Annotated in this window: 42 protein-coding genes and 1 riboswitch; of the genes, 24 read left to right on the top strand and 18 right to left on the bottom strand. The window is 74.3% G+C overall.

Annotated features, from left to right (window positions below):
• Window positions 1-180: 180 nt before the first annotated feature.
• From ACWD6P_RS29260 to ACWD6P_RS29250, 3 genes are all read right to left on the bottom strand, one after another.
• Entirely contained in the window at window positions 181-1,647 is a 1,467-nt protein-coding gene (locus tag ACWD6P_RS29260; RefSeq protein WP_451447174.1) for a hypothetical protein, read from the bottom strand.
• A 151-nt stretch (window positions 1,648-1,798) separates the two neighbouring features.
• Window positions 1,799-2,926, bottom strand: coding sequence for an alpha/beta hydrolase (locus tag ACWD6P_RS29255; protein ID WP_451447173.1), 1,128 nt, complete (start codon window positions 2,924-2,926; stop codon window positions 1,799-1,801).
• A 66-nt stretch (window positions 2,927-2,992) separates the two neighbouring features.
• Window positions 2,993-3,652, bottom strand: coding sequence for a class II aldolase/adducin family protein (locus ACWD6P_RS29250; protein ID WP_451447172.1), 660 nt, complete (start codon window positions 3,650-3,652; stop codon window positions 2,993-2,995).
• A 421-nt stretch (window positions 3,653-4,073) separates the two neighbouring features.
• Here ACWD6P_RS29250 and ACWD6P_RS29245 point away from each other — a divergent pair, with 421 nt between their 5' ends.
• Both ACWD6P_RS29245 and ACWD6P_RS29240 read left to right on the top strand, forming a co-directional pair.
• On the top strand, window positions 4,074-5,339 hold the full coding sequence (locus tag ACWD6P_RS29245; protein WP_451447171.1) for an anion permease: 1,266 nt from the start codon (window positions 4,074-4,076) through the stop codon (window positions 5,337-5,339).
• Window positions 5,340-5,363: 24 nt separating this feature from the next.
• Window positions 5,364-5,600 carry a hypothetical protein gene (locus ACWD6P_RS29240; protein ID WP_451447170.1) on the top strand — a complete coding sequence of 79 codons (237 nt, stop codon included), beginning with the start codon at window positions 5,364-5,366 and terminating at the stop codon, window positions 5,598-5,600.
• Window positions 5,601-5,667: 67 nt separating this feature from the next.
• On the opposite strand, the gene ACWD6P_RS29235 is transcribed toward ACWD6P_RS29240, so the two are convergent.
• The 3 genes from ACWD6P_RS29235 to ACWD6P_RS29225 are packed head-to-tail and all read right to left on the bottom strand — an operon-like array spanning window position 5,668 to window position 10,141.
• Window positions 5,668-7,068: an extracellular solute-binding protein gene (locus tag ACWD6P_RS29235; protein WP_451447169.1), complete on the bottom strand. Its 1,401-nt coding sequence runs from the start codon at window positions 7,066-7,068 to the stop codon at window positions 5,668-5,670.
• The gene (locus tag ACWD6P_RS29230; RefSeq protein WP_451447168.1) at window positions 7,065-9,695 is read right to left on the bottom strand and encodes a caspase family protein; all 2,631 of its coding nucleotides are present in this window, start codon (window positions 9,693-9,695) and stop codon (window positions 7,065-7,067) included. The genes ACWD6P_RS29235 and ACWD6P_RS29230 overlap by 4 nt, the downstream gene beginning before the upstream one ends.
• Window positions 9,696-9,700: 5 nt before the next feature.
• Window positions 9,701-10,141, bottom strand: a complete 441-nt coding sequence (locus ACWD6P_RS29225) for a hypothetical protein (RefSeq protein ID WP_451447167.1) — start codon at window positions 10,139-10,141, stop codon at window positions 9,701-9,703.
• Between the two features lie 204 nt (window positions 10,142-10,345).
• Window positions 10,346-10,495, top strand: a riboswitch (cobalamin riboswitch).
• A gap of 129 nt (window positions 10,496-10,624) precedes the next feature.
• Here ACWD6P_RS29225 and ACWD6P_RS29220 point away from each other — a divergent pair.
• The 8 genes from ACWD6P_RS29220 (at window position 10,625) to cobC (ending at window position 19,917) form a co-directional block, all read left to right on the top strand.
• On the top strand, window positions 10,625-11,587 hold the full coding sequence (locus tag ACWD6P_RS29220; protein WP_451447166.1) for a cobalamin biosynthesis protein: 963 nt from the start codon (window positions 10,625-10,627) through the stop codon (window positions 11,585-11,587).
• Entirely contained in the window at window positions 11,584-13,125 is a 1,542-nt protein-coding gene (locus ACWD6P_RS29215) for a cobyric acid synthase (protein WP_451447165.1), read from the top strand. The genes ACWD6P_RS29220 and ACWD6P_RS29215 overlap by 4 nt, the downstream gene beginning before the upstream one ends.
• A 49-nt stretch (window positions 13,126-13,174) precedes the next feature.
• Window positions 13,175-15,307 carry a putative cobaltochelatase gene (locus ACWD6P_RS29210; RefSeq protein ID WP_451447164.1) on the top strand — a complete coding sequence of 711 codons (2,133 nt, stop codon included), beginning with the start codon at window positions 13,175-13,177 and terminating at the stop codon, window positions 15,305-15,307.
• On the top strand, window positions 15,307-15,903 hold the full coding sequence (cobO, locus tag ACWD6P_RS29205) for a cob(I)yrinic acid a,c-diamide adenosyltransferase (RefSeq protein ID WP_451447163.1): 597 nt from the start codon (window positions 15,307-15,309) through the stop codon (window positions 15,901-15,903). The genes ACWD6P_RS29210 and cobO overlap by 1 nt, the downstream gene beginning before the upstream one ends.
• 7 nt (window positions 15,904-15,910) lie before the next feature.
• Window positions 15,911-17,308: a cobyrinate a,c-diamide synthase gene (locus tag ACWD6P_RS29200; protein ID WP_451447162.1), complete on the top strand. Its 1,398-nt coding sequence runs from the start codon at window positions 15,911-15,913 to the stop codon at window positions 17,306-17,308.
• The gene (locus tag ACWD6P_RS29195) at window positions 17,305-17,805 is read left to right on the top strand and encodes a cobalamin biosynthesis protein (RefSeq protein ID WP_451447161.1); all 501 of its coding nucleotides are present in this window, start codon (window positions 17,305-17,307) and stop codon (window positions 17,803-17,805) included. The genes ACWD6P_RS29200 and ACWD6P_RS29195 overlap by 4 nt, the downstream gene beginning before the upstream one ends.
• A gap of 142 nt (window positions 17,806-17,947) precedes the next feature.
• Entirely contained in the window at window positions 17,948-18,793 is an 846-nt protein-coding gene (locus ACWD6P_RS29190) for a sirohydrochlorin chelatase (RefSeq protein ID WP_451447160.1), read from the top strand.
• Between the two features lie 2 nt (window positions 18,794-18,795).
• Window positions 18,796-19,917 carry an Rv2231c family pyridoxal phosphate-dependent protein CobC gene (gene cobC / locus ACWD6P_RS29185; protein ID WP_451447159.1) on the top strand — a complete coding sequence of 374 codons (1,122 nt, stop codon included), beginning with the start codon at window positions 18,796-18,798 and terminating at the stop codon, window positions 19,915-19,917.
• On the opposite strand, the gene ACWD6P_RS29180 is transcribed toward cobC, so the two are convergent.
• Window positions 19,816-20,784, bottom strand: a complete 969-nt coding sequence (locus ACWD6P_RS29180) for a LysR family transcriptional regulator (RefSeq protein WP_451447158.1) — start codon at window positions 20,782-20,784, stop codon at window positions 19,816-19,818. The genes cobC and ACWD6P_RS29180 overlap by 102 nt on opposite strands.
• A 114-nt stretch (window positions 20,785-20,898) precedes the next feature.
• Here ACWD6P_RS29180 and ACWD6P_RS29175 point away from each other — a divergent pair, with 114 nt between their 5' ends.
• Window positions 20,899-21,288 carry a tautomerase family protein gene (locus ACWD6P_RS29175; protein ID WP_451447157.1) on the top strand — a complete coding sequence of 130 codons (390 nt, stop codon included), beginning with the start codon at window positions 20,899-20,901 and terminating at the stop codon, window positions 21,286-21,288.
• A gap of 96 nt (window positions 21,289-21,384) precedes the next feature.
• On the opposite strand, the gene ACWD6P_RS29170 is transcribed toward ACWD6P_RS29175, so the two are convergent.
• Both ACWD6P_RS29170 and ACWD6P_RS29165 read right to left on the bottom strand, forming a co-directional pair.
• Entirely contained in the window at window positions 21,385-22,392 is a 1,008-nt protein-coding gene (locus ACWD6P_RS29170) for an SCO1860 family LAETG-anchored protein (RefSeq protein ID WP_451447156.1), read from the bottom strand.
• 289 nt (window positions 22,393-22,681) lie between these two features.
• Window positions 22,682-23,773, bottom strand: a complete 1,092-nt coding sequence (locus ACWD6P_RS29165) for an amidohydrolase family protein (RefSeq protein ID WP_451447175.1) — start codon at window positions 23,771-23,773, stop codon at window positions 22,682-22,684.
• 484 nt (window positions 23,774-24,257) lie between these two features.
• Between ACWD6P_RS29165 and ectA the strand changes: the two genes are divergently transcribed.
• The 4 genes from ectA (at window position 24,258) to thpD (ending at window position 27,679) form a co-directional block, all read left to right on the top strand.
• A complete protein-coding gene (ectA, locus tag ACWD6P_RS29160) occupies window positions 24,258-24,821 on the top strand; it encodes a diaminobutyrate acetyltransferase (protein ID WP_451447155.1) in 564 nt (187 codons plus the stop codon).
• A gap of 123 nt (window positions 24,822-24,944) precedes the next feature.
• On the top strand, window positions 24,945-26,213 hold the full coding sequence (ectB, locus tag ACWD6P_RS29155; protein ID WP_451447154.1) for a diaminobutyrate--2-oxoglutarate transaminase: 1,269 nt from the start codon (window positions 24,945-24,947) through the stop codon (window positions 26,211-26,213).
• Between the two features lie 50 nt (window positions 26,214-26,263).
• Entirely contained in the window at window positions 26,264-26,680 is a 417-nt protein-coding gene (locus tag ACWD6P_RS29150; RefSeq protein WP_451447153.1) for an ectoine synthase, read from the top strand.
• Between the two features lie 99 nt (window positions 26,681-26,779).
• On the top strand, window positions 26,780-27,679 hold the full coding sequence (gene thpD, locus ACWD6P_RS29145) for an ectoine hydroxylase (RefSeq protein ID WP_451447152.1): 900 nt from the start codon (window positions 26,780-26,782) through the stop codon (window positions 27,677-27,679).
• A 108-nt stretch (window positions 27,680-27,787) separates the two neighbouring features.
• Here thpD and ACWD6P_RS29140 read toward each other — a convergent pair whose 3' ends face one another.
• A complete protein-coding gene (locus tag ACWD6P_RS29140) occupies window positions 27,788-28,849 on the bottom strand; it encodes an aminotransferase class V-fold PLP-dependent enzyme (protein ID WP_451447151.1) in 1,062 nt (353 codons plus the stop codon).
• A 62-nt stretch (window positions 28,850-28,911) separates the two neighbouring features.
• Window positions 28,912-29,616, bottom strand: coding sequence for a DsbA family oxidoreductase (locus ACWD6P_RS29135; RefSeq protein ID WP_451447150.1), 705 nt, complete (start codon window positions 29,614-29,616; stop codon window positions 28,912-28,914).
• 78 nt (window positions 29,617-29,694) lie between these two features.
• On the opposite strand from ACWD6P_RS29135, the gene ACWD6P_RS29130 reads away from it, so the two are divergent.
• On the top strand, window positions 29,695-30,375 hold the full coding sequence (locus tag ACWD6P_RS29130; protein ID WP_451447149.1) for a class I SAM-dependent methyltransferase: 681 nt from the start codon (window positions 29,695-29,697) through the stop codon (window positions 30,373-30,375).
• Here the strand turns inward: ACWD6P_RS29130 and ACWD6P_RS29125 are convergent.
• Window positions 30,326-30,898, bottom strand: coding sequence for an N-acetyltransferase family protein (locus ACWD6P_RS29125; RefSeq protein ID WP_451447148.1), 573 nt, complete (start codon window positions 30,896-30,898; stop codon window positions 30,326-30,328). The genes ACWD6P_RS29130 and ACWD6P_RS29125 overlap by 50 nt on opposite strands.
• Before the next feature lie 11 nt (window positions 30,899-30,909).
• Window positions 30,910-32,427: an aldehyde dehydrogenase (NADP(+)) gene (locus ACWD6P_RS29120; RefSeq protein WP_451447147.1), complete on the bottom strand. Its 1,518-nt coding sequence runs from the start codon at window positions 32,425-32,427 to the stop codon at window positions 30,910-30,912.
• 185 nt (window positions 32,428-32,612) lie between these two features.
• Between ACWD6P_RS29120 and ACWD6P_RS29115 the strand changes: the two genes are divergently transcribed.
• From ACWD6P_RS29115 to ACWD6P_RS29100, 4 genes are all read left to right on the top strand, one after another.
• Window positions 32,613-33,383 (top strand): IclR family transcriptional regulator, encoded by a 771-nt coding sequence (locus ACWD6P_RS29115; RefSeq protein ID WP_451447146.1) that lies wholly within the window; start codon window positions 32,613-32,615, stop codon window positions 33,381-33,383.
• A gap of 101 nt (window positions 33,384-33,484) precedes the next feature.
• Window positions 33,485-34,477: a hypothetical protein gene (locus ACWD6P_RS29110; protein WP_451447145.1), complete on the top strand. Its 993-nt coding sequence runs from the start codon at window positions 33,485-33,487 to the stop codon at window positions 34,475-34,477.
• On the top strand, window positions 34,468-35,739 hold the full coding sequence (locus ACWD6P_RS29105; protein WP_451447144.1) for a sensor histidine kinase: 1,272 nt from the start codon (window positions 34,468-34,470) through the stop codon (window positions 35,737-35,739). The genes ACWD6P_RS29110 and ACWD6P_RS29105 overlap by 10 nt, the downstream gene beginning before the upstream one ends.
• A gap of 55 nt (window positions 35,740-35,794) precedes the next feature.
• A complete protein-coding gene (locus ACWD6P_RS29100) occupies window positions 35,795-36,511 on the top strand; it encodes a response regulator transcription factor (RefSeq protein WP_451447143.1) in 717 nt (238 codons plus the stop codon).
• Window positions 36,512-36,567: 56 nt separating this feature from the next.
• Here ACWD6P_RS29100 and ACWD6P_RS29095 read toward each other — a convergent pair whose 3' ends face one another.
• From ACWD6P_RS29095 to ACWD6P_RS29085, 3 genes are read right to left on the bottom strand one after another with little or no spacing between them, the layout of a single operon-like run.
• A complete protein-coding gene (locus ACWD6P_RS29095; RefSeq protein ID WP_451447142.1) occupies window positions 36,568-37,023 on the bottom strand; it encodes an N-acetyltransferase family protein in 456 nt (151 codons plus the stop codon).
• 59 nt (window positions 37,024-37,082) lie between these two features.
• Window positions 37,083-37,217 carry a hypothetical protein gene (locus tag ACWD6P_RS29090; protein ID WP_451447176.1) on the bottom strand — a complete coding sequence of 45 codons (135 nt, stop codon included), beginning with the start codon at window positions 37,215-37,217 and terminating at the stop codon, window positions 37,083-37,085.
• Window positions 37,217-38,233 (bottom strand): 5-dehydro-4-deoxyglucarate dehydratase, encoded by a 1,017-nt coding sequence (locus ACWD6P_RS29085; RefSeq protein ID WP_451447141.1) that lies wholly within the window; start codon window positions 38,231-38,233, stop codon window positions 37,217-37,219. Before ACWD6P_RS29085 ends, ACWD6P_RS29090 begins: the two co-directional genes overlap by 1 nt.
• Window positions 38,234-38,448: 215 nt before the next feature.
• On the opposite strand from ACWD6P_RS29085, the gene ACWD6P_RS29080 reads away from it, so the two are divergent.
• The 3 genes from ACWD6P_RS29080 to ACWD6P_RS29070 all read left to right on the top strand — a co-directional run bounded on the left by ACWD6P_RS29080 (window position 38,449) and on the right by ACWD6P_RS29070 (window position 40,958).
• Window positions 38,449-39,267: an NAD-dependent epimerase/dehydratase family protein gene (locus ACWD6P_RS29080; protein ID WP_451447140.1), complete on the top strand. Its 819-nt coding sequence runs from the start codon at window positions 38,449-38,451 to the stop codon at window positions 39,265-39,267.
• Window positions 39,268-39,400: 133 nt separating this feature from the next.
• The gene (locus tag ACWD6P_RS29075) at window positions 39,401-39,670 is read left to right on the top strand and encodes a GlsB/YeaQ/YmgE family stress response membrane protein (protein ID WP_451447139.1); all 270 of its coding nucleotides are present in this window, start codon (window positions 39,401-39,403) and stop codon (window positions 39,668-39,670) included.
• 79 nt (window positions 39,671-39,749) lie between these two features.
• The gene (locus ACWD6P_RS29070; RefSeq protein WP_451447138.1) at window positions 39,750-40,958 is read left to right on the top strand and encodes a TerD family protein; all 1,209 of its coding nucleotides are present in this window, start codon (window positions 39,750-39,752) and stop codon (window positions 40,956-40,958) included.
• On the opposite strand, the gene ACWD6P_RS29065 is transcribed toward ACWD6P_RS29070, so the two are convergent.
• Window positions 40,933-41,985 (bottom strand): LLM class flavin-dependent oxidoreductase, encoded by a 1,053-nt coding sequence (locus ACWD6P_RS29065; RefSeq protein ID WP_451447137.1) that lies wholly within the window; start codon window positions 41,983-41,985, stop codon window positions 40,933-40,935. The two genes, ACWD6P_RS29070 and ACWD6P_RS29065, sit on opposite strands and share 26 nt — an antisense overlap.
• A gap of 73 nt (window positions 41,986-42,058) precedes the next feature.
• On the opposite strand from ACWD6P_RS29065, the gene ACWD6P_RS29060 reads away from it, so the two are divergent.
• Entirely contained in the window at window positions 42,059-42,946 is an 888-nt protein-coding gene (locus tag ACWD6P_RS29060; RefSeq protein WP_451447136.1) for a class I SAM-dependent methyltransferase, read from the top strand.
• Window positions 42,947-42,974: 28 nt separating this feature from the next.
• Here ACWD6P_RS29060 and ACWD6P_RS29055 read toward each other — a convergent pair whose 3' ends face one another.
• Entirely contained in the window at window positions 42,975-44,420 is a 1,446-nt protein-coding gene (locus tag ACWD6P_RS29055) for an alkaline phosphatase PhoX (RefSeq protein WP_451447135.1), read from the bottom strand.
• Window positions 44,421-44,697 lie beyond the last annotated feature (277 nt).

The following is a 44,697-nucleotide window of genomic DNA, read 5'->3' as shown; positions in this document are numbered from 1 at the left end:
GGAGGGGCAGGGTGTCCGGACGTAAAGCGAAGCAGTCCGGACACCCTGCCCCGGAGGACCGACACCGCACCCCGAAAAGCCCCGCGCAGCGGCAATCAGCTCGCCGCAGGCGCAACGGCGAGACACCCCCACGGCGGGACAGCCGAAAACGTGGGCAGCCAAGCGCAGCGGAAGGGCGACTCAGATACCCCCGGTATGCACCTGGAACGCCGCCCGCCGCACGGCCTTCGCGAGGGCCGGGTCGGGGTGGGCGGCGGCCAGGGCGACCAGGACCTGGACGGTGCGGGGGTGGCCGACGGCGCGTACCTCCTCCAGGAGGCGCGGCACGGAGCCCTGGACCGCCGAGTCGAGATGGCGTACCAGCAGCTGGGTCTCGCCGTGGTCGGCGACCGCCGCCGCGGTGTCCACCCACAGCCAGGTCGACTCCTCGCGGGTGAGCACGTCGGGCGCGGTTTCCGGGTCGCCGCCCTCGTGCTCGACCAGCCACAGCAGGGCGTACGGGCGCAGGCCCGGCTCGTCGGCGGCGGCGCGTACGGCGGGCTCGGCCGGTGCGCCGACCGCGCGCAGCGCCTCGAAGGCCAGGCCGCGCAGCAGCGCGTCCTCGCCACGGGCCACGGTCAGCAGCTCCTCGACGGCCGAGCCGACGGAGCGGGCGGCAAGCCAGGCGCGGTACTCGGCGCGGGCCGGTCCCGGGGTCAGCCGGGCGCAGCCGCGCAGCATCGCCGCCGCGGACTGCTCGATATGGCCGGCCGGGCTCTGTGCGGCGACACAGATCTGCTCCAGCTTGACCCACACCGACCAGTTGCCGAGCGGTGTCAGCTGCGCCTCGGAGGCGTCGTCCGCTCCCTCGTAGGAGCGGCCCTGCGCGCCGCGGGGCGGCACCAGTGCGCCGACGGTCAGCAGTGCGTCCAGCGCCCAGCCCAGCAGGTCGGCCAGCGACGCCCCCGCGGCGTCGTCGGCCGGTCCTGCCGCCCCGGGGGCGTCGGTGTCCTCGCTGCCGGGGGCCGGGTCCTGTCCGTAGGGGACCTCGCAGCGCTCCGTGCGCAGTTCGGTGACGCGCTGTTCGAGCATGTCGAGCAGCACCGGCAGCCGTACGGGCCCGGCGGACAGGTGCAGCAGGGACAGCAGCTGCGGCAGCGCCTCGACGACTTCGGCGACGATGGCGGGTCCGGCGCCGGCCGGGGCGGGGCGGGCCAGCGACCAGGCGTCGAAGAGCGCGACCCAGCCGCGCAGCACGGCCGTGTCGTCGCGGTCCCAGGCGCGCAGCCGCCAGCCGGGGCGGGCGAGGCCGTCGTGGAGTTCGACGAGTCCGGCGAGCCGGGCCCGGTCCCAGTCGACGCGGACCTGCTGCGGCGTCAGGCCGAGGGCTTCGGCGGCGCGTTCCACGGCGGCCGTCGGCAGCGCTCCGTCGCGGCCGGCCCGCAGACTGCCGTCGGCGCCGCCGACGCCGTCGGCCCAGCGGGCGAGCCGGGCCGCGCCGGCCAGCACGGCGCGGGCCTGCCGGGCCAGTTCCGCGGGCGGCGGGGTGCCCTCGGGCGGGCGGGGCGCCGGACGCTTGGCCCGGGTTGTCACCGCCCTGCGGGCGGCCGCAACCGGTTGACGGGGGACGAGTCGGAGCCGGGAGTCGCGCGGAGTACGGGACGTCACAGGAGCAGTCTTGCTGCTGACGGCCCGAAAGCCCAATCGGAACCCGGCTTGCGATCTGACCGGGCCGCACCATCGCGCCGACCCATCCCCGATGTGGGGAGTTGTCCCCCCGTATGCCCGGACGTCACCGACGGGGCGGGGGTGGCCGGCGCTACATGAGGGGGGTGAGGAAGCGGCGCAGCGCCTCCTCGTAACCGGACGGGTCGGCGTTCCACATCGCGGCGTGCGGGGCGTGCGGGACCGGCTGAAGCGTGATCAGCTCCGGGCGGCGGGCGGCGAAGGCCCGGGAGGCCGCCCAGGGGGCGATCAGGTCGTCGGGGCCGTGGAAGAGCAGCGTGGGGACGTTGAGCCCGGCCGGGTCGGCGGCGTCCGCCGGGCGGTCCACGGGCATCCCGGTGGCGCCCTCGGCGGCCCGTACGACCAGCGGCAGCAGGACCCGCGGGACCCCCCGGGCGGCGGCCAGCGCGCGGACCGTCGCGTAGCGGTCGAGGACCGGCGAGTCCAGGATCAGCCCGCTGATCCGGTCGCGCAGCGCGGAGTGGGTGGCGGCGCGCAGCGCCATGGTGGCGCCGACGGACCAGCCGTACAGGACGATGTCCCGTGCGCCGTAGCGGACGGCGTAGCGGATCGCGGCGTCCAGGTCGCGCCATTCGGTGTCGCCGAGGTGGTTGATGCCGTCGGCGGTGCGCGGGGCGCCGGGGTCGTTGCGGTAGGCCAGGTCCAGGACGGGCAGCCGGTGGCGGTGCAGGAAGGGCATGACGACCATGGGGTGTTCGCGGGTGGTGCCCAGGCCGTGCACGGTGATGACCCAGGTGTCGCGTACGGCGGGGACGAACCACGCCGGGAGGGGGCCGAGTTCGCCGGGGACGTCGACGTCGGCGCAGTCGATGCCGAGGGCGTCGCGGGGGTTGCCGATGTGCACCTGCGGGGTGAGCCGCATCCGTTTGCCGGGCTCCAGGGTCCCGTGGGTGACCCGCTCCAGACGGCGTACGACGGCGTCGGCGGGGTGCGGTACGCCGTGGACGACGGAGCCGACCACGGCATGGCAGCCGCCTCCGGTGAGGCCGTAGGTCCCGGTCCGCAGGGAGGCCAGACTGCGGGTGAGGGCAATGCGCTCCTCGGTGGCGGAGTGCACGGTGAGGCGGGAGTCGCCTGGGAGGGGGTGGTCGGGCGATGGTTTCAGGGCAATGTCGCCGGCGTACCGGCCGACCGCCACGGCGGCCACCCCGGCACCGATCACGGTGGCGGCGGCCACGGCCGCCGCAGTACCCAGGCGCACCTCACCAGTGTGCGCAGCGGTGCCGGGTGCGGCCACTCGGCGGGGCGGCCACTCGGCAGGCGGGTCCTAGTCCCGCGGCTGGCCGTAGCCGCGCAGGCGCTCGCCGGCCTTGGTCAGCTGGTCGGGCGAGAGCAGGCTGGGGGTGTGGCCCGGTACGGAGTGGGCGGCGAGCCAGACCCGGCACATCCACTCCAGTTGGGCGGTGCGGTCCAGTGCCTGGTCGAGGCTGTCGCCGTAGACGATGGTGCCGTGGTTCTGCAGCAGCGCGCCGGTGCGGCCGCGGAGCGCGGTGAGCATGTGCGCGGCGAGCTCGTCGCTGCCGTAGAGGGCGTAGGGGGCGACGCGTACGGGGCCGCCGAGCGCCGCGGCCATGTAGTGGATCGGGGGGAGTTCGGGGACGAGGGTGGAGACGGCGGTGGCGCAGGGGGCGTGGGTGTGGACGACGGCGGTGGCCGTGGTGCTGCGGTAGACCGCGAGGTGCATGGGGAGTTCGCTGGTCGGCCGGAGCGTGCCGATGATCTGGCGCCCTTCGAGGTCGACGGCGGTGGTGTCGCCGGGGCCGAGCCGGTCGTAGGGGACGCCGCTGGGGGTGACCAGGACCAGGTCCTTCAGGCGGCATGAGACATTGCCCGAGGTGCCGACGACCAGGCCGTCGGCGACGGTTCTGCGGGCGGTGGCGACCAGCTCGCGCCAGGCGTCGGCGAGCTGGTCGGGGTGGTCCTTCATGGGTCCTCCGGCGCGGTGCGGCGTATGCGGATGCGGTGCGCGTCACCGTACGAGCGGGCCGGGGAAGGGTACGCCAGGGGCCCGCCGGCCCGGTATCCGCCATATGGGGACAACTTGCTCATTATGAGCAATTGGCCGGAGTTCGACGGTCTTTCGACTGACATGCGGCTATGCCCGGTCGACGCCGGGAAGGATCGCCCTGCGCCCGGCCCGCGGCGACAACGGGACCGCACCGCCGGGACGGCTTGTCGGCACTACCTCCAGAAGGTCGCCGACGGGTGATGCGGAAGTGACGTGGGATACACCTCCGCGTGAACACTGCGGGTGCGTCATCGCCGCGCCCGTCCCAGTTCACTTTCCGTTCACCCACTCTCCGTACGGTCCCGAGCGACACTGACCTTCGAACTGATTGCCTGGGTGAATGGAACACATCACGCTTCTCATCGGGATCGTGATCGTCACGGCCTTGGTGTTCGACTTTACGAACGGCTTCCACGACACGGCCAACGCAATGGCCACCACCATCTCCACCGGCGCCTTGCGACCCAAGACCGCGGTGGCGATGTCAGCGGCGTTGAACCTCGTCGGAGCGTTTCTGTCGGTGGAGGTCGCCAAGACCATCTCCGGCGGGATCATCGACGAGAGCGCGGGCATCAGACCCGAAGTGATCTTTGCCGGCCTGGTCGGCGCCATCATCTGGAACCTGCTGACCTGGCTCGCGGGGCTCCCCTCCAGCTCCTCCCACGCGCTCTTCGGCGGTCTGATCGGCGCCACGCTGGTCTCCGTCGGCACGAACGGTGTGCACGGCGGCGCCGTGGTGATGAAGGTCCTGATCCCGGCGGTGGCCGCCCCGATCGTCGCCGGCCTGGCCGCGACGGCCGCGACCCGGCTCACCTACCGGCTGGCCCGCGGCCGCGACGAGGCCGACACCGCCAAGGGCTACCGCGCCGGGCAGATCGCCTCGGCCGCCCTGGTCTCCCTCGCGCACGGCACCAACGACGCCCAGAAGACCATGGGTGTGATCACCCTCGCGCTGATCACCGGCGGTGTGGTCGCCCCGCACGCCGACCCGCCGATGTGGGTCATCGCCTCGGCCGGTCTGGCCATCGCGCTCGGCACGTACCTGGGCGGCTGGCGGATCATCCGCACGATGGGCAAGGGCATCACCGACATCCAGCCGCCGCAGGGCTTCGCCGCCCAGACCGGCGCCGCGGCCACCATCCTGGCCTCCTCCCACCTCGGCTTCGCGCTCTCCACCACCCAGGTCTGCTCCGGATCCGTGATGGGGTCGGGCCTGGGCCGCAAGGGCGGCGTGGTGCGCTGGTCCACGGCCGGCCGGATGGTCGCCGCCTGGGCCCTGACCCTGCCGGCCGCCGGCGGGGTCGCGGCGGGCGCCGCGTTCCTCGCCAAGCAGGGCGACTGGGGCGTCGCCGCCGTGGCGGTCCTCGCGCTCGGCATCTGCGGCGCCATCTGGGCCGCCTCCCGGCGCAAGCCCGTCGACCACACCAACGTCAACGAAGGTCCGGCCGCGGAGCCGGCGGGCGTGGTGACCGCCGCGCTGCGCACCGTCTCCCCTCCCCCGGCGGGAGCGCCGGCCCCGCAGGCCGACGCGCCGGAACCGGCGGCGGACGCCGACACCCCCACCACCCCCGCCCCGCGCGCCCAGGCCGCGACGGTCACCCGCTAGCGGCTCTCACCTAAGGAACACTGCATGAGCATCGACTGGGCAGCTCTCGGCCAGGTCTTCGGCGTCAGCCTCGTGGTGACGGTCGGGATCGTGGGCCTGTTCACCGTCGGCATCGTCGGTACGGCCCGCAAGGCGGGCCCGGAGGGCGAGGCCGCGGTGGCCGCCGGCCCCGGTACGGGCGCGCGGGCCGGCGCGATGGCCGCCTTCGCCCTGTGCGCGGCGGCCGTGGCGTACGGCATCTACCTGATCGTCGCCGGCTGACACAGCGGGCGACGGCGGCCGGCAACGGCGGCACGGACGGTCACGAGGCGTCCGGCGGAGCGCGGCATCAGCCGCCCTCCTCCGGGCGCCTCGTGCGTGCTTCGCCCCGCCCGCTGAGCGCCTCGTCGGCCTCGCGGGCCAGCGCGTCGGCGATGGCCGTACCGCCGCGGCTGCCCAGGTACTCCGACACCCGCAGCTGTACGACCTTGCTGAAGGTCTGGTAGTGGGCGCTGCGCGGGCGGGGCTGGGCGGCCCGCAGCGCCGCGTACAGCGTCCGGGTGTACGGCGGCTGCCGGCCGGGCCACGGCGCCCGCTGCCCCGTGGTGCCGTGCTCACCGCGCTCGGGCGGCAGCGGGCAGCCGGGCGCCTTCGCCGCCTCCCGGTACGCCGAGTCGCGGGTCGCCGCGAATCCGCGCTCCAGCAGGCAGCGCTCGCCGCCCGGACCGGTCAGCGCCTCGATCAGGGCCCGTGCCCCGGCCGGCCGCCGGCTGCCCGCGGAGATCGCCAGATTCTGCCCGCCCAGGACGGACATCCGCCTGCCGTCGGTGGGGCGGGCCGGCAGCTCGGCCACCGCGAACTGCTTGCCGGGGATGAGCTTCTCGGCGACCGAGGCGTACTCCACCGGCCAGTTGCGCATGAACAGGGCGCGGCCGTCGGCGAACCAGCGGCGGCTGTCGGTCTCGTCCATCGCCGTGGCCTCGTGCGGCATGATCGAGTCGAGCCGGTCCTTGACGTCGGCGACGCCCTGCTGGAGCGCGCCGACCTGCTCGCCCTTGGTGAAGCTGGTGGCGTCCGGGTCGCCGCCGTTGGCCCAGGCGGACTCCAGGGTGTTGACCGTCAGCCCCTCGTAGGGCCGCAGCTGGGCGACCATGCCGTACATCTTCCGGTCCGCGGTGTCCTTGCCGTCGCGGGCGAGGCGGCGGTTGTAGGCGGCCGCCACCTGGGCGGCCACGTTCTTCAGCTCGCCCCAGTTGGACGGCGGCTGGTCATAGCCGTAGTCCTGGAGGATGTCCTTGCGGTAGTAGAGCAGGCCGGCGTCGGTGTTGAAGGGAACGCCCCAGATCCGGCCGTCGTGCTCGACGGTCTTGACGACGCTGTCGAGGAAGTCGCCGTCCAGGGCCGTGCCCCAGGGGCGGATGACGCCCGCCTCGGCGAACTCCGCGGTCCAGGCCACATCGAGGTTGAGCACGTCGTAGCCGCTGTTGCCGGACTGGCCCGCGGCCAGCAGCTGGCTGCGCTGGCCGTCGGCGGTGTCGGGGAGCTTGACGATCCGCACCGTGCGGCCGGTGCGCCGTTCGAAGTCCCGGATGAGGTCCTGGCGGACGCCCGTGGTGCTCAGGTCGCTGCCGGTGGCGAAGACGATCGGGCCCTTCTCGGGGCCGGGCCCGGGCTGCGTCGTACAGGCGCCGGCCGCCGCCAGCGTCAGGCACAGCAGGGCGGCGGGCAGCGCGGCGCGCGGCGTTCTCAACGGTCCTCCTTGCCCGCGGTCCCGATGGAGGCGACCAGCCCGGCCAGCAGATCGGGGGCCTGCGGACCGCCGGGCACACACTGCCCCCCGGACGTGCCGGCCAGCCCCTGGAGGGTGAAGGTGTCGCAGCCGGCCCGGCCCAGCACCAGCGTCAGGACCGGCACCGCGGGCTTCTTCTTCAGCAGCGCGGCCAGGGTCTGCTCCACGCCCGCCGCGCGCCCCGGGCCGCCGTCGTCCTCGTCCAGGATCAGCACGATGGCCCGGTTGCCGCCGTCCGGCTTCTTCATCTCCCGTACGGCGGCGGTCAGCGCCTCCTCCATCGCGGCGCCGTGGTCGACGAGCTCGGCGGTGCCCCGTTTCGCGATCCGGTCCAGCACGGCCTTGCCGGGCGCGGCGTCGGCGGTGCCGAGCGGTACGGCCCGGCGCACCGCTTCGGGATCGCCGGGGTGCGCACGGTCCGGGAAGGTCCACAGGCCGTAGGTGTGGCGGTCGCCGACCATCTCCAGGACCCGGCCGGCCGCGCCGAGGGCGACCGGGAGCCTGCCGCCGTCGGCCATCGAGGTGGAGGTGTCCATCAGGATCAGCAGCCGGCTGGAGCGCTGCGCCTTGTCGTAGCCGTCCAGCACCCGGGCGACCTGGTCGGCGCCGGCCGTGAAGGGGATGACGGGGGCGGCGAGGTCGGTGTTGGCGCGGCTGCTGCGCAGCGGGGAGTCCCCGGCGGGCGCGGGCTGCTCGCCGTCCTTGCCCGGCACCGCGCGGTAGCCGTGTGCGGTCAGCGTGCGCCGGCCGCCGTCCGGGGCGCGCAGCCAGCCGGCGAAGCGGTCGGCGGCGGCCCGCCGGGGGGTGGCGTCCTCGGCGCCCTGCCAGTCGACCCGGATCAGCGGGTGGTCGAGGGCGGGGACGCCCCGGGGGTAGTAGGCGGCGTAGCGGTCACCGGGGGCCGGCGCGGCGGCCAGGGCGGGACAACTGCCGAGGGCATGGCCGAGGTTGAAGTCGGCGAGGGACTTCTCGGAGACCAGCGGCGCCGAGCGGGCGGCCCGGCCGGCGGCGGGGCGCAGCGAGCACAGCAGCTCGGTGCTGCCCGCGTACTGGCTGCCCGGGGCGGCGAGCCGCTGCTCGGCGCCCTCGGCGAGGGCCGGGTCCGGGGCACCGGACGCGTCGATGTGCGAGCCGTCGTTGGCGAGGTAGAGGCCGATGGTGTGCAGCAGCCCGGTGCCGGAGAGCACCGGACTGGGGCGCAGCAGCCTGAGGTCGCGGTGCGCGCTGTCGGTGCCGGTGAGCAGCTCCTGCCAGGAGGCGCCCACGGGTTCGACGTCGTCCAGCCGTTTGCCGGCCGGGATGCCGACGACCAGCGGACTGTAGGCCACCGGGCCGGTGTTGTGCAGGGCCGCCGGGGATCCGTGCGACGGCATGCCGCGGCGGGCCTGTTCGTAGTCGGCGGTGGATTCGGGGATCCACACATCGGGCTGCGGCCCCGGACGGTGGAGGGGGTCGGTGCCGGGGGAGTCATGCGGTGGCGGGCCGGTGCCCCCGGCCTGGCCCTGCCAGCGGTCGGCGGCGGCGAAGCCCTGGTCGACCTGGTCCTTGGCGGCGGAGTAGACGGTGATCTGGGCGCGCCGGCAGCCGCCGGGCAGATCGCTCTCGCCCTGCAGGGGGCGGGTGTTGAGCTCGGACATCTCATAGCGGAAGGCGGCCTGGCGCAGGGCGGGTTCGGCCTCCGGGGCGGTGAGCAGCCGCAGTTCGAGGGCCGGCGGGCAGTCCGGCAGCGGGCGCACCGCGTTCAGGGTGACCAGTACGCCGGCGGTGAGTGCGAGGACGGTGCCCAGCGCGAGCAGGAGCCGCAGCCGGCGCCGGATGTGCTGGTTGAACCAGCGGCGCAGCCGGACCCGCGGCGGCGTCGGCAGCCGGGCCTCGGGGGTGGCGAAGGACAGGATGACGTCGTCGACGGTGTTCTGCTTCGCGGAGCGGGGCTCCCAGACGTCGCCCATCGGGGTCCGCTCGCCGGCGAGCCGGGTGCGCAGCTCCCGCAGGAGGTCCTCGAAGGTGACGAAACGCCTGCCGGGGATGCCGTGTTCGAGGATCTGCACCATGGCGCGGGTGAAGAGGGTGCCGCCGGCCGGCTCCTCGCCGCTGAAGATGCGGCGGTTGGGCTGGGCGGCCATCAGCAGCGACACGGGTTTGCGCAGGGAGTGGAAGGCCCCGTCGGCGTTGCCGGCGTAGCAGCACTCCAGGACGATCACGATGCGCTCGGCCCGCGCGTGGTCCAGGCAGGAGAGCACCGCGTCCTGCCAGGAGACGGTGGTGTGGCTCTGCCGGGGCACCGAGGCGCCGACCATCAGCTGCAGATCGCCGCCGTCGCTGCCGACCCGGCCGTGGCCGGAGAAGTGCACCAGCAGCAGACCGCGCGCCTCGTCGGCGGCGGTCTTGAGCGCCTGCGCCACCTCCCACGGCTCCACGGGGCGGCAGACGGTGACCTCGTCGGCGGTGAACAGATCGGTGCCGGTCAGCGCGCGCCGGAGCTCGGGGGCGTTGTCCTCCACCGCCGGCAGACCGCTCAGCGCCGCATAGTCGTGGACACCGATGAGCACCGCGCGGTTGATCTTTCCCCGCGCGTCGTATTCGACCATCCGGGTCAGCCCTCGCCGGTGCTGCCGCCCTCATGCGCCGGGCTGCCGGGATCCGGGCGTTCGGTGTCGCCGACCGCGTGCAGCTCGCCGCCCGTGCCGACGTCGACGGCGGGCACCTCGCCCTCGGCCCGCTCCTCCTTGCGGCGCCGCAGCCACTCCCGCAGGGCGATGCCGAGGCCCTTGGCGGCCTCGGCGGCGACCGCACCCACGATCACCAGGATCAGGTCGTCCACGCCCACGGCCATGTCGGCCGGGCCGGGTGCGGCGGCCGGGTCCGTGCCGTCCGCCTCGTGCGCGGGCCGCGGCCGCTGCTCCCACGCGTGTTCCCGACGGGTCAGCCAGGGTTCGCGCTCCAGCCACGCGCGGAGGTCGTCGATGTCCTGCTGCGGATTGTTCGTCCCCGTGATCCTGATGCGGATCTCGTGATGACCGGCGCTCTCCGGCATCCCCCAGCCCCCTTCCGGCGGCCCCTTCGCCGCCGTGCACCCGATAGTGACGTGGGATCAGGTGCGGGGGCAACCGTCTGTGACGCCGTTGCCACCCTGTGGCGTGTGCCACAGCCCCTGCCACGGGGCAGCGTCGCAGGTCAAGGGTGAGTTGACGGGCATTCGCGGGGCGTGGTGGACTGCCGGAGCCAATCGGCGACAGATGAGGAAGTCCGGTGAGAATCCGGCGCGGTCCCGCCACTGTCACCGGGGAGCGTTCCTCCAGCGAAGGCCACGGTCCGCCTCGTGTACGCCGCACCGCGTACACAGGACTGGAAGGCCGGAGGCCACGCCGATCCGGGAGCCAGGAGACTCTTGTCGCCGTCACGTCGAGCCAGGGCGCGGACCCTGAGTGAGGACATACCGCCATGCCCGGCCGCCGTTCGAGAGCCCCACTTCCCGCTGCCGCAGGGCCCCTTCGAGGCCTGACGGCGGGCTGACCCGATGCGCGGCGAACACGCGGGATATGCGTGCGGCGCGGTCCTCGGCTTCCTCGGCGATCTGATCGCGGCGGATCCGCGGCGCGGCCATCCGGTGGCCGCGTTCGGCCGGGCCGCGGGCGCCGTGGAACGCCGGCTGTGGCGCGACCACCGCGGGTACGGTGCGGCGCACGCCGTGCTGTGCGCGGGCGGTGCGGCCGCCGGTGCCGCGCTGGTCCAGCGCGCCGTGGGAGGCCACCGCGGCGCCCGGGTCGCGCTGACCGCGGCGACGGTCTGGGCCGTGCTGGGCGGCACCTCGCTGGGCCGCGAGGCACGGGCCGTCGGCGGTGCGCTCGCGGCGGCGGATCTGGACGTGGCGCGGGAGCGGCTGCCGCATCTGTGCGGTCGCGATCCCCAGGCGCTGGACGGCGGGCAGATGGCCCGCGCGGTGGTGGAGTCGGTCGCCGAGAACACCTCGGACGCGGTGGTGGGCGCCCTGGTGTGGGGCGCGTTGGGCGGTGTGCCCGGTCTCGTGGCGTTCCGCGCCGTCAACACCCTGGACGCGATGGTGGGTCACAAGTCGCCGCGCCACCGCCGCTTCGGCTGGGCCTCGGCCCGGCTCGACGACCTCGCCGGCTGGCCCGGCTCCCGGCTGACCGCCGCACTGACCGTGCTCGCCGGTCCCGACCGGCGCGGCGCGCTGCGGGCCTGGCGGGCGGACGGCGGTGCGCACCCGAGCCCCAACGCGGGCCCGGTGGAGGCGTCGTTCGCGGGTGCTCTGGGCGTACGGCTGGGCGGCACGCTGGCGTACGGCGGGCGGGTCGAGCACCGCCCGGTGCTCAACGGCGGGGCACGGCCGGTCGCGGTGGACGACATCGAGCGGGCGGTGCGGCTCTCGCGCCGGGTGAGTGTGCTGGCGCTGGCGACGACGGTGGCGGGGCGGCTGGCGGTGGGCGCGCTGCGGCGCGGGATCGGGAGGCAACGGTGAGCGGGCGGTTGGCGGGGTCCGGCGGGGGCGTCGGCGGTGGTCTGCTGGTGGCGGGTACGACGTCCGACGCCGGCAAGAGCGTGGTGACGGCGGGGATCTGCCGCTGGCTGGTCCGGCAGGGCGTCAAGGTGGCGCCGTTCAAGGCGCAGAACATGTCGCTGAACTCGTTCGTCACGCGCGAGGGCGCGGAGATCGGCCGGGCCCAGGCGATGCAGGCCGCCGCGGCGCGGATGGAGCCGACCGCGCTGATGAACCCCGTCCTGCTCAAGCCGGGCGGCGACCGCAGCAGTCAGGTGGTGCTGCTGGGCAAGCCGGTCGGTGAGCTCAGTGCCCGCGGCTACCACGCCGGGCGCCAGGAGCAGTTGCTGGGTACCGTCACCGACTGCCTGGCCGAGCTGCGGCGGACGCACGACGCGGTGATCTGCGAGGGCGCCGGCAGCCCCGCCGAGATCAATCTGCGGCGCACCGACATCGTGAACATGGGCATCGCCAGGGCAGCCCGGATCCCGGTCGTCGTGGTCGGGGACATCGACCGCGGCGGGGTGTTCGCCTCCTTCTTCGGCACCACCGCACTGCTGTCGAAGGAGGACCAGGCGCTGGTCGCGGGGTACCTCGTCAACAAGTTCCGGGGCGATGTGACGCTGCTGGAGCCGGGGCTGGAGATGCTGCGCGGCCTCACCGGCCGGCCGGCGCTGGGCGTCCTGCCGTTCGCGCACGGGCTCGGCATCGACGAGGAGGACGGCCTGCGGGTGTCGCTGCGCGGCGCGGTGCGCGAGAGCGTGGTGGCGCCCCCGCACGGCGCGGACGTGCTGCGGGTGGCGGTCTGCGCCGTACCGCTGATGTCGAACTTCACGGACGTGGACGCGCTGGCCGCCGAACCGGGCGTGGTGGTGCGGTTCGTGGACCGCGCCGAGGAGCTGGCCGACGCGGACCTGGTGGTGCTGCCGGGGACGCGGGGCACCGTACGGGCGCTGCAGTGGCTGCGCGAGCGGGGCCTTGCGGACGCGATCGCCCGGCGGGCCGCCGAGGGCCGCCCGGTGCTGGGCATCTGCGGCGGCTTCCAGATGCTCGGCGAGCGCATCGAGGACGAGGTCGAGTCGAAGGCGGGCACGGTCGACGGGCTGGGTCTGCTGCCGGTACGGGTGCGCTTCGCGGCGGACAAGACGCTCGCGCGGCCGGTCGGCGAGGCGCTCGGCGAGCCGGTGGAGGGGTACGAGATCCACCACGGCGTGGCCGAAGTGACTGGTGGCGAAGAGGAGTTCCTGGACGGCTGCCGCGTCGGCTCCGTATGGGGCACGCACTGGCACGGCTCGCTGGAGAGCGACGGCTTCCGCCGGGCGTTCCTGCGGCGGGTGGCGGCGGACGCGGGCCGCGCGTTCGTCCCCGCGCCGGACACCCGGTTCGCGGCGCTGCGCGAGGAGCAGCTGGACCGGCTGGGCGATCTGATCGAGGAGCACGCGGACACGGACGCGTTGTGGCGGCTGATCGAGAAGGGGGTGCCGGAGGGGCTGCCGTTCGTGCCTCCGGGGGCGCCATGAGGGGTACGCAAGGGACGGATCCGGCCGGCGACGTGGAGGATGACAAGGCATGACAACGGCGCACAACACGACCCCGCAGTACCCCTTCACCGCGGTCGTCGGAATGGACGATCTGCGCCTGGCGCTGCTGCTGAACGCGGTGAGCCCCGCGGTCGGCGGCGTGCTGGTGCGCGGCGAGAAGGGCACCGCCAAGTCCACCGCGGTCCGCGCGCTGTCGGCGCTGATGCCGTCCGTCGACGTGATCGGCGGCTGCCGCTTCGCCTGCGCGCCCGCGGCCCCCGACCCCGGGTGCCCCGACGGGCCGCACGGGCCGGGTGCCGCCGAGGAGCGCCCGACGCGGATGGTCGAGCTGCCCGTCGGCGCCTCCGAGGACCGCCTGGTCGGCGCGCTGGACATCGAGCGGGCGCTCTCGGAGGGCGTGAAGGCCTTCGAACCGGGGCTGCTTGCCGATGCCCACCGCGGCATCCTCTACGTGGACGAGGTCAATCTCCTCCACGACCACCTGGTGGACCTGCTGCTGGACGCCGCCGCCATGGGTTCCTCGTACGTCGAGCGCGAGGGGGTCTCCGTACGGCACGCGGCCCGGTTCCTGCTCGTCGGTACCATGAACCCCGAAGAGGGCGAGCTGCGGCCGCAGCTGCTGGACCGGTTCGGGCTCACGGTCGAGGTCGCGGCCTCCCGGGAGCCCGATCAGCGGGTCGAGGTCGTTCGGCGGCGGCTGGCGTACGACGCCGACCCGGCCGGCTTCGCGGCGCGCTGGGCGGCCGAGGAGGAGGGGCTGCGCGGGCGCATCGCCGCCGCGCGGGAGCTGCTGCCGAGCGTGGTGCTGGGGGACGCGGCGCTCCGTCAGATCGCCGCGACCTGCGCCGCGTTCGAGGTCGACGGGATGCGCGCGGACATCGTGATGGCGCGCACCGCCACCGCGCTGGCCGCGTGGGCGGGACGTACGGACGTCCTGGAGGAGGACGTCCGGCAGGCGGCGCTGCTGGCGCTGCCGCACCGCCGTCGCCGCAACCCCTTCGACGCCCCCGGCCTGGACGAGGACAAACTCGACCAGACGCTGGAGGAGTTCGGCGGGGCGGACGAGGGCGAGGACGAGCCGGATCCGGACGGTCCGGACGGCGGCCCCGACGGGGGCGGCCCCGGTGGCGGGCTCCCGCCGCAGGAGGGCGGGCCGCAGGAGCCGCCGGGTCCCGAACTGCCGCACCAGCAGGAGCGGGAGGCCCCCCGGGCACCCGAGGCTCCTCAGGCACCCGAACGGGACGGCGCCTCCGAACGGGCCGAGCAGGCCGAGGGCGAGCCCCGGCCCCAGGGCGGCGTGGCCGGTGAGCAGCCGGCGGTCGGGGCCGCCGAGCCGTTCCGGACCCGGCGGCTGGACGTGCCGGGGCTGGGCGAGGGCGCCGACGGCCGCCGCTCCCGGGCCCGTACCGCCCATGGCCGTACGACCGGTGCCCGCCGCCCGCGCGGTGCCCTGGGCAAGCTGCACCTTGCCGCGACCGTGCAGGCCGCGGCCCCGCACCAGAGGGCGCGCGGGCGGCGGGGCGCCGGGCTGGTCGTGCGCAGGGACGATCTGCGCGAGGCGGTGCGCGAGGGCCGCGAGGGCAACCTCGTGCTGTTCGTCGTGGACGCGTCCGGTTCGATGGCCGCGCGCAAGCGGATGAGCGCGGTCAAGGGCGCGGTGCTCTCGCTGCTGCTGGACGCCTATCAGCGGCGCGACAAGATCGGCATGATCAGCTTCCGGGGCACCGGTGCCGAGCTGGCGCTGCCTCCGACGTCGTCGGTCGAGGCGGGGGCGGCGCGGCTGGAGCAGCTGCCGACGGGCGGCCGGACGCCGCTGTCGGAGGGCCTGCTGCGGGCCCATGACGTGCTGCGGGTGGAGCGGATGCGGGACGCCTCGCGCCGCCCGCTGCTGGTGGTCGTCACCGACGGGCGGGCGACGGGCGGCCCCGAGCCCCTCGTGCGGGCCGCCCGCGCGGCCCGGCTGCTGGCCGCCGAGGGCACCGCCTCGGTGGTCGTGGACTGCGAGGCGGGCCCGGTGCGGCTGGGGCTGGCGGGCGAGCTGGCCCGGGAGCTGCAGGGCACCGCCGTCACCCTCGACGAGCTGCGCGCCGACAACGTCTCGGCGCTCGTACGGACCGTGCAGGGCAACAGGACCGCTCACCGCAACAGGAAGGCCGCGTAATGCCGCAGGGACAGCCGTCCGTCGTACCGAACGACGGACTCACCACCCGCCAGCGCCGCAACCGCCCGCTGGTCTTCGTCCACACCGGCCAGGGCAAGGGCAAGTCCACCGCCGCCTTCGGGCTGGCGCTGCGCGCCTGGAACCAGGGCTGGCCGGTCGGGGTGTTCCAGTTCGTGAAGTCGGCGAAGTGGAAGGTCGGCGAGGAGCGGGCACTGAAGGTGCTCGGCGAATCCGGCGAGGGCGGCACGGTCGCCTGGCACAAGATGGGCGAGGGCTGGTCCTGGGTGCAGCGCGACATCGCCTCCAGCGAGGACGCGGCGCGCGAGGGCTGGGAGCAGGTCAAGCGGGATCTCGCCGCGGAGACGTACAAGCTGCTGGTGCTGGACGAGTTCGCGTACCCGCTGAAGTGGGGCTGGATCGACACCGAGGAGGTGGTGTCGGTGCTGCGCGACCGCCCCGGTACGCAGCATGTCGTCATCACCGGGCGCGGCGCCCCCGAGCCGCTGCTGGACTTCGCCGACCTGGTGACGGACATGACGAAGGTCAAGCACCCGATGGACGCGGGGCAGAAGGGCCAGCGGGGCATCGAATGGTGAGCAGCGCATGAGTACCGGGTCCGTTCCGCGGCTGGTGATCGCCGCGCCGTCGTCGGGCGCCGGCAAGACGACGGTGGCCACCGGCCTGATGGCGGCGTTCGCCGAGGCCGGGCTCACGGTGTCGCCGCACAAGGTGGGTCCCGACTACATCGACCCCGGCTACCACTCCCTGGCGACCGGCCGTCCGGGCCGCAACCTGGACGCCTACCTGTGCGGCCCGGACCGGATCGCCCCGCTGTTCCTGCACGGTGCGGCGGGCGCCGATCTCGCGGTCGTCGAGGGCGTGATGGGGCTGTTCGACGGGGCGTCGGGGAAGGGCGAGCTGTCGTCGACGGCGCAGGTGGCGAAGCTGCTGCGGGCGCCGGTGGTGCTGGTGGTGGACGCGTCCTCGCAGTCGAGGTCGGTGGCCGCGCTGGTGCACGGCTTCGCGTCCTGGGACCCGGAGGTGCGGCTGGCCGGGGTGATCCTCAACAAGGTCGGCTCGGACCGGCACGAGGAGCTGCTGCGGGAGGCCATGGGCTCCTCGGGGGTGCCGGTGCTGGGCGCGCTGCGCCGTGACGGGCTGGCCGGTACGCCGTCGCGTCATCTGGGTCTGGTGCCGGTCGCCGAACGGCGGGCCGAGGCGCTGGAGTCGGTGCGCGAACTGGCCGCGCGGGTGCGTGCGGGCTGCGACCTGGAGGCGCTGCTGGCGCTGGCCCGTACGGTGCCGGAGCTGCCGGACGCGCCCTGGGATCCGGCGGCCGCGGTGGCGGCGACGGGCACCGGTCCTGCGGCGTCCGGCTCCGCGGAGCGGCCGCTGATCGCCGTCGCCGGGGGCGCGGCGTTCACCTTCTCGTACGCCGAGCACGCCGAGCTGCTGGCCGCCGCGGGGGCCGAGGTGGCCTCCTTCGACCCGCTGCGGGACGAGCGACTCCCGCCCGGTACGCAGGGGTTGGTGATCGGCGGCGGCTTCCCCGAGGTGTATGCGCCGGATCTGTCGGCGAATGCGCCGCTGCGTGCCGCGGTGGCCGCGCTGGCCGCCTCCGGGGCGCCGGTGTCCGCCGAGTGCGCCGGGCTGCTGTACCTCTCGCGGGCGATCGACGGGAAGCCGATGTGCGGGGTGCTGCCCGCCGAGGCCCGGATGACCGAGCGGCTCACCCTCGGCTACCGGGAGGCGGTGGCGCTGCGGGACAACGCGCTGGCCGCGGCCGGGACGCGGGTGCGCGGCCATGAGTTCCACCGTACGGTCCTGGAGCCGGGCGCGGGCGCCGAGCCGGCCTGGGGTCTGACGCACCCCGAGCGGCGGGTGGAGGGCTTTGTGACCGGCGGGGTGCATGCCTCGTATCTGCATGTGCACTGGGCGGCGGAGCCGTCGCTGGCCGGGCGGCTGGCGGCGAGCGCGGCGCGGGGAGCCGTCGCGCGGTGAGCCGCCGGGCCGTCGGCGGCGCGGGCGGGGCCGGTGCGCCGCTGGTCGCCGGCGTGGGCGCGAGCCGCGGCGTGCCGGTCGACGAGGTGCTGGAGCTGATCATGGCCACCCGCGCGGCGGCGGGGCTGGCCGGCCGGCCGCTCGCGGCGCTGGCGACGGTGGCCGCCAAGGCCGACGAGCCGGGGCTGACCGGGGCGGCGCGGCGGCTCGGGGTGCCGCTGCTGTCGTTCCCGGCGGCGGCGCTGGCGGCCGTACGGGTACCGGATCCGTCCCGGGCCGCGGCCGCCGCCGTGGGGACGCCGAGCGTGGCCGAGGCGGCCGCGCTGCTGGGTGCGGGGCCGGGCGCCGAACTGGTCGCCGGCAAGCGCAAGTCGGCGCCGCTCGGCCGGCCGGCCCGCGCCACCTGCGCGCTCGCCGGCCCGGCCGCGGCCGCGCCCGCCCCCGAGCGCTCCGCCCGGGCCGGCAGTAACGAAGACCGGTGCGCTTACCGCTGGTAGGGAGGGAGCGGCCGCCGCCCCGTCCACAGGTGCCGATATCGTCATGGCCTCCCCAACCCACCCCGCCGCGGCCGGGGTCGGCGGACGGCGGTCATCGACGACGAAGCGCCCGACAGCGAAACACCGGCACCAAGGAGACCCAGTGACCACCCCTCCCGCACTGCTCATCGCCGGTCACGGCGCCCGTGACGAAGGCGGGGCCGAGGCCCTGCGCGCGCTGGTGCAGGCGCTCGGCGCGCGCCACCCCGAGGTGCCCGTCGCCGGCGGGTTCTTCGGCGGACCGGGCTCGCCGCTGCCGCTGGACGACGCCGTCGACGAGCTGGCCGGGCGGGGTGCCACCCGCGTCGCCGCCGTTCCGCTGCTGCTGGCCCCGGCCGGGCAGGTGGACCGGACGCTGCCGGCGGCACTGGAGCGGGCGGCGGACCGCCACCCCGGACTCTCCTTCGCCTGCGGCGCCGAACTGGGCCCGCACCCCCGGCTGCTCCAGATGCTGGAGCAGCGGCTGGACGAGGCGCTGGGCAGCGGCGCCCGCCGCCCCGAGGACCGGGCCCGTACGACGGTGCTGCTGGTGGGGCGCGGGGCGAGTGATCCGTACGCCAACGCCGAGGTGGCGCGGGCCGCGCGGCTGCTGTGGGAGGGGCGCGGCTTCGCGGGCGTGGAGACCGCCTTCGTCACCCAGGCGGCGCCCGATGTGCCGGCGGGCCTGGACCGCTGCCGGGCGCTGGCCGCGGTGGCCCCCAGGGCGGGCGGTCGGGGCCGGATCGTGGTCATGCCGTACTTCCTCTTCCCGGGCGGCCTGTTCGAGCGGCTGTGCATGCAGACCGAGGGCTGGGCCGCGGCGCACCCCGACACCGAGGTGTACGGCGCGCATCCGATCGGCGCCGGGCCCGAGGTGGCCGACGTGGTCATGGAGCGCTATCACGAGGCGGCGGACCTGCTGCCCCCGCGGGACGCCGCGGTGGCGGCGGCGCGCGCCGGGGACCGGTGAGCATGCCGTCGTCCGCCCCCTCCGTACGGCTGCCGGAGCCCGGCCCGGCGGCCCCGCCGCACGAACCCGATCTGCGGCATCACGGCGACGCCGAGGTCCGGGGCGCCGACGGCGCGCTGACGGATCTGGCGGTCAACGTCCGCACCGGCACTCCCCCGGCCTGGCTCAAGGAGCGCATCGCCGCGTCCCTGGACGGTCTCGCCGCGTACCCGGACGGGCGGGCGGCCCGCCGGGCGGTCGCCGCGCGGCACGGGCTGCCCGCGGAGCGGGTGCTGCTGACCTCGGGCGCCGCGGAGGCGTTCGTGCTGATCGCGCGGGCCGTGGGAGCCCGCCGGCCGGTGGTGGTGCATCCGCAGTTCACGGAGCCGGAGGCGGCGCTGCGGGACGCCGGGCACGCTGTCGGGCGGGTGCTGCTCGCCGAGCGGGACGGCTTCCGGCTGGATCCGGACGCGGTGCCCGCCGACGCCGATCTGGTCGTCGTCGGCAACCCCACCAATCCGACGTCCGTGCTGCACCCCGCGGCGGCGCTGGCGCGCCTGGCGCGGCCGGGCCGGACGCTGGTAGTGGACGAGGCGTTCATGGACGCGGTGCCGGGCGAGCGGGAGTCGCTGGCCCACCGCACGGACCTGCCGGGCCTGGTCGTGCTGCGCAGCCTGACCAAGACCTGGGGGCTGGCGGGGCTGCGGATCGGATATGTGCTGGCCGCGCCGGACACCGTCGCGGCCCTGGAGCGGGCGCAGCCGCTGTGGCCGGTCTCCAGTCCGGCGCTCGCCGCCGCCGAGGCGTGCAGCACACCGCGGGCCCTGGCGGAGGCCGCCGCGGCGGCCGGGCAGATCGCCGCGGACCGGGCCCATCTGCTGGCCCGCCTGGGCGAGTTGGGGCAGATACGGGTGGCCGGCCCGGCAGCCGGCCCGTTCGTGCTGGTCCGGCTGCCGGACGCGCCGGCGGTGCGGACCGCGCTGCGCGAGTGCGGCTTCGCGGTGCGCCGCGGCGACACCTTCCCGGGCCTGGGCACCGACTGGCTACGCCTCGCGGTCCGGGACCGGGCGACGACCGACCGGTTCATCGCGGCGCTGGCCGGGGTCCTCGGGCGGCGCGGTCCGGGCCAGATGACCGGCGGCTGACTCGCCCAGCGGACGCACGGCCGGGTGCCAGGGGCGGTCGTGCGGCCCGGTCAGCACGAGGCGGCGCGAGGTCCGGGGCTCCAGCGGCAGCAGGACCAGGTCCGGGGGGATCAGCGAGCGGGAGACCTCGGACAGGACGGTGACGCCGATACCGGCCTGCACCATGCTGATCAGGGTCGCCAGGTCCCGTACCCGGTGCGTGGGCGTGAAGGCCACGCCGGCCAGGCGGTGGATCGTACGGATGCGGTCCTCGCAGCCGTTGGGCGAGATCAGGAACTGGTCGTCCTCCAGGTCGCGGAGGTCGACGCACGGCTCGCCCGCCAGGGGGTGGTCCCGGGGCAGCAGGGCGCGGTAGCCGTCGGTGGCGAGCTGGATGCCGGGGCCGGACCGGGGGCGCCTCCCGGCGGTGGCCGGAGGAGGGTCGATCAGGATGGCGGCATCGGCCGTCCCGTCCGCCAGCCAGGCCGCCACTTCGGCGCTGTCGCCCTCGAAGATCCGCACCGTGATCCGGGGCTGGTCCGCGCGCCAGTGCCGGAGCAGGCCGGGGACCAGCCCCTGGCAGACCGTCGGGGTGGCGGCCAGCCGCACGGTGCCGGTCATGGTCCCGTTGGCCTCGGCCGCGATCTGCTCGACGGACCGGGCCGCCGACAGCGCGATGCGGGCGTGCGGCAGGACTTGCTCGCCCAGCGCGGTGGTGCGCACCGGGGTGGCGCGGACCAGCAGCGGGGCGGTCAGCTCGCGTTCGAGGGAGGCGACGGCGTGCGAGACCGCGGACTGGCTCATGCCCAGTTCGGCGGCGGCCGCGCTGAAGCCGCCCGCGTCGACGACGGCGAGGAAGGCCCTCAGCTGGGGAAGGTTGACGGTCATGTGGCTGCCTCATACCTCCATGACGGCTATGCGTTGGATCAATGGTGCCAGGTTGGCGACGCTTGATCCGTCCGCCGGCTCCGGCGGAGAGACACCTTCGCACCGAGGAGAGCCATGCCGTACTTCCGGGTCACCGTCGCCGACCCCGCCCTGCCCGCCGACGTCCAGCGCGCCCTCGCCGAGGGGCTGACCGAGCTAGCGGTCTCGGTCCTGGGCAAGTCCCGTGCGCGCACCATCGTGCAGATCGGCCTCGTGGCGGCCGGCAGCTATTACATCGGCGGCAGGCCCCTGGCCGGGAGCCGCGACGCGCATGTGGAGGCCAGCCTCACCCTGGGCACCAACAGCGCCGCGGAGAAGGCCGCGTTCATCGCCAGGGCCGGCGAGCTGCTGTCGGACCTGCTCGGCCCGCTCCCCCGGGCCGGGGTCGCGCTGCACGAACTGCACCCCGAGAGCTACGGCTACAACGGGGTGACCCAGTTCGACTTCTACCGCCGCGAGGCGTGAGGTGCGCCGTACGCGCCGCGCTCGGCGGGTACGGCGCACCCCGGGCCGTACCCCGCACACGGCGCCCCCACAGCACCGGCACGGGGTACGGGTCTGTCAGCCGCGGCCCGTCTGGGCGGCGGTGCGGCGCCGGCGGGCGTAGACCATCGCTCCGCCGCCCGCGGCGAGCAGCAGGGCCGCGCCGCCGGCGAGGTAGCCGGTGGCCGAACTGCCGCCGGTCTCGGCGAGGTTCTGGCCGCCGGGCCGGGAGCCGGTCTGCGTCACCTCGGTGCCGCCGCCGGCCGGCCTGCTGCCGCCGCCGGGCTTGTGCTGACCGCCGCCGGTGCCGCCGGAGCCGTTGTGCTCGGGCGTCTTCTCGGGCGTCTTGCCGTGCGGTGCGGTGCAGGTGGCCCGGGCGAGGGTGACCCGGCCGCGCACGTCCGCGACGTTCAGCTTCAGCGGGTTGACGGAGACGTTCAGTTCGAGCGCGGTGGCCGCGGCACCACTGCCCGTGACGCTCTTCTTGGACAGATCGAGCCGCACCTCGCCGACGCCCGGCACCTTGACCTCCGTCGTGCCGCCCGCCGTGAGGGTGACCTTCTTGCCGAGGACCCGGACGTCGCCCAGCACATTGGACTCGGCGCGGGGCCGCCGGCCCGCCTCGCACACCGCTTTGGCGGTGACCTGCTCGACCTCGATCAGGGACAGCAGCGGCAGACCGGGCAGTTGGACCTTGGCGCGGACCAGGTTGGCGTAGCCCTCGGTCCTGCGGCGGTCGGCGGTGGCCCGCGCGGTGGCGACATCGGCGCGCAGCACGCTGAACGGCTTGCCCTGGTTGACGCCGTCCAGGTTGACGGTGAGTGCGGTCTTGTCGGCGGAGGCCGGGGCGCGCACCTCGTTCAGGGCGACGTTCAGCGGGACGTCGAGCGTCTTGTTGAGCAGACCGACGTCGAGGCCGGTGCGCAGTACGACCGCGCCGGAGGTGCCGCGGGTCGTGCCGTGGTCTCCGGTGGCCTGTGCGGGCGCGGCGCCGAGCAGTACGACGGGGCCGGCCGTGAGCGCCGTGGCGACGAGGGTCGCGGCGAGGCGTCTGGGCGTGCCGGAGAAGGCGGAACTGGTGGACACGTGTGTGGAACCCCCACGAGAGAAATGGAGTCGCCGGCCGCGCCAATGGGGGACATCACGCGGTCCGACGACCTCGACCCGCACATCGTGTCCGTACGGAGGGTGAACAGGGAGCCACGCGAGGTCGTTTCATCCCAAAGGGTGGTTTCCGTGGTCTTGTTCGATTCTTGTGACGCGGTGGATCACCCACGTCACAGCCGCCCCACCGACCGGGTGATCCGGGTTGACCGGCGCGCTTGACTCGACTCAACCCCGGTCCCGCGTCCGCCACAGGGACCGGGAGGCGGGCCTAGCCCACGACCCGCCCGCGCAGCACCACCCTGCGCGGCGCCGCCAGGACGCGTACGTCCTCGCGCGGGTCGCTCCCGTAGACCACCAGGTCCGCGGGGGCGCCCTCGGTGAGGCCGGGGCGGCCGAGCCAGTCCCGGGCGCCCCAGGTGGTGGCGGAGAGGGCGGCCACGGCGGGCAGACCGGCCCGGGTCAGCTCCAGGACCTCCTCGGCGACCAGGCCGTGGGCGAGCGAGCCGCCGGCGTCGGTGCCGGCGAAGACGGGCACACCGGCGTCGTAGGCGGCCCGTACGGTGTCGTAGCGGCGCTCGTGCAGGCGCCGCATATGGTCCGCCCAGCGCGGGAACTTCGCCGCGCCGCCGTCCGCGAGCCGCGGGAACGTGGCGATGTTGACGAGCGTGGGGACGATGGCCACGCCCCGCTCGGCGAACAGCGGGATGGTGTCCTCGGTCAGTCCGGTGGCGTGCTCGATGCAGTCGATGCCGGCCTCGACGAGCGGGGCAAGGGACTCCTCCGCGAAGCAGTGGGCGGTCACCCGGGCGCCGAGCCGGTGCGCCTCGGCGATGGCCGCCCGGACCGCGCCCTGGGGCCAGCAGGCGGAGAGATCGCCGGTGGAGCGGTCGATCCAGTCCCCGACGAGCTTGACCCAGCCGTCACCGCGGCGGGCCTCCTGGGCGACGTAGGCGACCAGGTCCTCGGGCTCGATCTCATGCGCGTAGTTGCGGATGTAACGCCGGGTACGGGCGATGTGACGGCCGGCGCGGATGATCCGGGGCAGGTCCTCGCGGTCGTCGATCCAGCGGGTGTCGGAGGGCGACCCGGCGTCACGGATCAGCAGGGTGCCGGCGTCACGGTCGGTGAGCGCCTGCTTTTCGCTGGTGGGGGCGTCCACCGGGCCGTGCGCGTCCAGGCCCACATGGCAGTGGGCGTCGACCAGGCCCGGCAGCGTCCAGCCCTCGACCGTGGTGGCATCGCGTGCCATGGCCGGCCGGTCGAACGTCACCCGGCCCCCGACCACCCACAGCTCGTCGCGCACGTCGTCCGGCCCGACGAGGACCCTCCCCTTGAGGTGCAGCACCGCACCTTCGCTCATGGACGTCATACAGGCACTTTAGGCGGCGGCGCCGGGGGCCGGGGCGGGCCGGCGCAGGCCGTTTCACCGAACGATTCGCCGGATGTTCCGCCAAAACCCGCCATATGTTCTCGCGGGGCTTGCCCGGGGCCTTGTCAGGGCCTTACCGCGCAGGATTCCATGGGCCTTCCACCGAGACTCTGGCGGCGAATTCCCAATTCTCCAGAAGCACAGCTTCCCGTATTCTTCTGCCCGCTTTTCCGCAGCTCAAACGCCAAGATTTCGCTAGTGCCGGATACCGTAATTCGGACGCATCTCGTGGGCGTTACGGAGCTGTGACCGACTACACAGGGTGTCCGTTTTACCCCGAACATCCTGGTCAAATCCGGACAACTTTCGATCGCATCGCGCGCCCGGGCGCCCCCGCGCGATAACACACTCCGCGCGCTTCCGTAACCCCTGCCCGCGATGCAATTTCCTTTTTCCCTGGGTAAATTTAATTTCCATGACCGCCGCACAAGCAGACCATGCAGGTGCCCGCAGCGATATCAGAGAATTTCCGGAGGGCTTCAAGCTCGACACCCCACGCGTGGAGGACGGAGCAGCAATCTGGCGCATCGCCCGCGACTCGCGGACGCTGGACCTCAACTCCTCCTACAGCTACCTGCTGTGGTGCCGGGACTTCGCCGCCACCTCCGTCGTCGCCCGCGACGCGGAGGGCGAGCCGGCCGCCTTCATCACCGGCTACCTCCGCCCCGAGCACCCGGAGACCCTCGTCGTCTGGCAGGTCGCCGTCGACGACGCGCACCGTGGCCGGGGACTGGCGGCCGCGCTCCTGGACGCGCTGACCCTCCGGGCCGTGGACGAGCTGGGCATTCGTTTCGTCGAGACCACGATCACGCCCGACAACGCGGCGTCCAACCGGTTGTTCGCGTCCTTCGCCGAGCGGCACTCGGTGCCGGTCAGACGCGAGGTGCTCTTCGACGCGGGGCTGTTCCCCGAGCAGGGCCACGAGCCGGAGGTGCTGCACCTCATAGGCCCGTTCGCACCACCGGCCCCCGGGCAGTAGCGCCCCCAGGTCCGCGCGCGGCGACGGTGCCGTGCGAGCCGGCTCCCCCGTGAGAGCGCCGGCCCGGCCCGGCCCCACCCACAGACTTCCTCATCCTTCGCACTCATCTCCCAGGAGCATGCTGTGACCATCACCCAGCCCGATCTGAGCGTCTTCGAGACCGTGGAGTCGGAGGTGCGCAGCTACTGCCGTGGCTGGCCCACCATCTTCGACCGCGCCCAGGGCAGCCGCCTGACCGACGAGGACGGGCACACCTACCTCGACTTCTTCTCCGGTGCCGGTTCGCTCAACTACGGCCACAACAACCCCGTCCTCAAACGCGCCCTGATCGACTACATCGAGCGCGACGGCATCACCCACGGCCTGGACATGTCCACCACGGCCAAGCGGGCGTTCCTGGAGTCGTTCCAGAACATCATCCTGCGGCCGCGCGACCTGCCCTACAAGGTCATGTTCCCGGGCCCGACGGGCGCCAACTCCGTCGAGGCCGCGCTGAAGCTGGCCCGTAAGGTCAAGGGCCGCGAGTCGATCGTGTCCTTCACCAACGCCTTCCACGGGATGTCGCTGGGCGCACTCGCCGTCACCGGCAACTCCATGAAGCGGGCCGGCGCCGGTATCCCGCTGGTGCACGGCACCCCGATGCCGTTCGACAACTACCTGGACGGCCAGACCCCCGACTTCCTGTGGTTCGAGCGGCTGCTGGAGGACCAGGGCTCCGGCCTGAACAAGCCCGCGGCCGTGATCGTGGAGACCGTGCAGGGCGAGGGCGGCATCAACGTGGCGCGGACCGAGTGGCTGCGCGCGCTCGCCGCCCTGTGCGAGCGCCAGGACATGCTGCTGATCGTCGACGACATCCAGATGGGCTGCGGCCGTACGGGTGCCTTCTTCTCCTTCGAGGAGGCGGGCATCGTGCCGGACATCGTCACCGTCTCGAAGTCCATCAGCGGCTACGGCCTGCCGCTCGCGCTGACCCTGTTCAAGCCCGAGCTGGACATCTGGGAGCCGGGCGAGCACAACGGCACGTTCCGCGGCAACAACCCGGCCTTCGTGACCGCCGCCGCGGCGCTGGACACCTACTGGGCCGACGGCCAGATGGAGAAGCAGACTCTCGCCCGCGGTGAGATCGTCGAAGCGCACCTGAAGGCCATCGTCGAGGAGCACCCGGACGCCATCGCCGAGTACCGCGGCCGCGGTCTGGTGTGGGGCCTGGAGTGCATCGACAAGAGCCTCGCCAACAAGATCGCCAAGCGCGCCTTCGAGCTGGGTCTGCTGATCGAGACCTCCGGCCCGGAGAGCGAGGTCGTCAAGCTGCTGCCCGCGCTGACGACCACCCCCGAGGAGCTGGACGAGGGCCTTCGCACCCTCGCCCGCGCGGTCCGCGACTGCGCCTGACCGAGAACCCCAGGGCTCCCGACCGTTTCACAGAAAGGCACCGACTCACCGTGATCGTCCGATCCTTCCAGGACATCGAAGGCACCGACCGCCACGTCAAGGCCGCATCCGGCACGTGGGAGAGCAAGCGCATCGTGCTCGCCAAGGAGCGCGTCGGCTTCTCGCTGCACGAGACCGTCCTGTACGCCGGTACGGAGACGTCGATGTGGTACGCGAACCACATCGAGGCCGTCGTCTGCGTCGAGGGCGAGGCCGAGCTGACCAACGACGAGACGGGCGAGAAGCACCTCATCACGCCCGGCGTGATGTACCTCCTCGACGGGCATGAGAAGCACACCATGCGGATCAAGAAGGACTTCCGCTGCCTGTGCGTCTTCAACCCGCCGGTGACCGGCCGCGAGGACCACGACGAGAACGGGGTCTACCCGCTTCTCACCGAACCGGACCCCGAGCCCGAGACGGTCTGAGCAAGAGGCGGCACCCTCCTGCCCCGTCCGGCAGAGCTGAGGAAGGCACGCACGCGCACGTAGGACAGATTCCGTACGAGAGGAGAGGAAGGCAACACCATGACCACCGCACCCGAGCGCACCGCCGACCTGTACCCGACCCGTGGGACCACCGAGGTGATCACCCCGCGGAAGGACCCGGCGGTGTGGTCGCAGCCCGGAACGGCCGGCCCGTTCGCGCCGTCCGAGCTGAGCGACTTCGAACGCGACGGCTTTTTCGCCATCGGGGAGCTGCTGACGGCGGAGGAAGTCGCGGTGTACCGCGCCGAACTGGACCGGCTGGTGCTCGACCCGGAGATGCGCGCCGATCCGCGCTCCATCGTCGAGCCGAAGTCGCAGAGCGTACGGTCCGTGTTCGAGGTGCACAAGATCAGTGAGGTGTTCGCCAAGCTGGTCTCCGACCCGCGCGTGGTCGGCCGGGCCCGGCAGATCCTCGGCTCGGACGTCTATGTCCACCAGTCGCGGATCAATGTGAAGCCCGGCTTCGGTGCCTCCGGCTTCTACTGGCACTCGGACTTCGAGACCTGGCACGCCGAGGACGGTCTGCCGAACATGCGCACCGTGTCGGTCTCGATCGCGCTGACGGAGAACTACGACACCAACGGCGGCCTGATGATCATGCCCGGTTCGCACCGGCACTTCGTGGGCTGCGAGGGCGAGACTCCGAAGGACAACTACAAGCGGTCCCTGCAGATGCAGGACGCGGGCATCCCGTCGGACGAGGTCCTCACGAAGATGGCGGACAAGCACGGCATCCGCCTGTTCACCGGCAAGGCCGGTTCGGCGACCTGGTTCGACTGCAACGCCATGCACGGCTCGGGCGACAACATCACCCCCTACCCGCGCAGCAATGTCTTCATCGTCTTCAACAGCGTGGACAACGCCGCGGTGGAGCCGTTCGCGGCTCCGGTGCGGCGCCCGGAGTACATCGGGGCGCGGGACTTCACGCCGGTGACGTAGGACGCGTCCGTGCGCGGGCACGGAGGGGACACCGACGGCGCGGCCGCCGCACAGCAGGGTCTGTGCGGCGGCCGCGCCGTGCCGTGTGCGTCGTCCCGGTGACAGCCGCTACGCCAGCAGTGCCAGCAGCCGGTCCACGTCGTCCGTGGAGTTGTAGAGGTGGAAGGCCGCGCGGAGCAGTCCGCCGCGCACCGAGATCCGTACGCCCGCCTCGGTCAGCCGGCGCTGCGCGTCCACGGGGGCGGGGGTGGAGACGATCGCCGAGCCGGGCGCGGGGCGGGGGGCCAGGCCGCGTTCGGCGAGTCCTTCGCGGCAGTACGCGGCGAGCGCGGTGTTGTGGGCGTGGATGGCGGCCACGCCCAGCTCCTCGATGAGGGCGAGGGAGTGTTCGGCGGCGACGTACGAGAAGTGGGCGTGCGGTTCGTCGAAGCGCCGGGCGGTGGCGGCCGGCCGGATCAGGCCGTAGTTGGACGCGCCGACGTCCTCGCCGGCCACCCAGCCCGCGTGCAGCGGCGCCGGCCAGTCGGGGGCCTGGGCGAGGTCGCCGCCGAACGCCAGGAAGGTGGTGCCGCGCGGGCACAGCAGCCACTTGAAGGCGCCGCTGACCAGGTAGTCGAAGTCGGCGGCGCGCAGCGGCAGCCAGCCGGCGGCCTGGGTGGCGTCGAGGAAGGTGCGCGCCCCGTGGGCCCGTGCGGCCTCCCGTACGGCAGTCAGGTCGGCGATCCGGCCGTCGAGGGACTGTACGGCGCTGAACGCGACCAGCGCGGTGCCGGGGCGTACCGCGTCGGCGAGCGCCTCCAGCGGTACGGTGCGCAGCTTGATGCCGGGGTGGGTGCCGAGCGGGTTGAGCAGGGAGCTGAAGTCGCCCTCGGGGGCGAGGACTTCCGCGCCGGGCGGGAGGGAGGCGGCGATCAGGGCGGAGAACACCGCGACCGAGCTGCCGACGGCGACGCGCTCGGCGGGATGGTCCAGCAGCCGGGCGAAGGCGGCCCGGCAGGCGGTGGGGGCCGCGAAGTAGTCGCGGCCCATCGTGCCGTAGGAGGCGGACTCCTCGATGGCCGCGCGCAGGGCGGTGGCGCTGCGCCGCGGGAGAAGTCCGCTGGAGGCGGAGTTCAGATAGGTCGTCTCGGGCGCGAATTCGGCCCCGCCGAGTGGCTCACGTCGCTGCATGATCCCACTGTGCTCGGCGGCGGCCGAACCGTCCACGGTCTTTTCGGCTGTCCGGCCCGCCGTCAGTTCACGGGCAGGGCGCAGCCGTCGTCCCCGCAGACCTCCGCGTCGCCGGCGGGCAGCGGCTGGAGCGCCGCGTCGGTGTGCGCGCGCTCCAGTGCCTGCCGGAAGACCTCGGCGGGCTGGCCGCCGGAGATGCCGTAGCGGCGGTCGATGACGAAGAACGGCACGCCCGTGGCGCCGAGCTCGGCGGCCTCGCGCTCATCGGCGCGTACGTCCGGTGCGTAGGCGTCGGGGTCGGCGAGCACCCGGTCGGCCTCCTGGCCGGGCAGCCCCGCGCCGACCGCGATCTCGCGGAGGACCGCGGGGTCGCCGAGCGGGCGGGCCTCGGCGAAGTTGGCGCGGTAGAGGGCGTCGAGCAGGGTGTCCTGGACGCCGTGCGCCTTCGCGGCGTGCAGCAGGCGGTGCAGGTCGAAGGTGTTGCCGTGGATGCGGCCCGCGCGGTAGCCGAGCCCCTCCCCCGCGGCCGCCTCGGCGACGCGGGCCTCCATCGCCTCGGCCTGCGCGCGGCTGACGCCGTACTTCGCGGCGAGCATGTCGAGCACCGGGATGTCCGTGGGCGCCGGGGCCTTCGGGTCCAGCTCGAAGGAGCGGTGCACGACCTCGACGCTGTCGCGGTGCGCGAACGCGGCGAGCCCGGCCTCGAAGCGGGCCTTGCCGATGTAGCACCAGGGGCAGGCGATGTCGGACCAGATTTCGACGCGCATGAGCTGACTTTCCTTCTCGGGAGGTGTCCTGGCTCAACCTCGCGGGGCGGCGGTCTATTCCGCGGGTACCGTCCCGGCATGACCTCGCCACAGGAATTCCTCGGGTTCTGGGAGACGACCGGGTCGGCCAAGACCTTCACCCATCCGCTCGATCCGGCGCTGCTGGAGGCGTACCTGCCGCGCGGCGCGCGGGTGCTGGACTACGGCTGCGGCTACGGGCGGCTGACCGCCGAGCTGGACGGGATGGGGTACCGCGAGGTGCGCGGGGTCGATGTGTCGGCGGCGCTGATCGCGCGCGGGCGGCGGGAGCATCCGGGGCTCGATCTGATGCGGTGGGCGGGGCTGCCGCTGCCGTTCGAGGGCGGCTCGTTCGACGCGGCGCTGCTGTTCGCGGTGCTCACCTGTGTTCCGCGGGACGCGGATCAGTCGGCGATCGTCGGGGAGCTGGGGCGGCTGGTGCGGCCCGGCGGTGTGCTGTACCTGAGCGATGTGCCGGTGCAGGACGACGCGCTCAACCGGGAGCGCTATGCGCACTTCGCCGGGCGCCACGGCACGTACGGGGTGTTCGAGACGCCCGACGGCGGGGTGTTCCGGCACCATCCGCCGCAGCGGCTGCGCGGTCTGGTGCGGGCGGCGGGCTTCTCGGTGGTGGCGGAGCGGACCGGTACGGTCGCCACGCTGGACGGGCGGACGGCCGAGCGGCTCCAGATCATCGCGCGGCGGGAGGGTGCCCCGGCGCCAGGTCGAGCCTCAGGGTGAGGTGGGTGGCGTCGGGGGCGGGGCGGCGGTCGGGGTCGGCGTGCCAGCCTAGGCCGCTGTAGAAGCCGCGGGCGCGGTGGTTGTGCCAGCGGACGTCGAGGACGGCGCGGGCGAAGCCGGCCGTACGCCAGGCGTGCAGGCAGGCGGTGTGCAGGGCGCGGCCGACGCCGGTGCCCCAGTGGGCGGGGTCGACGTGGAGCTGGTGGAGCTCGACGGTGGGCCGGCTGCCGTCGTCCCGATGGGGGTGCCCCCGCGCCGTTGAGGCGTGGGGGACGTACGCGACGGCGCCGACGACGGTGCCGTGCCGTACGGCGCAGAGCACGGGGGTGTCGTCGCGGTGCAGGGCGCGGGACCAGGCGTGGCGCCGGCGGGTGTGTTCCGCGCGGGCGTCGAAGGGGATGCCGGGGAAGCGGGCGTGGTGGTGGGCGGCGCGGGCGGCGGTGTGCAGGGCGGCGATCGCATCCAGGTCGGCGCGGGTGGCGGCGCGGACCCGGAGGGCTGTGGCGTCCGGGGCGGGGTGCACGGTGCGGATGCCTACCCGCCCTGGGACGGCGGAAGGCCGTCCTCGCGCAGTTCGGGCGGCAGCAGTGCGGGCGGGGTGTCCTGGTAGACGACGGGGCGCAGCCAGCGTTCGACGGCGGTGCCGCCGACGGAGGTGGCGGTGGAGGTGGCGGCCGGGTAGGGGCCGCCGTGGTGCTGGGCGGGGGCGACCGCGACGCCGGTCGGCCAGCCGTTGACGACGACCCGTCCGGCGAGCTGGGTGACCTCGGTGAGCAGCCGGGCGCCCAGGCCGGAGCCGGCGCCTTCGGCGGCGCCGAGCTGGAGCGTCGCGGTGAGGTTGCCGGGGAGGCGGGCGAGGACGGCGCCGAGCTCGGCCTCGTCGGTGTAGCGGGCGACGACGGTGACCGGGCCGAAGCACTCCTCCAGGAGGAGGTCGTGCGGCCCTTCGGCGGTGAGGCGGGCGGCGGGGACGGTCAGGAAGCCGGCGCTGACGGTGTGCTCCCCGCCGGCGCCCGGCGTCACCGGTGACTCGACGTCCGCGAGCCCGGCACGGGTGCGGATGCCGTCGAGGAACGCGTCGCGCATGCGGTGGTCGAGCAGCACACCGGGCTCGGTGTCGCTGACCGCGGCGGTCAGCGACTTCAGCAGCCGGTCGCCGGGCCCGCCCTCGGGCACCAGGACCAACCCCGGCTTGACGCAGAACTGGCCGGCGCCGAGCGTCATCGAGCCGGCCAGCCCCGCCCCGATCTGCTCGGCGCGTTCGTCCGCCGCGGCCTCGGTGACCACGACCGGGTTGAGGCTGCCCAGTTCGCCGTGGAAGGGGATCGGGCGCGGGCGGGCCGCGGCCTCGTCGTAGAGGGCCCGGCCGCCGCGTACCGAGCCGGTGAAGCCGGCGGCGGCGATCAGCGGGTGGCGCACCAGGTCGATACCGGCCTGGAAGCCGTGCACCAGGTTCACCACGCCCTCGGGGAGGCCGGTCTGGGCGGCGGCGCGGCGCAGCAGCGCGGCGCACAGCTCGGAGGTGGCGGGGTGGTCGGGGTGTGCCTTGACGACGACCGGGCAGCCCGCCGCGAGGGCGCTGGCGGTGTCGCCGCCGGGCACGGAGAAGGCGAGCGGGAAGTTGCCGGCGGAGTAGACCGCGACCACGCCCAAGGGGATCTTGTAGCGGCGCAGGTCGGGCCGGGGCGGGGTGCGGTCCGGGTCGGCGTGGTCGATGCGTACGTCGAGGAACGCGCCGTCCTCGACGAGGTCCGCGAAGGCCCGCAACTGGTAGGTGGTACGGGCGAGTTCGCCGGTGAGCCGGCCGGGGCCGAGGGCGGTCTCGGCGTCGGCGGCCTCGATGACCGCCTCGCCCGCCCCGTCGAGCAGTCCGGCGGCGCGGCGCAACAGGGCGGCGCGCGCCGTGCGGTCGGCGAGCGCGCCCCGGGCGGTGTGGGCCGCGCGGACCGCCGCGTCCACCTCGCCGGCCGTGGCCTCCACCGCAACCTGCTCCCGCCGCTTCCCGGTTCGGGGGTCGACGCTCCAGACTGGTGCTGCTGTCGCCGCTGCCACCGTGCATTCCTCCCGGGTGATGCCGTGCCGAGTCGTACTGCGCCGTTCTGCGCGCTGGTGAGCCCTTCCGGGGGCTTTCGCACCTTGCGGCACACCGGATCTCGTTCGATATGCTGAACGCCATCCCGGATGTTGAACAGCACCATCGGGACTCTATGGCGGTCCGAACAGAGGGGTCAAGGGCGATGTCAGCTGCCGATACCGGTGGATCCCAGGTCAAGTCGGCGGTACGGACGGTGGAGTTGCTGGAGTACTTCGCGGGCAGCCCCGGTATGCACTCGCTGGCCTCCGTCCAAGAGGCCGTCGGCTACCCGAAGTCCAGCCTCTACATGCTGCTGCGCACCCTCGTCGACCTGGGCTGGATCGAGACGGACGCGACCGGCACCCGCTACGGCATCGGCGTCCGCGCACTGCTGGTCGGTACGTCGTACATCGACGGCGACGAGGTGGTGGCGGCGGCCCGCCCGGCGCTGGACCGGCTCTCCGACGACACCACCGAGACCATCCACCTGGCCCGGCTCGACGGCACCAACGTCGTCTACCTCGCCACCCGTCAGTCGCAGCACTATCTGCGCCCCTTCACCCGGGTCGGCCGGCGGCTGCCCGCGCACTCCACGTCGCTGGGCAAGGCCCTGCTCGCGACGTACACCGACGACCAGGTCCGGGCGCTGCTGCCGCCGGCCCTCGCGCAGCTGACCGAGCACACCCTCACCGACCGCGAGCAGCTGATCGAGGAGCTGCACGCGGTGCGCGAGCAGGGCTATGCGGTCGACCGCGAGGAGAACACCCTGGGCCTGCGCTGCTTCGGCGTCGCGATCCCCTACCGCACCCCGGCCCGGGACGCGATCAGCTGCTCGGTGCCGGTGGCCCGGCTGACCCCGGACCATGAGCAGATGATCAAGGACATGCTGTTCGACGCCCGCGACCGGCTGACGCTGGCCACCCGGCGGCTGTGACCACCCGGCGGCCGTGACGAGCCGCCGCTCCCCCGTGCGGCGGAGGCGGATCATCGCCGGGGCCGAGGCGGCCGGGGCGCGGCGGCGGAAGTCTGGTCGCCATGAGCAACCGGACCTTCCCCGCCCTCCCCGCCCGCCGTGCCCGCGCCGTGCTGCGCGTGACCACCCTGGCCGCCTGCCTGCCGTACCTCTCCCTCAAGATCGCCTGGATCGCGGGCAGCCACCTCGGCATCCCCGAGGGCAGCGCGCTGCGCCAGGGCGGCAGCCCCCTGGTGGCGGTCAACGCGCTCACCGTGCTGATGGACGCGGCCGTGGTCGTGCTGGCGTTCCTGCTGACCCAGCCGTGGGGGCGGCGGGTGCCGGCCTGGCTGCTGGCGCTGCCGATGTGGTGCGCCACCGGCCTGCTGGCGCCGGTCTTCGCGGTCTTCCCCGCCCAGACCCTGGCCGCGGCGCTGAACGGCGGCAGGGGCGACGGCGGCGCATCCGGCGGCGGCGCGTACGAACTGCTCGACCCCTGGGTGTGGAGCGTGGTCTACGGCGGCTTCCTCGTGCAGGGCCTGGCCCTGGGCACCCTGTTCGTGCTGTACGCCAGGGAGCGCTGGGGCCACCTGTGGCGCGGCCGTACCGGCGCGCTCCCGGCCGGCCCCACCCGGTCCGCGCGCCGGCTGACCGCGAACGCGGCGGCCGTCCTGAGCCTGCTGCCGGCCGCCGCACACCTGCTGTGGGCGACCGGCAGCACCGCCGGTCTGAACCCCGCGCGGGCCGCCGCACTGGACGCCGACTCCCGTCTGAACGAGGCCGGTTACGTCCTGTTCGCCGTGCTCACCGCGGCCGGTGCGCTGATGCTCGCGTACGGCCGGGGCCGCCGCCTGCCGCTGTCGGTGCCGCTGGCCGCCGCCTGGATCGGCTCGGGCGCGCTGGCCTGCTGGGGCGGCTGGCAGACGCTGGCCACGCTCACCGTCACGGCGACCGACCCGCGGCTGCCCACACCGCTGATGAGCCTCACTTACGCTGTGCAGATGATCGCCGGGATACTCGTGGCCGCCGCCGGGGCGCACTTCTTCGCCGAGCGCGAGGCCGCGCGATGGGGCTGACGGGCGGGTCCCGGCTGCGGCGGGCGGGCCGCCGCTGGGTCCATCTGGTGCTGGGCGGCGCGCTGTTGATGCCGTTCTACCTGGTGGCGACGGTGGCCGTGCCGCTACTCGCGGACGGCGCCGACCCGCTGCGCCAGCCCGGCTGGCAGTTCGTCGCCTTCGGCTGCGCGCTCCCGCTGGCCGCGCTGACCGCGCTGGTCTTCCCGCAGCTGAGGCCGCTGGAGGTGACCGCCGTACGGTCGCTGTGCGACATCCCCGCCGAGCAGCTGGCCGACGGGCCGGCCACCTCTTGGGCGGCCCGCCGGCGTACCGCGCTGTGGTTCGTGGCGCATCTGCTGGCCGGCGGGATCGTCAGCGGTACGACGCTGTCCGCGCCGCCGGCCGCACTGATGCTGGTGCTGCTGCCGGTCTCGGCGCCGCTGCAGCAGACCGCGCTGGACTGGATGCAGGCCTTCCCCGGCGTGCTCGGCCCGCTCGCCGGGCTGGCGCTGCTGGCCCTGGTCATCGGCACCGCGTGGGCGGCCGGAGCGCTGCTGGCCCGCTGCGCGCCGGCCCTGCTGGGGCCCACCCCCGCCGACCGGCTGGCCGCCGCCGAGCGCCGGGCCGCCGATCTGGCCACCCGCAACCGGCTGGCCCGTGAACTGCACGACGCGGTGGGGCACGCGCTGAGCGCGGTCACCCTGCAGGCGAGCGCGGCCCGCCGGGTCCTGGAGCGCGACCCGGAGTTCGTCCGCCAGGCACTGGGCGCCATCGAGGACACCACCCGCGAGGCGGTCGCCGAACTGGACACCGTACTGGGCCTGTTGCGCGAGGAGGACGCCACCGGTCCGACGGCGCCCGCGCCCACCCTGGACGGGCTGGAGGCGCTGCTCGGCCGGACCCGCGCGGCGGGCGTACGGGTCGAGGTGACGGTGGAGGGACGGTGCACGGGGCTGCCGCCGGTGGTCTCGCGGGAGGCGTACCGGATCGTGCAGGAGGGCCTGAGCAATGCGCTGCGGCACGCCGGGCCGGTGCCCGTGCGGCTGTGTCTGCACCGGGACGAGCGGGAGTTGACGCTGCGGATGGAGAACCCGGTGCGCGGGCCGGTGGCCGGCCCGGCGCCCGGCTCGCCGGTCCCGGCGCCCCGCACCGGCGGGGGCCGCGGACTGCCGGGGATCGCCGAACGCGCCCGGCTGCTGGGCGGCGAGGCGACGGCCGCGGCACAGGACGGCGTGTGGCGGCTGACCGCCCGGCTGCCGCTGGCGGGCGGGGAACAGCGGTGAGCGCGGCGGCGTACGCCGTGCGGCCGACGGGGACGGAAGACAGGGGGAACCGGGCATGACGGCAGTACCGGACGAGGGCCACCGGACCGGCGACGGGACCGGCGAGCGGACCGGGCCGCTGCGCATCGTCCTCGCCGACGACGAGCGGATGGTGCGTACGGCGCTGCGCGCGATCCTGGGCGCCGAGGCCGATATGGAGGTCGTGGGCGAGGCGGCGACCGGCGCGGAGGCGGTGCCGCTGATCCGCCAACTGCGCCCGGACGTCGTGCTGATGGACGTGCGGATGCCGGAAATCGACGGGATCCGTGCGACCGAGCAGGTGCTCGCCCAGATGACCGGGCCGCCGCGCATCATCGTCGTGACGACCTTCGAGAACGACGCCTATGTGTACGACGCGCTGCGGGCCGGCGCCAGCGGGTTCCTGCTCAAGCGGTCCGGGGCCGAGGACCTGGTCCAGGCCGTACGGCTGGTGGCGCGCAGCGACTCGCTGCTGTTCCCGGCGGCGGTGCGCCGGCTGGCCGCCCAGCACGCCGGGGAGCGGGCCGCCCAGGACGCGGTTCGGACCCTGCGGGCCCGGCTGTCCGAGCGGGAGCGGGCGGTGCTGCGGCTGATGACGGCGGGTCTGACCAACGCCGAGATCGCCGAGCGCCTGGGCGTGGGCCCGGCCACGGTGAAGACCCATGTCGCGGGGGTGCTGGCCAAGCTGGGGGTACGCGACCGGACCCAGGCGGTGATCGCCGCGTACGAGTGCGGGTTCGTCCGGCCGGGGTGAGGACGCGGGGTGAGGACGGGGGCGGTGCCGGGAGGCGGGGCAGCGGCGGCCGGCTCTCACGGCCGCCAGCGGTAGCGGATGTCCGGCTCCCGTTCCTCGTTGCGCGATCCGTCGGTGCGCTCCACCGCGACGAAGCCGTGCCTCTCGTAGAACCGCCGCGCCGGTCCGTTGGCCTGGAACGTCCACAGTTCCAGGCCCCGCGGCCGCCGCCGCTTGGCCAGGCCGACGCACCGGTCGCCCAGCCCCCGGCCGCGCCACGACGGTTCGAGGTAGAGCTGCTCCAGCTCGGCGCCGTCGAGTACCAGGAGCCCCACCACGCGGTCCCCGGCGACGGCCGCCCAGGCCTCGCGCTCGGGCACGACCACGGCGGAGAACCAGTGCCGTACCGCGTCGTCGTCGTGCGCGCGGCGCACGGCCGGCAGCGCGGCGGCGAAGGAACGCAGCCACACGTCGGCCATAGCGGCCGCATCGCGCTCACCAGCACGCCGGAGGAGAACGTCATCGCTGTTCATGACGGATGACACTGGCAGAAGGGCGAGCGCGGCGCAGCCGGATTCCAGGCGTGTGCGCTTTACCCGGGGTCCGCCGCGGCGGGGGCCCGGAGTGCTCCCAGGGTGACCTGCTGGACGCCGAGGCCGGCGAGGCGGGCGGCGGCGTCCGGGTCACCGGCCACGTCCCAGGGGTGGAGGAAGGCTCCGGTGCGCATCAGGCGCCGGCCCCGGGCGCGGACGCGGCCAGCGCCAGGCCGCGGTCGAGCAGCCCGGCGAGCTCCTCCAGGTGGGCGGGGGCCGGTTCGCCGAGCGGGGGCCGGACCTCGCCGACGTCCAGGCCGCGCAGCCGTACGCCGGCCTTGACCAGCGACACCGCGTAGCCGCGGCCCTGGTTGCGCAGTTCGACCAGCGGCCGGTAGAAGCCGTCCAGCAGCCGGCGCACGGTGTCGTCGTCGCCCGCGGCCAGCGCCCGGTGGAAGGCGAGGGCGATCTCGGGGGCGAAGGCGAAGACGGCGGAGGAGTAGCGGCGCACGCCCAGACCCCGGTAGGCGGGGGCGGTGAGTTCGGCGGTGGGCAGGCCGTTGACGTAGAGGAAGTCCGCGCCGGGGGCGTCGGTGCGGACGGCGCCGATGATCCGCTGCAGCAGATCGAGGTCGCCCAGGCCGTCCTTGAGGCCGATGACGCCCGGGGTCCTGGCCAGGGCGGCGACGGTGGCCGGGGTGAGGACGGCGTTGTCGCGCTGGTAGACGATGACCGGAAGCGGGGTGGCGGCGGCGAGTTCGGCGTAGTGCCGCAGCAGCCCTTCCTGGGGCGGGGCGACGAGGTAGGGCGGCATGGCGAGCAGCCCGTCGGCGCCGGCGTCGCGGGCGAGGCGGGCGAAGCGGACGGCGAGCGCGGTGCCGTAGCCGGTACCGGCGATCACCGGGACGCGTCCGGCGGCCTCGTGGACCGCGGCCGTGACGCAGTCGGCGAACTCCTCGGGGTCGAGCGCGTGGAATTCGCCGGTGCCGCAGCAGGCGAAGACGGCGGTCGCGCCCGCGTCGATGCCGGTGCGCAGGTGGGCACGGAAGGCCGTCAGGTCCGGGGCGCCGCCGGGCGCGAACGCGGTCACGGGGAAGAAGAGCGGTCCGTCGAGGCGGTCGGCGAGCTGGAGGGCGCCCCCAGCGGCAGCTGGGGGAGGGTGTGCGGTCACGGACTCTCCCTGACATGCTCGTGCACGCTTCTGATCCATGTCCATGTTTCTGAACTCCGATACGCTAGAGCAGCCGTCCCGCACGGGTCAAGGACCCACAACTGCCGCCCCGCAAGCCGATTTACACGGTCCGTCAACCGCCTCGACCAGCGAGGATGGCGCTCCCTACGGTTGTCCGCCCACCTGAACACCGTTCGCGGACACAGCCTTGCAGCCCGGACCGCCCGCTCGCCCAGCCGGAGGAGCACCCGCCCATGACCGCACCCCGCACCGTCCTGCTCACCGGCGCCGCCGGCGGGATCGGCACCCTGATGCGCGAGCTGCTGCCGCCCTACGGCTACCGGCTGCGCCTCTTCGACCAGCGGCCCGTCGACGGCCGAACCGGCGAACCGGACGCCATCACCGCCGAGTTGGCCGACACACAGGCGCTGCGCGAGGCCGTACGCGGCGTCGACGCCGTCATCCACCTCGCCGGCATCTCCCTGGAGGCCCCGTTCGAGAAGATCCTGCGGGCCAACATCGAGGGCACCTACCACCTCTACGAAGCGGCACGCGAGGCGGGCGTGGGCCGGATCGTCTTCGCCTCCTCGAACCACGCGGTCGGCTTCACCCCGCGCCCCGCGGACGGCTCCGGCGCCATCCCCGTCGGCACTCCGCACCGCCCCGACACCTTCTACGGCCTCTCCAAGGGGTTCGGCGAGGACCTCGCCTCGCTCTACTGGGACCGGCACGGCATCGAGACCGTCTCGATCCGCATCGGCTCCTGCTTCCCCGCGCCGACCTCGGTACGGATGCTGTCGATCTGGCTGAGCCCGGCCGACTGCGCCCGGCTGCTGCACGCCGCGCTCACCGCGCCCGGCGTCGGCCACACCGTCGTCTACGGCTCCTCCGCCAACACCCGCCTGTGGTGGGACCTGTCGACGGCCCGCGCCCTGGGGTACGCGCCGCAGGACGACTCCGAGCCGTACGCCGCACGGCTCATCGCCGAACAGGGCGAACTGGATCCCGCGGACCCCGCGCACGCGCACCTCGGCGGCGCCTTCTGCACCGACCCGCCCAGGTGGCCGCACTGACAACGGCACGAATCCGGCCACCGGGCCGCGGCCGAAGCCGCACGTGGCCCGTGCCACGGTACGGAACCCGTACCGTCCGCGCGGCGTCCTCGTCTGTGTACCAACCCCTCCGCGCAGGAACGAGGAACGCATCATGGGCATCGTCAGCTGGCTCGTACTGGGGCTGATCGCGGGCGTCATCGCCAAGGTCCTGCTGCCGGGACGGGACCCGGGCGGACTGGTCGGCACGACCCTGATCGGCATCGTGGGGTCCTTCATCGGCGGCTGGCTGTCCACGAAGTTCCTGCACCGCCCGATACCGAAGGACTTCGGCGAGCCCTCCATGTGGATCTCCTCGATCGCCGGTGCGCTGGTCCTGCTGATCGCCTACCGGCTGCTCTTCGGAAACTCCCGCGAACGGTGACGCACCGCACGGACGGCCATCCGGCCGCGGGTAATGGAACCGCAAAGGCGAGCCGATCGTTGGTTCCGGCATGACCGCTATGACTCCTGGCTCGAACCTCCCGCTCACCGCCGCGCGGGTGGCGGTGGACGTCACCGCCCCCGTGCGGCTGGATGTGTCGGGCCTGCTGCTCGCCGCCAACGGCAAGGTGCGCTCCGACGACGACTTCGTGTTCTACAACCAGCCCGCCGGACCGGGCGTGACGCACTCCGCGGCGGCCGGCGGCGGTGACACCATCACGGTGGACACCGCCGCGGTCCCCGAGGGCATCGAGAAGATCGTGGTCACGGCGAGCCTGGACGCCCCCGGCGCGACCTTCGCCGGTACGGAGCCGACCGGCACGGTCCGCAACGCCGACGACGGCAGCACCATCGCCACCTTCACCCCGCCCCGCCTGGGCACCGAGACCGCACTGGTGGTCGTCGAGATCTACCGCCGCAACGGCGCCTGGAAGGTCCGCGCGGTCGGCCAGGGCTACGCCGACGGGCTGGCCGGAATCGCCACCGACTTCGGCGTCAGCGTGGAGGAGCCCGCCACGCCCGCCACGCCCGCCGCCCCGCAGACGGCACCGGCCCCCGCGGCTCCCCCGGCCCCCGCCGCCGCGCCCGCGGCCCCCGTCTCCCCGCCGTCGGCCGCCGCTCCCCCCGCCGCCGCGCCCGCGCCCGCCTCCGGCAAGATCAACCTCGACAAGGGCCGGGTCAGCCTCCAGAAGAACCAGACCGTCTCGCTGGTCAAGGGCGGCAAGCCTCTGCTCAGCTCGGTCCGGATGGGCCTCGGCTGGGAGCCCGCCTTCCGCGGCAAGAACATCGACCTGGACGCCTCCGTCATCGCCTACGGCCCCGACCGCAAGAAGATCGACAACTGCTTCTTCGGCAAGCTGATGATCCTGGGCGGCGCCATCCAGCACTCCGGCGACAACCTCACCGGCGAGGGCGCCGGCGACGACGAGGCCATCACCGTCCACCTCGGCGGCCTCCCGCCGGAGGTCACCGGCCTGGTCTTCGTCGTGAACTCCTTCTCCGGCCAGAAGTTCTCCGACGTCGCCAAGGCCTACTGCCGCCTGGTGGACGCCCAGAGCGGCGAGGAGCTGGCCCGCTTCGACCTCACCCACTCCGAGCCCCGCACGGGCGTGATGATGGCCAAGCTCATCCGCCAGTTCTCCGGCGAGTGGGAGATGACGGCCATGGGCGAGTTCATCGACGCCCGCACGGTCCGCGGCATGGTCAAGCCGGCCGGGCAGGCGCTGTAGCGGGCCGGACGGCAGAGCCCAGCCCCGCGACCCGGGCCAGCCGCTCGTACGACTCCAGCAGCGCCGCGCGCTCGTAGGTACTGGTCGTCACCAGCACCTCGTCCGCGGCGCTGCGGTCGATCAGTGTGCCCAGGGCGTCGGCGACCTCCTCCTCCGTGCCATGGACATGGCCGCGCAGGGCCTCCTCGTAGAAGCCGCGCTCGCGTGCGGACAGCGCGGCCACGGCCGCCGGTCCGTCCTCGGCGGGCCGCAGCGGCGGGAAGACACCATGGACGCGGGAGTACGCGAGCGAACGGGCTTCCGGCAGCAGCAGCCGACGCGCCCGCTCCGCCGTGTCGGCCACGGCCACCGTCCCGGAGACGACCACATACGGCCGGTCCCACAGGGCCGAGGGGCGAAACGCCTGCCGGTAGGCGTCGATGGCGTCCAGCATCTTCTGCCGGCCCCGGAAGTCGCCGATGACCAGGCCCAGCCCGGCCGCCGCGGCGACCTGGGCCCCGGCGCCGGTAGCCAGGACGAAGGCCGGGATCCGCAGTCCCTCGGCGGGGCGCGCATGCACCTGCGGGTGGACGGTCTGAGTGCCCGTGAAGTACCCGAGGAGCTCGGCCAGTCGGGCGCCGAAGTCCTCGGTGGCGTCCTTGTCCGTACCCAGCGCACGGCGGATGCCCCCGGTGAAGCCCACCGACCGGCCCAGGCCCATGTCGATCCGGCCCGGGAAGAGCGCCTCCAGCACCCCGAACTGCTCGGCGACCACCAGCGGCCGGTGGTTGGGCAGCATCACCCCGCCGGTGCCGACCCGGATCCGCTCGGTCGCCGAGGCCACCGCGGCGGCCAGCACCGTCGGCGCGGAGCCGGCCACCCCGGGCACGCTGTGGTGCTCGGAGACCCAGAAGCGGTGGTAGCCCAGCTCCTCGGCGCGCCGCGCCAGCTCCACCGTGTCGCGCAGCGCCGCCGCCTCCGGGTGCCCTTCCCTGGTGCGGGAACGGTCCAGGATCGAGAATTGTGTCGTCCGTATCGTCGAGCTCACCACCTCTGCTTCAACGTCCCCACGCCCGCAGGATTCCCCGCCCCCGCCCCGGCCCGGTCACAAGGAGCGTTCGATGGCGCAGCGGCAGCCGCCGGCCGGCGCACCCGGACCCGCGGATCACCCGGACGGCCCAGAGCCGCCGCCCGAGCTTCCCGAGCGGGTCGCGAAGATCTACGGGGAGTACGACCTGAGCACCGTCCCGGCCTTCGCCGGCGGCTTCATCAACTTCGGCTACTGGGCGGAACTGGCGGACATCGACGGCCGGCCGCTGACCGAGGCCGACCGGGTGCGCAGCGAGCAGGACCTCTACCGCCTGGTCCTCGGCACCTTCGACCGGCCGCGGGGCCGCACCGCCCTGGAGGTCGGCTGCGGGCGCGGTCTGGGCTGTGCGCTGGCGCTGCGGGAGTTCGCGCTGGGCTCGGTCATCGGCCTGGACGCCCACCCCGACCAGATCGCCCGCGCCCGGCAGGCGAACGCGGCGCTGCTCGGCGGGCCCGCGGACCGCGCCGGCCGGCTGGCGTTCGTGCTGGGCTCCGCCGAGCGGATCCCGCTGCCCGATGACGCCGTCGACTTCCTCTACTCCGTCGAGGCCGCGCAGCACTTCCGTGATCTGGCCGGCTTCGCCCGGGAGGCGGCCCGGGTGCTGCGAGCGGGCGGCCGGCTGGCGCTCACGACGTTCTTCGCCCGCACCGAGGAGGCCGCCCGCGCGCTGCCCGCGCTGCTGCCCCCGTACGCCGACGGCCTGGACGTTCCGTACGTGGTCGACGAGGTCGCCGCGACGCTGGCCGCGGCGGGCCTGCGCGACGTACGGGTCCGGCCGATCGGCGAGGGGGTCTGGGAGGCGTACGACCGCTATCTGGCGCAGCAGCCGGAGCCCGCGGACCGGTGGGCGCGCCGCTATCTGACGGCGTACGAGACCGGCCTGCTGGACTACTACGTCCTGACGGCCGGGGCCGGCTGAGCCCGCCCGCGGCCGTCGGGAGCGGACGCTAGCGCTGGCGGCGCTGCCGCTTCCAGGGGCCGGTGATGGCCAGCATGATGCCCGGGTCCTGGATGTTGGCGAACAGGGTCCTGCCGTCCGGGGAGAAGACCGGCCCGGTGAACTCGCTGAACTCCGGCTTGTCGGCGGTGCCGATGTTGAGGTCGTTGCGGGCGATCGGGTAGGTCCGGCCGTCGTCGGTGGCCCCGAAGAGGTGCTGTACGCCCTCGCCGTCCTCGGCGATGATCAGTCCGCCGTAGGGCGAGACGGTGATGTTGTCGGGGCCGTCGAGCGCGCCGTCCTTGGCGGGGTCGGGGTTGACGCCCAGCAGCACCTTCAGGGTCAGGGTCCGCCGCCGCGGGTCGTAGAACCAGACCTGCCCGTCGTGCTGGACCGGGCTCTCCTCACGGGCGTAGGAGGAGACGACATAGGCGCCGCCGTCCGCCCACCACAGGCCCTCCAGCTTGCGGGCGCGGGTGACCTCGCCGTCCTTGAACTGCTTGCGCACCGAGACGCTGCGCGCATCGCGGTCGGGCACCTCGACCCAGTCGACGCCGTAGACCGTGCCGGTCTTGGTGGCGCGCGAGAGGTCGTCGACGAACCGGCCGCCGGAGTCGAAGCACTTGAAGGCCTCCAGCACCCCGGCGTCAGCGGCGAGCGTGCGCAGCCGGCCGCGGCCGTGGCGGAAGCCGTGCGGCGGGGTCCAGCGGTAGAACAGGCCGTTGGGGCCGGAGGCGTCCTCGGTCAGGAAGAGGTGGCCGCGCTTGGGGTCGACGACGACGGCCTCGTGGGCGTAACGGCCCAGCGCCTTGAGGGGCTTGGGGTTGCGGCCGGCGCGGCGGTCGTACGGGTCGACCTCGAAGACATAGCCGTGGTCCTTGGTCATGCCGTGCTCGCCGGCCTTGTCCTCGGTCTCCTCGCCGGTGAGCCAGGTGCCCCAAGGGGTGGTGCCGCCCGCGCAGTTGGTGGACGTACCCGCGATGCCGACCCACTCGCCGACCGGGGTGCCGTCCTTGGCGACCTCGACGACGGTACAGCCGCCGGACGCCGCCGGGTCGTAGACCAGGCCTTCGGCCAGCGGCACCGGGTGCGGCCAGTCGGCGCGCGGGCCCTTCAGCTCGTGGTTGTTGACCAGGAGGGTGGTGCCGCGGTGGCCCTCGAAGGTACCGGTGCCGTCGTGGTTGGAGGGGGTGGTCTCGCCGCTGTCGAGCTTGGTGACGCCGGAGTGGGTGATGACCCGGTACGAGAACCCGGCGGGCAGCGCGAGGATGCCCTCCGGGTCCGGGATCAGCGGGCCGTAGCCGATCCCGTGGCCCTGGCCGTCCGCCGCGCCGTCCGGTGCCTCCTCGCCGATGGCCCCGGGCGCGGTGGCCAGCACGCCGACGCTGCCGGCCAGCGCGACCCCCGCGCCGGCGAAGGCGGAACGTTTGGCGAAGTCTCTCCGACTGAGCGGCATGTCATCTCCCAGATGGCCGGTTCTGCTCCCCTGTACCTGCGCCGCACACGCTCCCGTGCGCCTTCGAACTCCAGTTGAACGGGGCACGACGTTTACGCTGCGCTTGGCTGGCTGCCCACGTTTTTAGCTGGCCCGCCGTGGGGGTTGTTCGCCGTTGCGCCTGCGGCGAGCTGGTTGCCGCTGCGCGGGGCTTGTCGGGGTGCGGTGGCGGTCCTCCGGGGTAGGGGTGTGGGACTGCTTCGCTTTACGTCCCACACCCCTACCCCACCGGGGGGAG

The organism is Streptomyces sp. NPDC002446, from assembly GCF_053595675.1.
This window is presented reverse-complemented; position numbering and strand designations above follow the sequence as displayed.

What these genes read in the sequence shown, in the direction of transcription:
- ACWD6P_RS29070 (WP_451447138.1), top strand. Translation starts at nt 39,750, where the DNA reads ATGACTCCTGGCTCGAACCTCCCGCTCACCGCCGCGCGGGTGGCGGTG.
- ACWD6P_RS29225 (WP_451447167.1), bottom strand. Translation starts at nt 10,141, where the DNA reads ATGCCGGAGAGCGCCGGTCATCACGAGATCCGCATCAGGATCACGGGG.
- ACWD6P_RS29095 (WP_451447142.1), bottom strand. Translation starts at nt 37,023, where the DNA reads ATGAACAGCGATGACGTTCTCCTCCGGCGTGCTGGTGAGCGCGATGCG.
- cobC (WP_451447159.1), top strand. Translation starts at nt 18,796, where the DNA reads ATGCCGTCGTCCGCCCCCTCCGTACGGCTGCCGGAGCCCGGCCCGGCG.
- ACWD6P_RS29250 (WP_451447172.1), bottom strand. Translation starts at nt 3,652, where the DNA reads ATGAAGGACCACCCCGACCAGCTCGCCGACGCCTGGCGCGAGCTGGTC.
- ACWD6P_RS29090 (WP_451447176.1), bottom strand. Translation starts at nt 37,217, where the DNA reads ATGCGCACCGGAGCCTTCCTCCACCCCTGGGACGTGGCCGGTGACCCG.
- ACWD6P_RS29085 (WP_451447141.1), bottom strand. Translation starts at nt 38,233, where the DNA reads ATGGATCAGAAGCGTGCACGAGCATGTCAGGGAGAGTCCGTGACCGCA.
- ACWD6P_RS29220 (WP_451447166.1), top strand. Translation starts at nt 10,625, where the DNA reads ATGCGCGGCGAACACGCGGGATATGCGTGCGGCGCGGTCCTCGGCTTC.
- ACWD6P_RS29110 (WP_451447145.1), top strand. Translation starts at nt 33,485, where the DNA reads ATGAGCAACCGGACCTTCCCCGCCCTCCCCGCCCGCCGTGCCCGCGCC.
- ectA (WP_451447155.1), top strand. Translation starts at nt 24,258, where the DNA reads ATGACCGCCGCACAAGCAGACCATGCAGGTGCCCGCAGCGATATCAGA.
- ACWD6P_RS29210 (WP_451447164.1), top strand. Translation starts at nt 13,175, where the DNA reads ATGACAACGGCGCACAACACGACCCCGCAGTACCCCTTCACCGCGGTC.
- ACWD6P_RS29200 (WP_451447162.1), top strand. Translation starts at nt 15,911, where the DNA reads ATGAGTACCGGGTCCGTTCCGCGGCTGGTGATCGCCGCGCCGTCGTCG.
- ACWD6P_RS29130 (WP_451447149.1), top strand. Translation starts at nt 29,695, where the DNA reads ATGACCTCGCCACAGGAATTCCTCGGGTTCTGGGAGACGACCGGGTCG.
- ACWD6P_RS29115 (WP_451447146.1), top strand. Translation starts at nt 32,613, where the DNA reads ATGTCAGCTGCCGATACCGGTGGATCCCAGGTCAAGTCGGCGGTACGG.
- ACWD6P_RS29105 (WP_451447144.1), top strand. Translation starts at nt 34,468, where the DNA reads ATGGGGCTGACGGGCGGGTCCCGGCTGCGGCGGGCGGGCCGCCGCTGG.
- ACWD6P_RS29245 (WP_451447171.1), top strand. Translation starts at nt 4,074, where the DNA reads ATGGAACACATCACGCTTCTCATCGGGATCGTGATCGTCACGGCCTTG.
- ACWD6P_RS29060 (WP_451447136.1), top strand. Translation starts at nt 42,059, where the DNA reads ATGGCGCAGCGGCAGCCGCCGGCCGGCGCACCCGGACCCGCGGATCAC.
- ACWD6P_RS29230 (WP_451447168.1), bottom strand. Translation starts at nt 9,695, where the DNA reads ATGGTCGAATACGACGCGCGGGGAAAGATCAACCGCGCGGTGCTCATC.
- ACWD6P_RS29075 (WP_451447139.1), top strand. Translation starts at nt 39,401, where the DNA reads ATGGGCATCGTCAGCTGGCTCGTACTGGGGCTGATCGCGGGCGTCATC.
- ACWD6P_RS29140 (WP_451447151.1), bottom strand. Translation starts at nt 28,849, where the DNA reads ATGCAGCGACGTGAGCCACTCGGCGGGGCCGAATTCGCGCCCGAGACG.
- ACWD6P_RS29100 (WP_451447143.1), top strand. Translation starts at nt 35,795, where the DNA reads ATGACGGCAGTACCGGACGAGGGCCACCGGACCGGCGACGGGACCGGC.
- thpD (WP_451447152.1), top strand. Translation starts at nt 26,780, where the DNA reads ATGACCACCGCACCCGAGCGCACCGCCGACCTGTACCCGACCCGTGGG.
- ACWD6P_RS29055 (WP_451447135.1), bottom strand. Translation starts at nt 44,420, where the DNA reads ATGCCGCTCAGTCGGAGAGACTTCGCCAAACGTTCCGCCTTCGCCGGC.
- ACWD6P_RS29165 (WP_451447175.1), bottom strand. Translation starts at nt 23,773, where the DNA reads ATGAGCGAAGGTGCGGTGCTGCACCTCAAGGGGAGGGTCCTCGTCGGG.
- cobO (WP_451447163.1), top strand. Translation starts at nt 15,307, where the DNA reads ATGCCGCAGGGACAGCCGTCCGTCGTACCGAACGACGGACTCACCACC.
- ACWD6P_RS29240 (WP_451447170.1), top strand. Translation starts at nt 5,364, where the DNA reads ATGAGCATCGACTGGGCAGCTCTCGGCCAGGTCTTCGGCGTCAGCCTC.
- ACWD6P_RS29135 (WP_451447150.1), bottom strand. Translation starts at nt 29,616, where the DNA reads ATGCGCGTCGAAATCTGGTCCGACATCGCCTGCCCCTGGTGCTACATC.
- ACWD6P_RS29180 (WP_451447158.1), bottom strand. Translation starts at nt 20,784, where the DNA reads ATGACCGTCAACCTTCCCCAGCTGAGGGCCTTCCTCGCCGTCGTCGAC.
- ACWD6P_RS29080 (WP_451447140.1), top strand. Translation starts at nt 38,449, where the DNA reads ATGACCGCACCCCGCACCGTCCTGCTCACCGGCGCCGCCGGCGGGATC.
- ACWD6P_RS29175 (WP_451447157.1), top strand. Translation starts at nt 20,899, where the DNA reads ATGCCGTACTTCCGGGTCACCGTCGCCGACCCCGCCCTGCCCGCCGAC.